We start from the raw sequence: 57671 nt of genomic DNA, 5'->3' as shown, positions 1-57671 counted from the left end.
TAACAATGACGCGATGACTTGGCCTTTTAAAAAGGCACCTAGTTGTTGATTGGCGATCTTGACTAAGGAGCTGACATCCATCCGAAAGCGTGGTGGAACAAGATCCATAAAGGTTTTGTACAATTTGTGGGGACTCTGGATCAAAAAGAAGGCGATGATCGGTCCAGTAAACAAAGTGATGGCGGTGCTTGAAACGGCAGAGAAAAGCGTCCCAAGGCCTTTCGCGCCATCTTGCCAATTCTCTCCCAGATAAGAAAGGGCATCTTTTGAGAGCTTATCTAATGAGTTCAAAGCTTCATCTGAGGAGGCCGCGAACGGTGTCGCGTTTAACAGATTTTTGATGGCTTGTTGGAAATCATCGACATATTTCGGAAATTGTTTGATTAAATCTTGTGCTTGATCTTGGATCACGGGCACGAGCCGGGCACCGCCGAAGAACAGCAGGCCAAAGATCACGACATAGGTCAAAACGATGCTGATGGTCCGTGACAGACCTTTTTTACTTAAGAAATTCACGATCGGATTCAGCAAATAATACAAAAGCAGCGCAAAGATCATAGGTGGCAGTACGGTACTAATAATGACTACCAAAGGTCTGAAAATAAAGGAGACAGTATTCAATAAATAAATGGCTAAAGCACTTAAAATAACCAGACCAATCAGGTAGTAGGATGTTTTACCGCCAAAAAACTGAATCAGTTTTGAGGGTTTTTCTTTTTCCATCGGGTGAACCTTCTTTCTTCCGTTCATTTTGAAAAAATGTGTTGCTAGCTGATCCGTGAGAGATCCCGCTACATTTTTAGTATACCGAATGTCCGTAAGACTGTATACTTTTGCGAATTTCTGCGAAAAAATGATAGGATAAGATAAATGGGGGGATAGTAACAGAAGAATCTATGCCCTTCGAATCAACTTAATTTTTTTCGCTTAGAAAAAAATAAATACATTAAAATGAATAAGGATGCCAGTTTGCCAGTTCCTCTTCGCACTTTAGTGTGATTAGAGGAATGGTATGCGCGATGACAATAGAGGTTCATTTTTCAGAATTTTTGAAAAATGATTTCTTAAATAGGAATTAGCCTTAATTAATTGATAGAATGAACAAGGTATAGAAAACGAGTAGATTGAATGTCAAGGCGGGTAGAAGAATTTACGACCTGAAACTAAAACTTGTGTTCTGTCNGCCAGTTTGCCAGTTCCTCTTCGCACTTTAGTGTGATTAGAGGAATGGTATGCGCGATGACAATAGAGGTTCATTTTTCAGAATTTTTGAAAAATGATTTCTTAAATAGGAATTAGCCTTAATTAATTGATAGAATGAACAAGGTATAGAAAACGAGTAGATTGAATGTCAAGGCGGGTAGAAGAATTTACGACCTGAAACTAAAACTTGTGTTCTGTCAGAAAAATAAATACATTAAAATGAATAAGGATGCCAGTTCTCCTTCTTGCATAAGCAAGAGTAGTAGAATGGTATACGGCATGAAGATTAAACTTATTTTTCTACAAAAAAATAAATACATTAAAATGAATAAGGATGCCAGTTCTCCTTCTTGCATAAGCAAGAGTAGTAGAATGGTATACGGCATGAAGATCAAACTTATTTTTCTGCAAGAAAAATAAATACATTAAAATGAATAAGGAGTATGCTCATGACTGATTCTAAAACGTGTCGCGATTCCCGCGTAATCCAAACACACCGGATTTTTCCATTTGATTTGAACCCTTTTGGTTATTTATTTGGAGGCAAGCTTATGACTTTGATCGACGATGCGGCGTCGATCTCGATTTCTCGTCATTGCCGCAGAGGGGCGGTGACCGCCTCGTTAGACAACCTGAATTTTTTGAAACCTTTGCACGCCAATGATTCTGTCTGTGTGAAGTCCTATGTTTCTGGCAGTCATAATAAATCAATGGAAGTCTTCGTTAAGGTGATTGGTGAAAATCTTTCTACCGGAGAGCGGTATTTGGCCGCGACTTGCTTTACGACCTTTGTGGCGGTGCCTTCTCATATGAATCAAGAAACGGAATTCACCGTGCCACAAGTAATACCTGAAACGCAGGAAGAAAAGATGGTTTGCGATGGCTATGAAAAGCGTCGGACCGCACGCCTGCAAGAACGGGATGAATACAAACGCTTCGCGGCTTTATTATCGACTGAACTGCCATGGTCAGATGAAGGCAGCGGGGATTAGAAAAAGAAGTTGGGATTATATTAATTCCCAGCTTCTTTTTTTGTTTGTATGTTTATTGGATTCCGAATTACCCTGCTATGGAGCTTGGGAACGTTTAGTTTTGACTTTTGATAAAGAGAGTAATCAGGATTTTATCGTTTTTTATAAAAAATCTTTGTTTTTATCGGTTGACAATGTTTAGGTACCGAAGTATACTGAACTCAATAAATGTTAGGTACCTAAAAAATAGGTACCGAAATAAAACGCAAACGATGAAGGAGGGCATTTATATGAGTGAATATACCAAGGAATTACTGAAACGTCTGTCTTATGTCGGTAGTGCCAGTCGTCGAATAATGGATGTTGGCAATTGTCAAAAGGGCGCGCCTACGCAGCAGTTGGTCTTAGACATCTTAGCGGAAGAGGACGCAGTGACGTCGGGGGTTTTAGCCGAGATTTTGGACATGCGTCCTAGCTCGCTGACAGAAATTTTGAATAAGTTAGAGAGTCGCGGCGAAATCGAGCGGCGAGAAGATGAACAAGACAAGCGTATCAAACGAATCTATATTACGGAAACTGGGCGTAAGAAGGCCAATCAAAGTCAACCGCAAGAACGTTCCGAAGAATTTTTTGCAGGCTTGACCGCTGAGGAACAGCAGACGCTCGATCAGTTGCTGAATAAAGTCATTGATGGCTGGAGCGAGGATTTTGGCGGACGGCCTGAATTTCCTAATGATCCCTTTGAAGCGATCGAAGCCTTAAAGGCGATGAAGATGCAGTTTGATCCTCACATGGAAAAATTTGGGAAAATGACGCCAGCTGAACGACGCCAAATGAAACGGGCGTGGAAAGAACAGATGCGCAACCAGTTCGGCGGCCGTGGCTTTAGACCGGGTCCATTTGGGCCTGAAATGAATGACCCAGACGCTGATCCGCGGAGAAAAGGTCCTCGGGACAGCGATTGGGAGAACTGGTAAGAAAGTGTTACAAATGATCCATTCATTTTGCAATAGAAGTGGAGGTCGTTGGCAATGAAAATTGAAATGGCTGAATTATTTAGTAAAGAACACACTGGCGCACTAAAATTGCGTAAACAAGTCTTAGGTGGAAAATTAGATTTAAGCAACGAAAAAAAGCTCGCGGTCTTTGTTGCGATTGAAGCTGGTGAAGTTGTTGGGACCGCGGCGATCCAGCTCTATCCTTTGGGTATCGCCCGGATTCACCAAGTAGCAGTTTCACCGGAACATCAAGGGCAAGGCATTGGGGATCAATTAATGAATCGAGTCGAAGAATATGCGCAAGAGCAGGGGCATTATCGAATCATTTTAACTGGCCGCAAGTCAGCGCAACGGTTTTATCAAAAGCGTGAGTATCATCGTTTGCTGTTTGCCTTTAAAAAACATGAAATCGAATTTCTTTGGCTGACGAAGGGATTGCCCGCAGTGGAAGTCCCCGTTTTTTCGGAGAACTAATGCAGCATTTGTCCGTCTCTCAGGAAGCAATACTGAAGGAGGAATTTATTATGAAGGAGCTATTCGACCCAAAAAGAACTGAAAACGCCAAGAAACACACAGTCAAAGAATTTGAGAAATTACGGATCGAACTTGAGACCAAATCCCGGTTGTTCACCACTTCGCTAGGGATCGTAAATTATCAGAAATACCATGAGTTGTACGATTTGTAAGGATCGAAGACCTTTTGAGTGAAGGTCTTTTTTGTTTGGCGGATTTACACTTTAAGTGCAACACAAAAAAGACTCATAGATGATTTCCTTGTAAAATAGTAATTGCGAGATAACTATTGAAAGGAAGGATATCTATGAGTCAGTATACTCATCTTACCATTTTAGAACGAGAAGAAATAGCGAAATTACGTGCGCAAGGATACACGATAAGAGAAATTGCCCGTCAACTTCGAAGGAACCCTTCTACAATTAGCCGGGAAATGAATCGAAATGCTTTTTCACCAGACCAATATTCTCCGACTATTGCACACCGGCTTTATAAGTTTAAAAAAAAAATTGTGGAAGAAAGAAGATTTTATCCATTTTCTATTTAAAGAATATCGTCAAACATCTTTTTTTAGATGAACAATGGTCGCCAGAAGAAATAGCGAATCGATTAGAATTAGAAGACTACCCGATAAAGATTAGTTATTCGACTATTTATCGAGCAATCTATGCTTTTGAATTTGATGATGAAAAGCCGAAACAAGGGCATCGTGGTGTGGTGAAGAAGTTACGTAGAAAAGGGAAAAAGTATAAACACCAGAATCAAAATGAAACCAGAGGAAAAATAGTCATTTCGCATACAATACATGAAAGGCCATTAGAGGGTAATCTTCGATGTGAACTGGGGCACTGGGAAGCCGATACAGTAGTTGGTAAAATGGGGGGCGCCTGTTTGATTACCCTAACCGATCGGAAATCTCGCTACTTGTTAGCTGAGAAAGTGCCAGGACAAAGAGCAGACCCAGTCAAAGACAGTATGATTGAATTGCTCAAAGGACTCCCTAAAGCAAAAAGGAGGACCATGACTCCCGATCGTGGAAAAGAATTTTCATTTCACAAAGACGTAACTAAAAAATTAGAGGGGCTTCCCTTTTACTTTGCGGATCCACAGTCACCTTGGCAGCGTGGCACAAATGAGAATACAAATGGATTATTAAGAGAATATTTCCCTAAACATCAGAGTTTAGATAAAGTTACACCACAAATACTAAAAGAAGTACTGAGAAAAATAAATACACGACCTCGCAAATGCTTAAACTGGAAAACCCCTTTTGAAGTATTTTTTAATCGAGTGTTGCACTTGATTTGACAATCTACATTATAAAGGAAACATAAAATTTTCACATAAATAAATCGCTTTACAGCAGGTATATCTATGTCCGGCTTCACAAACTAGCATTATCAGCAATAAGTAAAACGATTTCGAAATTTGAGAAGCAAGTTAGAAATCGTTTGGTCTGATTGTTCAATAGCTGAGCGAGTTCGCGAAAGCCTTTCTTAGTAAAGAAAGCGTAAACGCTAAAAAAGTTTGTATTCAACGGACAAGAACCGCGATTTTTTTTAAAAGTTTGACTTTGACTCCAATGACAACAAGTTTTTTGAAAAATTGGAAGTGAGGGGAATAAAGCTAGTCATAAGCATTCAATCTGGTTTCAACTAAAAATCCAATTAACTTTCAAAGGAAATCCGTGTATAGTTAGAGTATCGATTTCAATCAAGGAGTTTTTATGAAAAAAAGAGAATTCATTGTGCAAGACTTATTGAGCAAAATCTATCAAGAGGAATTTGAAGCTGGCAAGCTGCCAAATCAGCGAGAACTGGCGAAAATCTATGGTGTTTCTCGTTTTACGATTCAACAAGCGATAAAAAATTTGGAAGAAATTGGAATCGTTCGGGTGGTTCAAGGTTCGGGAATTTTTGTTCACGAGGAATGGGTCAAAAACCCACTAATTTTTAATTCTTTGACCCGCACACCGTATGATCGGATCGATTCAAAGATGTTGAGGCTGAAAAAAGCTCCCGCAACTTTGGAGGAGCAGAAGATTTTTCAAATGAGTGGGCCGGAAGAAGTCTGGACTTTTGAACGGGTGCGGATCGTTAATTATAAGATCGAACAGCTGGAGATATCCAAAATGCCTGTGGCGTTGTTCCCAGATTTGTCTCAAGAGATCGTGGAACATTCGATTCAGAATTATGTCGAAAAAAAGGGCTACCGTATTTCCCATTATATTACCAGCTATGATCCTATCACTACATCGAAAGAACAGTCCAATGTGTTGCTGTGTAAACGTGGGACGCCGGCGATGCAGATCTCGAATCGAGCGATCTTAGAAGATGGTCAGGTCTACGAATACAGTAGCATCATCGCGATTGATTATTCGGTTACCTACATTCGCCCCTTCGACCGAGAGATCCATCAATCTAGGATTGATTAAAGGGATGTATCCCATCTTCAAAATGAATGATATATTTCAGAAGAAGCTGTTTATTTTTAAGGGAATAAACTGGTATTGTGATATGTATAGATTAGCCAAATTGCTAATTATTTTTTAAATGATCATGTGAGTATCTTAGAGTAGTTGGAATATTCTTTTGTGCTTTTCAAGCATAAACTATAGGTTAATAAAGTAGCTTCTAAACATGCTTCAAATCCTAAAAGAGAACGGTTTGGAAAATTTTGATGTCCGGTGAACTCGAGCTGGGCATCACAGTTTCTATTTTCTTGTATCAAATTTCAAAGATAATTCGTTAACTTTTCCAGAGTAGATTGAAACACTCTTTGAATTTTGTAGTTTTGAGCTTATTTTATCGTAAAGTTTTCTATTTTTCATTTTTGAATTAACTAGCCGTTCAGGTGCTAACCTTTCAAAAAGCAATTAAGTAAGCATCTATCTTGCATATTTCACTTGTATGTAAAAGCAGGCCATCCATATAAATGAACGGTCTGCTTCAAAATTATCAAGATTAACTGTTTGTTGATTTAACAAGATAAGCTATGCATTGTATGCTTGAGAAAGCGATTCTACAATATTTTTTAGTACCTTTATGTGGATTGTAAAAAGCGTTTCCGTTTCTCTATGTGCTATCTGTTATGAGATCAGAATCTGTAGGTCAGCATTAAATGCCTTTATATTTGTTTGAATACCGACATCTTCAGGTATTGTTTCCAAATTAAGGCTACCTTCCTTTTCAACTTCACTCTACCTTTCAATATTTTCTCCAAAAAAGCGAAATTAAGCAAAGGGCAAAATAAAATTTTATATTGCTAATCCTACCAGATCAACTAGAACATGAGAGATCCAAGAACCCCAGATACTTCTATCAGTCTTTAAGTAAACATAGTTAAAAATCAGGCGAGCCACACCTTGAAGTAATAAAACGTGAAGCAAAGTAGAAAACAAGGAGCCGTCCCAATATACAAAACTGTGGATTAGACCAAAAATCAAAGCGCTCAAGAAAGTGCTTGCGGTTAAAGATAAGCCTTTATTCCTTGCCGTTTCTAAAACCCCAATACCTAATAATTCTTCACCCATTAGCATAAATGGTATTTTTAAAATAATACTACCTAGATGTCCAGCAGCAGGGTTGGATGTCCACGATAAACCAATTTTTAATGCTAAAAAACCAACCACAGCACCCAAAATGGCATATGCAAAAAATCCTAATAGAATTACCCAAAGATGTTTGGGAAAATGGAAAGCGGACAATGAATCCTTTTTAAAAATAATAGCCCAGGCTGCAATTCCTCCTACAAATAAAGCCCACCAGCCCCGAGCAAATAGTGAAAGCATCACAAAACCAATACCTAAAAATAGTGCTCCTAAAAGAATGTTACTACTTTTGATATCTACTTTTTCAAGTGTATTCATACTCATCATTTCTCCTTTAATTTACTGGTACAGTTATTTGTCTTTACTCAAAACATCATTTAAACTTGAGTAAACGGAGTATAACATCAATTTAGTACATATAAAAAAAAGTATCATATTTAGTACCTAAAAAATAAAGGTGTGATCATTTGCGAAATTTCGGAGAAACAATAAGACATATACGCACGAATCGAGGCATTAAGCAAAACGAGCTGTATACTGATATCCTATCAAAATCCTATGCTATTCAATTTGAAAAAGGGTTACACGATATTTCTTTTTATCTACTGCTACAGATTCTTGACAGATTTCCGATGGAGGTAGATGAATTTCTTTATCTACATAGGGATTATCAGGAAAGTGAAAGTTCCTGGTTTTATAGTTCAATTGGCAAATTTGGTAATCATAATGATTTGGCGGCATTAAAAAAATTTAAACAAGATTATCTTTCAAAATATCCTAACAGTGAACATCAAGAAGAAAGATTGTTGCAAATAGATTTTCGTGTTGAGCAATTGACTTTTTACTACGCTACGGGTGAAATCGTTGGCGGTACAGTTGAACCACAAATTAAGGAAGATATTCAAAAACTACTTCGGAACATTCAAGCATGGACAATGGAGGACTATCGCTTTTTTTGTAATGTAATGGACCTCGTTGATATTTTTGATATGCCTCAGTATTTTAAGTTGCTTCTAAACAGTATTGATCAGTATAAAGATTTCGAAGATGGCAAACCGATAATTTGCACACTCCTGATAAATGGCATGACGAAATTAATATTTTCTAACATGTTGGAAGAGGCTGTGAAAATACTTCCTGTTTTAAACGACTTTACAAAAGAAATTAATCAAATGTTTTATCGAAACTATTACTTCTTCTTTAAAGCACTTGTAAGTTTACTAAAGGGAAATCAAGACGCAATTGCTAAAGCCAATCGAACGATCGAAATTTTTAGAGACTTAGAATACGAGTTTCATGCCGAAATAGCCGACAGGATTTTGAAAGAGATTTTGTCTGAAGCAGACATTCAAAATTGACCATTCTTTTGAGGGGATATTACGCTGTATGCTATAGTCACGTTTAAGCTGGTAACCAATTAAACTAAAGGATAAAAATATAGGTATTTTTCCATTTTAATTGGAATAGCCATCGTTACAAACTTTTGAGAAATTATCATATCAATCATCTTAGCAACTTCTCAGTATAAGCTTTTATTTTTTATCTCCAGTTGGTTCTAATGTTATAAATAGCTGAAGCCACCCGTTTTCACGGGTGGCTTCAGCTATTTATTTAAATGTTAAGGTGTTACGATCGTACCATCTGGTGTTCGGCTTTGGGTCCATTCATGAGGGCGATAAACGACGGGGTATTGTTCAGCCAGCTCTTCATCGAAGGTCACACCGATCCCGCTTTCTTCGATCGGGTAGAAGAAGCCTTTTTCAGGTGAAGGAATGTTGCCAAAGAGGTTCTTCGTATTTTCGGGAATATCGATATTTTCTTGGATGGCTGCATTATGCAGGTGGATGTTCAAATGCGTATTCACCGCCAAACCAACCGGGCTGATATCGGATGGTGTATGCCAGGCGATGCGCACCCCCATAGCTTCGCAAAAATGGGCCAATTTTAGTGCAGGAGTAATCCCGCCAAGTTGAGAAACATGAGCCCGCATGAAATCAATTTGACGATTGCGGACCAATTCCTTCCATTCCATTGGATTGTTGAACAATTCGCCAGTAGCAATCGGTGTGGCTGACTGATTGCGTAATTGCGCTAACCATTCATTTTGATTAGGCGGTAAGATATCTTCTAAGAAGAATAGATTGTAAGGTTCCGCGGCCTTGGCAAATTGAATCGCTTGATTAGGATGCAGGCGTTCATGAACATCGTGGAGCATTTGGAATTGATGGCCGTATTTTGTTTGGATCGCATCAAACATTTTCAGCGTTGTCTGCATATAATTATTTTGATCAAAATACGAACCGTTGATCGGTTGTTCAGGGGTCTGAAGATTTTCTGGATTCCCACCATAAAAACCCAGCTGACAACGAATATGACGGTAGCCCTCTGCTAAGAATTTGTCGATCTCAGAATAAAGCTCCTCCATATTATCAGCGACCGCGTGGGTGTAGGCTGGGATCGCTGTTCGGGCTTTGCCCCCTAGTAATTGATACAGCGGCATATCTGCTAATTTGCCTTTGATATCCCAGAGAGCCATATCGACGCCGGAGATGGCATTATTGGTGATCGGCCCGTTGCGCCAATAGGAGTTGACGTTCATTACTTGCCAGATATCTTCGATTTGATTCGCATCACGGCCAATCAATAGTGGTTTTAAATATTCTTCCACGACTGTTTGCACGGCAAGCGGCCGGAATTGAAAGGTGCCACAGCCGAGACCGGACACGCCTTTATTTGTTTCCACCTTCACTACCAGTAGGTTGTGGCGATCGGGTTTGATAGCGAAGCTTTTTATATTAGTAATAATTGTTGGTGTCATTTTGTTCACTCCAATTTTCATTCTGCGAATTATTTCCACACTCATTGAAACATGCCGCCAGCGGCAGTGTCAATTTGGTCTAATAAATATAGGTTAAGGTAGTTAAAAACCAGTCCAATTTTTATCTTAATGATTCATAATCGCTTATTTATAGATGTTTTTAAATGATTTTTATGTAAAAGGACTGGTTTTACAACTTGTCTGAGCCATGCTACTATGTGGGTGTGAAAACGGAATCAGAAAAATTTGGCATTATTCATCATTTTTGGAAAACGAATTCTGATCCGTAAAAAATAAGGAGGGAAAACAATGAAACACGAGGATATTGTGAAACAGATTATTAAAGACGTTGGCGGTGCGGAAAACATTAACAATGCATGGCATTGCATGACGCGTCTACGTTTCAATTTAAAGGATGAAAAGAAAGTCGATTATGCGGCGTTGGATAAAATTCCTAAAGTCGTGGGCACAAAATATCAAAGCGATCAGTTGCAAGTTGTGATCGGCACAGATGTGGCCGATTATTTTGCACCTTTGGCAAAAGAGCTTGGCTTAGATGAAAACAGCCAAACAGAAAGCGGTGAAAAAAAGGGTGCCGTTTCTTTATTTATGGATACTGTTTCTGGTGTTTTCGGTCCAATCGTACCGGCGATTGCCGGAGCTGGAATGATCAAAGGATTAATGGCTGGGCTGGTCGCGTTAAATGTGATCTCTAACCAAACAGATACTTATTTGATCATCGATATGATCGCTAGTGGAGTCTTCACCTTCTTACCATTCTTCGTAGCAGCTTCAGCAGCACGAATCTTTAAAACCAATCAGTATTTGGCGATTGCGATCGCAGCGATGCTGCAATTTCCAACGATGACTGCCGCAGTGGCAGAAGGCAAAATCTCAGCCTTCCACTTATTTGGCGTCATCCCTGTGCCGGTCTTCAATTATGCCGGCACAGTCATTCCGATCATCTTTGCGGTGTTAGCGTTAAGTTATATTTATCGCTGGGTAGATAAAGTTTTACCGCAAGTCCTGCGTACGGTCTTTACGCCGACCATTTCGTTATTTGTAGCAGGACTAGTAACGTTGATCATCATCGGTCCAATCAGTATCCATTTAGGAAACTTATTAGCAGCTGGGGTGGCAGCGCTCTTCGCGATTTCGCCAGTCTTAGCGGGGATTGTCGTAGGTGCGATCCGGCCAATTGCGATCTTTACTGGTTTGCACCACGCTATGACACCAATCGCCCTGCAAAATTTTGCCAACCAAGGCTATGATATGTTGATGCCAATGATGTTTATGGCGAATATGGCGATCACTGGTGCGACTGCCGCGATTTATCTGAAGGTCAAAACAAAGGAAGAAAAATCAATCATTATCTCTTCTGCAATTTCAGGTTTACTTGGAATTACTGAACCAGCACTCTTTGGGATTTTATCGAAATACAAAAAAGCGTTTATTGCCGCAACCGTCGGCAGTTCTGTAGCTTCAGCGTTTATCAGTTTCTTCGGTGTTCGGATCTACGGCTACATTTTATCAAGTATCTTTAGTTTGCCGGCTTATATCGGTCAGTATTTTGTCTTTGCTGTTTTAGGGATCATTATCGCTCTTGTCTTATCGTTTGTACTAAGCTATATGTTAGTACCAAAACAGGTGGATGAAAGTGATGAATTGACCAATGAGGTTGATTTGCATGCGGTAGCAGAAGGAGCTTATTTGCCATTAGAAGATGTACCGGATGAAGTCTTTTCAAGTAAAATGATGGGCGACGGTTTTGCGATTGATTCCGTTGATGGGAAAGTCTTTTCGCCAGTTAGAGGAACAGTCACGACGGTTTTTCCTTCTAAACATGCGATCGGCATCAAGACTGATAATGGCGTAGAAGTACTAGTCCATATGGGGATCGATACGGTCTCATTAGACGGGAAGGGCTTCGAAGTGTTTGTCAAAGCTGGCGATAAAGTTTCAGCCGAAACCAAAATCGCGGAAATGGATTTGGCTTATATCCAGAGTCAAGCCAAAGAAACAATGATCATCGTGGTCATCACGAATATGGATCGCGTGTTATCTTTTTCAGGTATGCGGGATTTAGAAGGACGTCATCAAGTAGGGGCTTTATTAGAAAGAGCCGTTTTGAATTAGCAGACGGGAGTGTTTAATATGAAACGAATGGATATTTTGGCACGCTTAGAAAGAGCCGGCGTGATTGCGGTAGTAAGAGGAAAAGATCAAGTCGAAGCCTTGCAGACGAGCCAAGCAGTCATCGCCGGTGGTATCAAAGGAATCGAAGTAACGTTTACGGTTCCAAATGCTCAAGCGGTGATTCAAGACCTAGTCGAACAATCAACGGATCAAGCTGTCGTGATTGGAGCCGGAACGGTTTTAGATGTGACAACTGCACGCTTGGCGATCATGGCGGGGGCGGAATTTATTGTCAGTCCTAGCTTTGATCCAGCGACCGCGGAGCTGTGTAATTTATACCAAATTCCTTATTTACCCGGCTGTATGACGATCACAGAAATGCAGACGGCTCTAAAAAGCGGAGCGGATATTATTAAGTTGTTTCCTGGCAGTGTTTATGGGCCAAGTATGGTGTCAGCAGTTAAAGCACCGTTGCCACAGATCAATTTGATGCCGACAGGCGGTGTCAGTCTTGATAATATGACCACTTGGTTCAAGGCGGGGGTAGTGGCAGTCGGTGTCGGCGGCAACCTTGTTGCACCAGCCGCGGAAGGCAACTTTACTGAAGTCACTGAGATCGCCCAACAATATGTTGAAAAATTAGCGGAGATCAGAAAAGTAAATCATGGCTAAAGTCGTTTGCTTAAAGGCGATCCAGTTGCGACTAGCGATTCCAAAAAAACGAGTAGATTAGTTGGCGTTGTATCTTGATGGCAAAGCAACTATCGTTAATTGGTAAATTAGAGACAACAAGAAAGCTACCTAGTATCCTTTTCGGCCAGTGCTACTTATTATAAGGTCCAAAATCGTGAAAAACAAAAAGAAGGACAATCTGAGCTAGCTCAGATTGTCCTTCTTTGTTTAAATGGAGAAAAATCGACGGATTTCAATCTCTGCCGATTCAAGAGAATCAGAAGCATGGACAACGTTCTCAGGGGTGCCGATCGCAAAATCTCCACGGATCGTGCCAGGTTCAGCCTCTGAAGCATTGGTGGCACCAATCATTTTTCGGACGATTTGGATAACATTTTTCTGCTCTAGAATGATCACGATCGCTGGTCCGGAAGTCATGTAGTCTACAAGTTCATCAAAGAAGGGTTTGTCCTTTAAGTGGGCATAATGTTCCCTAATCAGGGGCTGTTCCAATGTTTTTTGCTGCATCTTTTTAATGATCAATCCGCGTTCTTCAAAGCGTTGAATGATTTTTCCTACGAGTTTTCGCCTCACACCATCTGGTTTGATGATCACTAACGTTTGCTCCAATTTTCTCACCTCTTCGTAAAATTTTAACCAAAAAGCCTCGATCTCAAAATCAAGGCTTTTTGGTTTATAAAGAAAGTATAAATTTTTCACATGAATAAATCGCTCTACAGCAATTTTATCCATGTCTAGCTTCACAAATTAGCTTTATCAGCAATAAGCAAAAGCGAGTTCGCGAAAGCCCTTATTACGTGTGGACTATCTTTGATGTTGTAGATTTTTAAGGGTTCCCCATTTCCAGTTTTCAACCTCTGGAATATCTGTTCCTTCAGAACGAATAAAGTCGTGGTGGAATTGAAGGGTTTCATCCATTTTAGCTGAAAATTCTTTTGCTTTCAAATCATAGACAGCGTTTGCTGCGTCTTGAGCTAAGTGGAAACGGTCCATCTCACTAAATACACGCATATCAAATGGGGTAGTGATATCGCCGTTTTCACGGTAGCCATGGATATGGATATTATGGTTATGACGTTCAAAGAAGATATCGCGAACCATGCCTTCATATCCATGGAAAGCAAAGACGATTGGTTTATCCGCCGTGAAGATCGCATCGAATTCTTCATCTGATAAGCCTCTTGGATCAATCTCTTGGTGGCGTAATTTCAAAATATCAACCACGTTGACGAAGCGGATTTTTAATTCTGGGAAATCTCTATTCAAAATGGAGACCGCCGCTAAGGCTTCCAAGTTAGGCTCGGTTCCTGCCGCAGCAATTACGACATCCGGTTCTTCACCATTGTCTGTACTTGCCCAATCAATCACTTTTAAGCCATTTTCGACTAAATCTTCTGCTTCGGCTGCTGAATAGAACTGCGGGCGCGGGTGCTTGCTGGAAACGATCAAGTTAATCACTTGTTCGTCTTGCATCGCTTTATCCATAACCGCCATCAAACTATTGGCATCAGCTGGCAAATATTCTCGAATGAATTCAGGTTTCTTCTCAGCCAAATGGGTCAAGATACCAGGATCTTGGTGCGTATAGCCGTTATGATCTTGTTGGAAAACAGTAGAAGTCGCAATGACATTCAAAGCTGGATATTTTTTGCGCCATGAGTGTGCACTGGCCTTGCGCATCCATTTGAAATGTTGGGTCAACATGGAGTCTACAACTCGTAAAAATGATTCGTAACTAGCGAAGAAGCCATGACGACCAGTTAGCACGTAGCCTTCTAAAAAGCCTTCCGCTTGATGTTCAGATAGTTGCCCATCAATGACACGGCCAACAGAAGATTGCCACTCGTCGGTACTGTCTTTCGCTTCTAACCATTGACGATCCGTCACTTCAAAGACCTTGTTCAAGCGATTCGATTTTGTTTCATCTGGCCCAAAAATACGGAAATTTGTTGGATTTTCGGAAATCATATCACGAGCTTGCTGACCGAAAACAATCATATCTTGTGCAGTGACTGCTCCTGGAGTAGACGTATCGATCGCATGCTGTTTCCAGTCAGGCATCTTGATTGGTTTTGGATCAATCCCGCCATTTGTGATAGGATTTTTGGCCATACGCTGGTCGCCTTTTGGTGAGATCGCTTTTAGTTCGTCAACGATTTTTCCATTTTCATCAAACAATTCTTCTGGACGATAAGATTTTAACCAGTTCGTTAGTTTGTCAACGTGTTCCATATGCTCTGAATCCACTGGGATTGGAACTTGGTGTGCCCGGAAGGTTCCAGAGATTTGCTCTCCATCCCACGTTTCTGGTCCGGTCCAACCTTTTGGTGTACGGAATAAAATGACTGGCCAATTTGGCATCGTTGCGTCAGCAGCATGGTCTTTTCGAGCTTCTGCTTGAATCGCTTTAATTTCCTCGATCACCGCATCCAAGGTTTTTGCCATCATTTCATGGACTTCTTGCGGATCCGTTCCTTCAACAAAATAAGGATTCCAACCTAATCCTTCAAAGTAACTAGCCAATTCTTCGTTACTTTTGCGAGCCAAAATCGTTGGGTTAGAAATTTTACCGCCATTCAGATACAGAATAGGGAGTACCGCACCGTCGTTAACCGGATTGATGAAAACATTCGAAAACCAGCCAGCTGCTAATGGGCCAGTCTCAGCCTCACCGTCTCCAACCACGGTGGCCGCGATCACTTCTGGATTATCAAGAATCGCACCTGTAGCATGGGACAAAGCATAACCAAGCTCGCCGCCTTCATGAATTGACCCAGGTGTTTCTGGAGCCGCGTGAGAGGCAATTCCGCCTGGGAATGAAAACATTTTGCACAACTGTTTTAAACCAGCTTCGTTTTCGCCAATCTCAGGGTAGATTTCAGTGTAACTACCGTCAATGTATGAGTTAGAAACCATTACTTGACCACCATGACCAGGACCTTCGATATAGAACATATTCAAATCGTATTTGTTAATTGCACGATTTAGATGAGCGTATAGGAAGTTCTGTCCTGAAATCGTACCCCAGTGTCCGATCGGATGCATTTTAAGATGCTCTTTTTGAAGCGGGCGTCTTAATAAAGGATTGTCCTTCAAATACATTTGAGCGACTGAGATATAATTTGCGGCTCTCCACCAAGCATCTACTTTGTCTAAGTAATTTTTAGAATCGAATTCGGTTGTCATAAACAAACTCCTTTGTAGTAAATTTTACTTTTATATTTCTAGTACAATATACCTTTAACTTGTGAATTTGTAAACTATTTTTTGCAAAAAAACCACTTTTCTTTTAAAATGATTCATTTCAACAGTGTCCAAGTTATACAATAAGTGCTGTGGGGAGAGACAAAAAGCGTTCTTGAAACTAAGCGATTAGTCATTTCAAAAGAATGAAATTAATAGTTATTTACCGTTCTAATAAGGTTTTTAATTTATAAATGGTATCTCCTAAGAAAAATCTAAAGCTGAAAATATTGAATTAAAAAAACGTTCTCAATTTATCCATGATGAGCTGGTAAACCAACAAATAAAAAACGATTGTTTGTTTTGTTTATCACAAATAGCTTGACTTGAAAAATAGAATATGGAATAATACTGAATTAAATTAAGCGGTTGAGCGAGTGATGGTAAGAGAAAGTTAGTAGAATTTTTTTTAAAGTTATTTGTGATTTTGTTCACTAGTTTTTAAGAGAGGATGGAAAAGTATGGAGAAAAAGAAAGTGCGTGCCCCTTTTTATTGTGTGAATTCTCAAGTCCTTTGGAAAGACGAAGAAGCTGTCAAAAATGCTGTTTTAGTCGATGATAAAATTAATCAATTGGAATTAGATGCGATCTTCACAGCAGCTAGCGAGGATGTCGCTAAGATCGGTAAAGTTGTAAAACGCTTACGCATCGCGATTGATTTTAACGATGCCAAGCCTAACAATTTAGAGCGTTTGAAAGAAGCCGGTGCCGAAGTCATTATTTTTGATGATCTTGAAGAAATTTTCAATATCGAAAATATTCTCGATATTGTGAAAGAGCTAGGCTATTTAGTATTGGTCAGAACGGAAAAACCGTTTGAGATCCCGAAGGCTGTTCTAAAAGATATTGATCTGATTAAGTGGAAAATCAAGGATGGAAATGGGAAATTTACTATTTCAAATTTAACTACTGAACATAAAAAAGCTGTAAAAGAATTTAAACAAGAAAATCCCCATATCGCACTAATCTACGGGGCGAAGGAGAATATTTCAAGTAACCTAGTATTGAATAGTTTGATCATGGGCTTAGATGGCTTCGGCGAAATAAATTGCTATCGAACCACCACCGAAAAAAGAGAAGAAATGCTGCATGCGGTGAATGATTACAAAAACGTGATGGCGTTTATAAAGTAACTTTAAATAATTAAAAATGATAAAAAAGAAAGTTCCTGGAAGTAATTTGCTTTCAGGAGCTTTCTTTTTTTGTCTAGTTTTAAAATTAATTTATTTCATAAATTATGAATTTGGAATAAAAAAATTTCATTTGACAATTGTTATTTAATAAAGACTATCAAGTGAAAATATATTGGCGTTTGAGTTATATCAAAAAAGAGCATATTTCATAAAGTGGAAAAAAAGTCAAAAGAAAGCGTTGACAAAAGACTTTTAGATGCTATACTAGGAATTATCAAACATATGCCAAAGACATTAGCATATGACAAAATAAATGGAGGGTTCAAAATGACGTTATATGGCAAGCTGTTAGAAAGAGAAAAAAATGGTGCTCCAATCAAGGTTGGAGTAATTGGTGCAGGACAAATGGGATTTGGTATGATTTCTCAAATTTCGACAATCCCAGGTATGATCGTCGCAGGAATCAGTGATATTAATTTAGATGCTGCAAATCGAGCCGCAGATGCCTACAATGCAAGCGCTGACAAGAAGGTAGATATTTTAATCAGCCAAAACTTCAAAGACATTATTCATTCTGATAAAGTTGAAATCATTGTTGATGCAACAGGTGTTCCAGAAGCGGGTGCTCAAATTTCTTTAGAATCACTGATGGCCAAAAAACATTTAGTTTTACTAAACGTTGAAATTGACATTACTATTGGCCCCCTAATGAAAAAAATGTACGATGCGACTGATTTGATTTATACAGGTTCAGATGGTGACGAGCCTGCGGCAACGATGCAAATGTATGAATTTGCTAAGAGCATGGGGATGGAAGTCTTGGTTGCCGGTAAAGGAAAAAATAATAAGTTGATGGTTCATGCAAATCCTGATACCGCGGCTGAGAAAGCCAAAGCGCAAGTGATGAGTCCTAAAATTCTAGCTTCATTTCAAGATGGAACGAAGACGATGGGTGAAATGAATTTACTATCTAATGCCATGGGGTTTGTTCCAGATGTAGTGGGAATGCACGGGATTTCAGCTGATTTAGATGGCACTGTTAAAAACTTAGACTTGAAAGAAAATGGCGGGATTCTAAGTAAGTTCGGTGTTGTTGAATACGTTGATGGCATCGCACCAGGAATCTTCTGTATCGTGAAGGGACAAAACGAAGGTGTTGCCCATGAAATGAACTACCTAATGAAGAAAGGCGATCGTGACCATCATATCCTTTATCGTCCATTCCACTTATGTTCATTAGAAACACCAATCACGATTGCTCGAGCTGTTTTAGAACAAGATACAGCGATTGTTCCAATGGGAGCACCTGTATCAGAAACAGTCTGTGTAGCTAAGAAGGATATTAAAGCAGGCGAAAAAATTGACGGTATCGGCGGCTTCTGCGTACGCGGAGTTCTAGAAACGCATGAAGACATGGTGAAAAATGCCAATATTCCAATTGGGTTGATTGCTGGCGCGGTGGCTAAGAAAGATATCAAAGACGGCGCATTCTTAACCATGGATGATGTGGAATTAGATGAATCAACAACTGTATACAAATTGCGTAAATTACAGGATGAAACATTCGCATAAAAAGTATAAGCGGTCGCAGATAGAGCGCTGCTCTATCTGGACCTTTGATAGAAAAGAGGGTAATAAATGCAGATCCTACTGATTGTTCTTTTCTTTTTGATGATTGCACAAAGTGTAACTAGTATTATTCAAGTGAAATATTATCAAAAATTTGTTAACGGTATTACGAATAAATATCAGGGAAATTCATCGTACGAGTTTTATACAGACGTTTCAAAAGGAAAGATACTAAAAACAATTGTGGCAGTAGTCGTGGATTCAGATGGAAGAATTATCAGTTGCCATGTCTGTAAAGGATTTACGGTATTCGCTCGTTTTAAGGAGGCGCAAGAATATCATGGTTTGGTATTAGAAGCGTTCCATCTTAAAAAAGGTGAAAAAAATCGGATGTCTCAAGTAGAAGATACTCTCGCAAAGGTTTACTCGAGAAAACTGGAAGCGGTTACCGCGGATTAGGAGGATTTTTAAATGAAGTATATTGAGTGGTTTGGTAAAAACTTTATTGGTTTATTTGAAGCCGGTGGAGAACAATTTATGAGTTTTATGACCGGAATCGTGCCGTTGCTTATTGTATTATTGACTTTCACTTATTCAGTCATTGCATTTATTGGAGAAGAACGGGTCGACCGGGCAATTCGCTATTGTTCAAAATATATGATTCTTCGCTATTCGATTATGCCGATGTTATCGGTCATGATGTTAACGAATCCGATGGCCTATACATTTGGAAAATTTGTCAAAGAAGAAGAAAAACCAGCCTTCTATGATTCTGTTGTTTCGTTTCTACATCCGGTTACTGGATTATTCCCATATGCAAATGCTGGGGAACTATTTGTTTATTTAGGGATCGCAAATGGTGTGATGAAAGCAGGCTACAGCCAATCAAGTTTAGCTGTTCGTTACTTTTTGGTAGGAATAGTCGTCATTCTATTTAGAGGAATTGTGACTGAAAGATTAACGAAGTTTTTAATTGCGAAGGAAGCAAAACAAGTGAAAGCTTAAAAATGAAATGAGAATACTCTAAGGTAACTCAAAAGAATCTATGAAAAACAAACTTCTTTAAGGATTTTTGAGGATGTGAGTGATTTTGATTGCCGAATGGCACCTGACAATCTTACAAAATGACTTGCGTTATAAGCAAGGGCGCCCAGTTATACGAAAGGAATCAAATGGCCTGCTTCTCTTTGATGAACTGTTCAGATAGCTGTAACAGTTTAATCCACTTCTGTGGCATATCCTCACAGGCTTCAAGTTCTGGCAAAATGACCGGGACTCGTCCTTTTTCCAGGCTGGAGTGAGGGCGCAAGAAGTTGAAAAATGTCGTAAACAAGGTCACATGAGCGAGCGGACCGGCTTCGGAATTGAATCCGCCTAATGGTTTGTAGTTTGCTTTGAAGGTCCGATTCAAGCGCTCAATGATTTGTTTCAATGGCCGATATTCTTTTGACACGGCATCTTTGTTGGTCAGGCCGATGACTTGGATCACTTCAAAACCGATGCCATTCTGAGCGTAGAAAGCTTCGGCCAATTTGTAGATCGGGTTGCCATCGACGATCAGTTTTAGGTTATCTGGAACCTGTTCAAAGCGACGCACGACATCATGGATCGCCTTGATCGCGGTCTGGGTATCACGATGACGATTGTACCGGTGAGATAGAATAATCTTTTTTTCGGCATCAAAGAAGAAGTAAATATAGTGCCACTTGCCTTGAACACGGATATACGTTTCATCCCCACAGAACTGATCAGATAGTTCATAAGGATAATAATCGGTCATTGGGCGCACGAGGTGCGCAACAGAGCGGGCGTAGTTCCGAATCGTTTGTCCAGAAATCTTCAGTTGGTGGACGTCGTACAACAAGGCGGCGGTCTTTTCACCCGACATTCCGTAGTTGACATGATAGGTCAAGATGAGGCCCAAAACATGCGGCGAACAGTTGACATTTTTCAGTTGGACGGGTGATTTATAGTCTGGCGTATCTTCAAGTTCTGCTAGAGACAGTTCGAAATCACGGTAGATATAATGCATTTTAAACAGCGTTTTGTTCTTTTGGAAAGCTTTCAATTCTTTTTTTGATAGTCCTTTGAGCCGTTTCTGATAGTACGGACAGTCCGTACTGCGGCATTTGTGAATACTAAAGCCTTTACGCTGTTTGATTTTGACTAGGGAGTCGTTACAATGTGGACATTTGAGTGTGATTTCTTTTAGAAACCGATTCTTATGATTGAACAAAGTGTTACAGACCTTACAGCGATATTGGTCGTTATCCGCTTGACCATTGTTGAGATATAGAAAATCCGACGGTGCCTGACAGTGCGGACAACACACGGTAGTATCAACCGTCTTTGAGGAAGCGTGCCGTTTGACCGGTTTCAACGGCTTGCCTGTTTGTATCAGATGTTCTTCCAGAAGATTTTTATAGTCAAGTTTTTCTGTTTCAACTACTTTTGGCAGTTCATCAACAGTTAGTTTTTGGTAGTCCAAATCCGCGATATCCGTGAGTTTTGGAGCTTTCGAGTTCGCATAGATCGAGCTCAATTGAAGCAAAAGATAAAAAATAATTTTTTGTTGGGTATTGATAGTTTTAATCAAATCTGAATATAATGAAGATGACATTTGTACTTTCCTTTCACTGTTTGTGGGGTGTTGCCTGTCAACTTCATTCTACCAAACAGAGGGGGGTACAAGTGTCTTTTTGTATCTAAAGATTGAATTATCAAGGTTTGGAAGACCTTTTCCAACGAATTATGTTAATAAATTTTGAATTACGTACTCTAAATAGGAGGTAAACAAATGTATAAATCAGTTTTTGTAGAACCAGGAAGCAGCGGTTGGGGTGTTGGATTAAAACTTACGCCATCAGATAAAAAAAATAAAGTTGTATCAGTGACAGGTGGGGGAATCCATCCTGTTGCACAAAAAATTGCGGATCTCACCGGCGCTGAGGCTTGGGATGGTTTCAAAAACCAAGTTCCGGAAGATGAAATGCTTTGTGCTATCATTGATTGCGGCGGAACTGCTCGGATCGGTGTGTATCCGATGAAACGAATTCCAACGGTGGATGTTTTGCCATCATCTCCTTCAGGACCTTTATCAAAGCATATTACAGAGGATATCTTCGTTTCTGGAGTAAAACCTGAAAATATTAAACTTACTGAATCATTAGGTGAACGGGAAATTGCGGGAGTCCAGCATGCACATAAGGCAGATGCCGAGTCTGCGGCAGAAACAGAGAAAATCGTCACTCATCAAGAAGAAAAATTTGAAGATAAGTATGCGAAGGCGAAAGAAGAACATGCAAAAGAAAACGCGAAAAAAGACGGTTTCTTGGTTCGATTTTCACGGGGAATCGGCGATCTAATTGCGAAAGTATTATCACCGCTAGCAGGTTCCCTTCCAGGTATGATTGTGTTAGCATTAATTTGTAGTATTCCGATTTTGTCTCCGATTCTTGGACCAGGGGCAGTTATCTCTCAAGTAATCGGCGTCTTGATTGGGACTCAAATTGCAAATGGGTCAATTCCAGTGCAATATGCACTGCCCGCGTTGTTTGCCATTAATGCTCATGTAGGTTGTGATTTTATTCCGGTAGGGTTGTCGTTAGGTGAAGCAAAACCTGAGACGGTTCAGGTCGGGGTACCAGCTATTTTATACAGTCGAATGCTTACGGGTTTCACCGCGGTTATTCTGGCTTACTTTGCCAGCTTTGGTATGTATTAGTATCTTAATTGAGGAGAGAGAATGAATGGTAAAAACAAAAATTATTGAAATCGGATCCATGGTTCCAGCTTTTGAAGAAGAACGATTGATTATTCTTTTTGGACCAAAAGCGACACCAGAATTACGAGATATTTCAGTGATTCATGAGGTCCAAGAGCAGCCTGCTAATTCAATTAAAGTCGGCGGCAAGCTAAAAGTCGGCGATAAAGTGTATAATATAGAAGAAGTTGGTTCTCAAGCAAATCCTAATTTTGATGAATTAGGCCACGTCTCGATTTATTTCCGTAATGAAGTTGGCGAAATTTTACCAGGAGCGATTATTGTAAGCCCTGGGGAATTTCCACCATTTGAAGTTGGGGACGAAATAGAGTTTGTTTAACAGAAAAACCTCCCTTCAAGGGAGGTTTTTTAATAGGAGGGTAAAAATGGATGATCAAGCTGATCGCGACTTGGTAAGGGTAGCGACAATGTATTACAAAGAGGATATGAAACAATCCGATATTGCTAAGCAGTTAGGCATATCAAGACAATTAGTCTCCAAATACTTAGTTGATGCTCGAAACAAGGGGATTGTTGACATTCATATTAATAGTTCCAGTGCCTATTCTGTTCAATTGGAATTAAAATTGCAGAAAACGTTTGGTCTTAAAAGGGCGGCTGTACTAGATACCAGTTACTTGCAACCACAAGAGATTGAGCAATTAATTGTTCAAACGTCCATCTCAGCTTTTAAAAAGGATATTGCAAAAGCTAATAAAATCGGTGTTTCTTGGGGAAGGATGTTGAGAAGGTTAGTTGATGAATACCCGTATGTCAATCAACCAGATTCAACGATTGTGCCGCTTATTGGTGGAATGGGCTCTGATCAAGTGGATGTTCATTCAAATCAAATAGCCCATGATCTATCTAGAAAAATGCGAGCAAAATGTAAGTACTTGTATGTTCCTGCACTGGTAGATAGTAAGGATATTAAGGGAAACTTAGTTGAAAATGTTACCGTCAAAGATGTGCTTGAGGATGGTAAAAAAGTCGATTTTGCTTTAGTAGGTATTGCTTCGCCCTTTTCAAAAAGCAATACGATGGCTGAGATTGGATACATTGATCAAAAAGATATTGATGATTTGGCCAGCGTTAACGTAGTCGGAGATGTGAACTCAAGATTTTTTGACATTAATGGGAATGAAGTTAATTGCAGAATCAATGAGAATGTTATCGGAATAAGTTTACATGATATTCGTAATATTGAGAAGGTATGCGCGATTTGTTTTGAGGATGAGAAAAGAGATGTTCTATTTACCGCTATTGAATCAAAAATAATTAACTGTATCACGCTGACTGATGTTTTAGCAGAATATTTATTGGAAAAAAAAGGTGTACTAGTGGTGGAGTAAGTGCAACTATTTTCTGATATAAAATAGAAAGAGCAGCTCAAGTTGTTGATTTAATACGATAGTCAATCGGAAAATAATAGTCTAATTTTGCTAAAATTCGTGGATTATTCCAAAAATGGATGTAATTTTCTACAATATCAATTACTCTACCATTAGAACCAGTTGGTTCTTTTAGTATGTAGAATGTTTCAGACTTTAGTGAGGTATGAAACGATTCTGTCGGTGCGTTATCTGAAGGTGTTCCTTTACGGGACATGCTTTGGGTAACGTTTTTTTTTGACTAACTCAAAGTATCGTTTCGATGTATAAGTTGCCCTTGATCACTGTGTAAAAATAGTATTTTCGCTTATACAATTTAACTTATTCAATGTATCCGTTACCAACTTAGTATCTTGATATTCTGATAATTCATAGGCGACAAATTCACTGTTAAAAGTATCCATAATAGTAGATAAATACAGTATTTGATACTAACACCAAAATATAATGTCAGCGTCAAGTTAAAGTGAGCAAAAAATGGCTCACTTTAGTTTAGTAGTTACAATTTGATTAAATCATTTGCTAATCGTTGAGCCATTCGCGTTATATTCATTAGATAGTTAGTTGACAGATCGACTGGTATGACCCAGAGATATCATGAATTCTCTAACTTCTTGTAAATACCTTGTAGCTGTATTTTAGGTTTGCATAAAAAATTTTTAATAGATTATATCGAATATTTTGTTCATAATCTTATTATAGGAGCTGTGCTTTGCTACGTTAGGATAACGAATAATTTTCTTTCCTAACGATGCGGTAGATAAACATAATAGTTAAGGCGCTAAAACCCGTATACTATAAAGATGTAAAGGATGTGATTCTTTTTGAAAGAAAAATATTTAAGACTAATTGTTATGTTGCAAGAAGAACACAATTATTTGAAAGGAAAGGAGATTGCTAAAAGATTAGGCATATCAGATCGAAGTGTCCGAAATTATGTCAAGGATTTGAATGATAACTATCTGATAGACTCAAAAATTCTTACTAATAAGAATAAGGGATATATCCTTACAGGTGCTGTTGAAGATATAAAGGTTAGTGAGCATTTTGAATTTGAGGAAAGAATGTTCTTTATTGTGAAATTCTTACTTGATGCGGATGATTGGATCACCTATGAAGAAATTGCCGAATCACTATATTTTTCCAATCAAACTATTCGTTTAGATGTTATTAAGATTCAGAAGATGATCGAAGAACAGTATCAAAATCTAAAAATTGAAAGCGTTATATTCAAAGGGGTAAGGCTAACAGGTAGTGAAATCGAAAAAAGATTGCTTTTAGAAGGCTTGTCTAAAATCACTACACTGAATAAAAGTAAATTTATTGAATCTTTTGCTTATCACTTTAAAGATTGGCTAGAAAAGCCGTCCCTTGAGGAGTCACTCAATTTCTTTCAAGAAAAGTCTTCAGGATTACAAATTCCTAATAACCCTGAAACAACTATTTCGATCATGTCTTATTTGATAATTTCGTTACGAAGGGTAGCTCAACAACACTATTGTGATTACAACTTTGACACCACTGATTTGATTAAAATTGAAAGCACAAAAGAATTCGAAGTTGCGAAATCTATTATGCATGACTATGGTAATCAAGCAAAAATTATCATTCCAGATGTTGAAATCATATATTTTAGCTTTTATCTAATCAGCCAAAGGCTGATGTTCTCAGCAAGTGATGATCATAGCCTTAGTGTGCCAAAAGATCTGAAAGAGGGGGTGATGAAAGCTCTAAAACTTCTAGATCAGATCTACCATTCAAATTTTTCTGAAGATGAACAATTATTATCCGGTCTAATCATGCATCTAGCTCGTGATATGTATCCGTTATTATTTAACTTTTACATCGAAAATTCTTTTATTACGACTATTAAAAAAGAATATATTCAAGGTTACTATATGGCTGTCAGCTTTGCGAATGATCTGAAGAAATCCCTTCACTTACATCTACCCGAAAACGAGATTGGTTATATTGCGATTCACTTTGCTTCCTTTATAGAAAGAAGTAAGACTAAAAATGTAAAAATTGCAATTCTTACTAGCCGTCATCAATCGGTAGGGTACTTACTTAAAAAGGAACTCGAACGACGGTATACAAATGCTTCAATCACTACACCGATGTGTGATAAAGCGGACTTTGATAAAGCTAGTTTGTCTGAGTATGATTTAATTGTTTCATTTGGACCAATCAGTCTGAATCAGCACAACGTCATTATCATAAATGGAATTCCCGTGGAGAAAGATTACAGAGCGATAGACAATATTATGAAAAAGATGAATTATGTTTTTGTTACAAAAATCGATTACTTTACTAGAGAAAAATATACCAATAAAGAAAAACTTCTAAGAGGGTTACTTTCTAGTATAGGTACGCCAGAGATGATGGAAAGCATTTTAGACAGAGAAGAATTTTCTACGACAGATATTAGTGATGGCATTGCCATTCCCCATCCCTTACTGACTAGTAATTTGGAAAAGACAAAAATTGCTGTGGCTATTCAAGAGAAGCCACTGGACTGGGGAAGCCAGTTTGTTGACTTGATCATTATGATTGTTCCTGGTAAGGATGATCAAAAAATGACAAGTCGAATTATGGAAGAGATATACCACATCATCAAAGATCCAGAGCTTTTAGAAACTGCGAAAAAGGCAACGAATTTAGAGGAGTTTAATCAAATAATTGAAAATAGGGAGATGAGAACATGAAAATATCAGAATTGATCACTGAACAAAATATTATTCTACATTTAAATGTGACAAACAAAAATGAAATCATTGATGCATTAGCAGCAAAGTTAATGGAAAATGGATATCTCAAAGATTTGAATGGGTTCAAAGAAGATATTTGGAAAAGAGAAAATACTGTATCCACAGAAGTTGGCTACGGGATTGCAATGCCACACACAAAATCAAGTTACGTAAATAAACCAGCTGTCATTTTTGGCCGTAGTTTAGAGGGAATCACTTACGATAATGATAGTTGCCATTTGTTTTTCATGATCGCAGCGCAGGCCGATGCAACGGATGAACATTTGGAAACTCTTTCCCGATTGTCTACCTATTTGATGGATGAGCTGTTCCGAGCAAAATTAATTCTAGCTGACTCGGTTAATGATGTAATCTCCGTTATAAATCAAAAAGAACAGGAAGAAGCTGAAGAAAAGAGCGTTGAAGAAGCAATTTTAGCTGATTCTAATACAAAGTATTTAGTCGGAGTTACGGCTTGTACAGCAGGTATTGCTCATACGTATATGTCAGCTCAATCATTAAGAGATGCCGCGGAAAAACGCGGAATCCAAATGAAAATTCAAACTGACGGATCAAGCGGAACTGAAAACCGTTTAAGTGATGAAGAAATTGAAAAAGCAGATGGCGTCATTATTGCAGCCGATCGTACGGTTGATATGAGTCGTTTTGATGGAAAAAGAGTTGTTGAAACCTCGACAAAACGCGGAATCAATAATGCGAATGAGCTTATTGATGAGGTTTTATCTAAAAAAGAATTGTACAAGGCGGCCAATTCTACTAAAGCAAGCAGTGATGCAGAGGAATCTAAAAGTGGAGGAGCCTTTGACATTTACAAGCATTTGATGAACGGTGTATCATTCATGCTTCCGTTTGTTGTAGCTGGAGGAATCTTAATTGCAATCTCATTTATGTTTGGTGTTAATTCATCCAATCCGGATTCAGGCCAATATAACGCTTTTGCTGCATTTTTAAACTCGGTTGGGGGAACAGCGGCATTTGGTTTAATGGTACCGATCTTTGCAGGGTATGTTGCATTCAGTATTGCCGATAGACCAGGGCTTGCACCAGGGGCCATTGGTGGGATGATTGCTTCAAGTGGAGGATCAGGTTTCTTAGGCGGTTTGATTGCCGGTTTCGTTGCTGGTTATTGCATTTTACTGTTGAAAAAAGTTTTGGTTAAATTGCCAAAATCTCTACATGGATTAAATCCAGTGTTACTGTATCCGGTGTTAGGTACTTTAGCAACAACGATAGTGATTCAATATGTAATCAATACACCAATCAGTTCGTTTAATGACACATTAGTAAATTGGCTAACTGACATGAGTGGTTCAAATGCAATTTTAGTAGGAGCTTTGCTTGGTGGTATTTTAGTCAGTGATATGGGTGGACCGTTAAATAAAATTGCTTATGCATTTGGTATTCAAATGATCACCGCAGGTGTTTATGAACCTATGGCAGCGCTAATGTGTGGAGGTATGATTCCTCCAATTGGATTAGGACTTGCTACTACATTCTTTAGAAATAAATTTACTGACCAAGATCGCGAAACAGGGAAAGTAGCGTATGTTCTAGGTTCATGCTTCATTACTGAAGGGGTAATTCCATTTGCAGCAGCAGACCCGATCCGTGTTATTCCAGCTAATATTATTGGCGCAGCTGTTGGTGGAGCCTTGTCTATGGCTTTTGGAATTGAGTTGACAGCGCCGCATGGAGGGATTTTCGTTATCCCAATCGCTATTAATCATCCGATTATTTACGTTGGGTGTGTCTTAGCAGGAAGTATTGTAACAGCGCTAATCGTTGGTTTGACTAAAAAATCAGTTGTAATGAATAAAGAAATTGATAATGGAGGAATAGAAAATGTTAGTGACGTCGAAGGAGCTATTTAAGGTAAGTAAAGAAAAATGTTGTGCGATTCCAGCACCTAATTTTATTGATGCACAATCTATGAAAGATTATGTTGAAGTGGCAGAAGAACTTGGTTTACCAGTGATTTTAGCACTAGCTGAGGTCCATTTAGAATTCATCACATTGGAAGAGGCAGCATATTTTGGCAAGTTTTATGCTGAAAAAGTAAATGTACCTGTTGTTCTTCACTTAGACCATGGTATGACTCCAAGCATCATTAAGAAAGCGATTGATGTTGGTTTTACATCTGTTATGATCGATGCTTCCCAGGACGATTTTGAAACGAATGTCAAAAAGACAAAAGAAATTATTGAATACGCACATCCAAGAGGCGTTGTCGTAGAAGCTGAAATTGGACATGTTGGATCAGGAGTAAATTATGAGAATCATGAAGAAACGGATTCTCAATACACCACCGTTGAGGATGCGGTCAAATTTGTTGAAGAAACGAATGTTGATTCGCTAGCAATTTCAATCGGAACCGCACATGGTATGTATAAAGGTGTTCCGAAAATTAATTTCGATCGACTTCAGGAGATTGCAAGTGCAATCCCAACTCCACTTGTTTTGCATGGCGGCTCCTCTTCAGGAGATGAAAATTTAAATCAATGCGGACTAAAAGGGATCAGTAAAATCAATATCTTTTCTGATTTGATCAATGCGGCTCAAGACGGAATCATTCAAGAGAATCCAACAAATTATTTAGATTTGAAAAAGGTCGCTTCTAAGTCAATGAAAAACTGTTTAAGACATTATTATGAGGTATTTAACACGCAGCAAATTTTATAATAGAAAATATGGGTCAGGAAATCGAGAAGGTGTACAATTGGGCGGAATTAGCGACCTTTTTCAAGTATCCTGCAGAATTACGCCGCATCATTTACACAACTAATATGATTGAAAGATTTCACCGGCAGCTTCGTAAAACAACAAAGTCAAAAAGTGTCTTTCCATCAGACGAGTCGCTTCTAAAAATGTTGTATCTCATTACGATGGATGTTACCAAAAAATGGACCATGAAGGTCCATTTTTTTGGGTCAAATTTTATCGCAATTTGTCATATTTCTTGAAAATTGCGTGACCGATTATATTTAAAGGAGAAAGAACTTACACAAAATTCTTTACAGACCCAGTATTCATCTAGCGTTGTTAATGTCTTACCTGTTAGAGCATTTTTTATTTGTAGTCGTTGTTATTCTTTATTTTTGCTGTGTTCTCAGTCCATCCATATTGTGGTTCAATTTCATTCTCTAACGGTTGTATTAACATTATTTTTATCTGGACTTTTGTATGAAACATTTGAATTCATAGTGTTACAGTTATCGATTAAAGAAATTGCTGTATTAAAAAATGAATCATTGGTGAAATCAATTCCTGTACTTGCCTTTAGAGTAGAAAAATCGTATGCATCTACAATTTCTTTTATGGTTTGACTATTGTAATTATATTTCCCATTTTCAGTAGTCATTGATTTGGTAATCTCATTCTGCATTTCATTAAAACTTGCTAATGCATCTTCTTTAGAAACTATCGTAGTTGTTTGGTTTTGGTCACCATTAGTAATTGTTGCAAAGGAAATTGTCGATCCTATATTACTACCTAAAATTAGAAGTGACATTAGAAACGCAAATTTTCTTTTCATATTAAAATCCTCCTTTTTTCTATTTACAAATCTTTTTTATAGCTATATCATTTGCTTAAATATGATATTTGAGGGAGACTTTTCATGACAACAATAGCTGCTTTAAAAAACTTTTTTTTGCTGTTCTTTTCGTTAAATAGAAAGACAAATAGAGGTGAATTTTGGAAAACTATTGCTATTTTGTCAATAATCTACTTTGTTCTAATTAGTTTTTTCCCTCATGATCTAACTCTAACTGTTGGAACACTTACTATTAAAGTTCATTTAATACTGCAGCAAATTATTCCTGTCATCCTTTTCTTTTCTCTTTTAATCAGAAGGCTAAATAATGTAGGAATTCCCATCTTATTTAATTTATTTTTAGTCATGATATATCTAATTAATAGGATGGCAAACCTTTACTTCGTTTCTGTGTCAAATAACCCTTTTAATAAAGTACCCATGCATGGGATTTATTTCACTTTCATTGTTAATACAATTCTTTTTTTGATCCTGTTGGTATTAGTATTATTACCTGAAAATCATTTTTCAAGAAAAAGAAGCGTCTAGCACTACTTTCTGAAATTGTAGATCGTTTGATTCCATTGATAATCATATTGTCCTAAATGTATCTTAGGAGTGGTTTTGTTGTAAAGTTTTCCGATTCTTCAAATTAAGGTGAAATGGATAGAAAAAGAGACTAGCGAAATGAAGAGAAGCCACTTTAAAGGAAACAATTTCAGAAAGATGTGATTGTTGTAGCCGTTGGCCATGGAAGAAATGAGATACACAAGCAGCCTATGTTTTTCTAAAGCGATTAAGAAGGCAGTTTGGAGAACCAGAGTTTTTTGCCACAGACAAGGCATCTTCACTCGGTGGTGCCTTTAAGAAATTGCAAAAAAATGAACGGTACATCAAAACAGAACATCGAACCGTGAAATACCTCAATAATCTGATTGAACAAGACCATTGACCAATCAAACGTCGGAGTAAATTTTATTAAAGTATTCGCACGGCCTCATCCACAATTAAAGGGATGGGAACTCTTCGAGGAATATACAAGAAAACCCGAAAAGCTGGAACACTCTTCGGGTTTTCAGTCTGCACTGAAATAAAGCTTTTATTGGGAATTCCTGAAGGCTTCTAGGCTAAAACAAGAAATTATTTTCTCATGATTAAATCTTGTAACAGAACCAGAATCACTAAGTCGGAATTTTTTTGATTAAAAATAAAGTTTTCTTTATATATTTAATTAATATGATTTTTTATGAACTTATATTTATTTATTTTTGATATTTTGATTTAATTTAAACTTAAGTTTGCTTTTACCGATCGATAACTGATACTTAAAGTTATCTTTATTTTATGGTAGGATGAAAAGAGATAAATAATTGGAGGTAAAGAGTATGTTTGAACGTCCATACTACCTAAATCAAATTTTGAACTTTAAAGATACAGATTTTATCAAAATTCTAACTGGTGTTAGACGATCAGGAAAATCATTTCTAATGAATTTGTACAAAAATCATTTAGAAGAAGAAGGTATTTCTCCTGAAAATATTATCTACATCAATTTTGAAACATTTGAATATCAAGTTGTAACTAATGAAGATAAATTCAGGACAGCTGTAAAAAATCTTCTACCAGACAATCCAAATAAACTTTATTTCCTTTTTGATGAGATTCAATTAGTTGATGGTTGGCAAAGAGTAGTGAATGGGCTGAAGACTAGTTTTGAGTGTGATATTACCATTACAGGATCAAATGCTGATATGCTTTCTGGTGAGTTAGCGACATTATTAAGTGGTCGTTATATTGAAATATTGGTATACCCATTATCTTTTCGTGAATTTCTTGAGGTAAAAAATATTGATCCTAAATCAAGATACATAGATACTGCATATACAGAATTTGAAAAATATGGAGGCTTTCCTTCAGTAGTTTTGGCGGACGAGAGTTCAAAAGATATTATCCTTCAGGGCATATTTGATACGATTGTTTTAAATGATGTCGCTTTTAGATCGGGTATTAAAGATCCGTCTTCACTGAAGGCAATTATCAGCTTTCTTGCCGATAATGTCGGCCAGCTAGTCAATGCAACAAGGATAACAAACACCCTAAACGGGGAAGGAATTTCAACCTCAGTTCCTACCATTACGAGATATTTAGATTTATTGGAAACAGGATATTTGTTTTATCGATCGCAACAATATGACATACGTGGTCGTGAATACCTAAGAACAAATGGGAAATACTTTATCGTTGACTCTGGTTTGAGAAGAAATGCAGTTGGAAGAAAAGATGGAAATTATAGCAATAGACTAGAAAATATTGTCTATATTGAGTTAAGAAGAAGAGGGTACGCCGTAGATGTTGGTCGTTTAGGAAACAAAGAAATTGATTTTATAGCTAGAAAACTTGATGAAACACTTTATGTTCAAGTTACTTATGATCTTCCTGACAACACTCATGAAACGGACAATCTAAACAATATTCAAGATAATTATAAAAAGATACTTGTTACTGGTCGATATTATGATAAAGATCAAATCGATGGGATAGAAATAAAATATATTGTTGATTGGTTACTAGAATAACTGACATATGTTCCGAAAATCTCCGGTCAGATCCCAAGAACAATTATAGATCACAAAGTACTTTTTAATAACTTTCACCCCAAATCAATGAAAAACTTCACTCGATTTTATCATAGGGTGCATAGCATGGGATTTATCATTTTAGATGTCGCTCAAGACGATTCTAAGCTCATTTCATTTTTTCGGATAGATAGTTTCTTCGAAATAGGAGCTTAGAATCATCATAATAGCTATGAATTCGATTCCTGCATACTGACTGCCTAAATCAGTGTGTAGAATCACTCCTTTTGGAATGTGATAATGTATTTTTGTCTCTACGAAAAATTGTCTAAGTTTTGATACTAACACCAGATCGTTTAATCTTTGTCCGTTTTTTGCTTTTTTAGAAGAGCCATTGTGAAGTTTTTCCCTTTCGGCTATACTCTTAATGATAATGTTTTTAATTATTCAGGAGGTGGGGATTTTGTTTACTTATCAACTATGAGTTTGAGTTAAATGTGGACTTAGAGTATCTAAGTCAGCGAGTAAACAAAAATTCCCCTCCTTTCTTTAGTACGTGATGGTCATGTCTATTAACCATGGATCGGGGGAGCATACAGGTTTGTATGTTTCTTTTTTGTGCGCTTAAACACATATAATTTGCATCACCACAAAAAAAGATTAGGAGAATCAGGATGAAAAAAATCAAATTAGCTTTTGCACTATTGGCGGTAGTTTTAGTATTGGGAGCATGCGGATCGAAAAAAGAAGCTTCGACGGATAAAGAAGAGAAAAAGGATATCAAAATTGCCTGTAATCAAGTTTCCGAGAATTCGTTAAAATCAGCGAAAGAATCAATGGAAGCGGAAGGCTATAACCCAGAGTTTGTAGTATTTTCAAATAATATCGAAGCTTTACAAGCGGTTCAAGATGGCAATGTAGATGCTTCATTTGCGCAACATGAGCCGTTTATGAAATCCTTCAATGAGCAAAAAGGCGGTGACTTAGCAATGATGTCGCCTCATGTTTACTACACTGGAATCGGTTTGTATTCGACTAAATATGATAAGGTCGATGAATTACCAGACGGTGCGCAGATCGCTATCATGAATGATGCGATGAATCGTGACAATTCTTTATTGATGATGCAAGATGCCGGCTTGATCAAATTAAGCGATGAGAAGAAATCAGGTTATACGGCATTGGATATCGTTGATAATCCAAAAAACTTTAAATTTGTTGAAATTGAACAAGCACAAACAGTCCGCAGTTTGGAAGATTTGGATGCGGCGACTTGCTTCTTTACCTTTATGTTTAACTCAGGTGAAAATTACAAAGACTATTTGATTCGTGATCAGCATGCTAAAGATTTTCCAATCAGCTTGATTGTAAAAGATAAGAATAAAGATACTGATTGGGCGAAAGCAATCAATGAGTCTTTCACTACAAAAGAGAGCAAAAAAGGCATCAATGATCACTTCAAGGGAGTGTTTACTTTCTATGAGTAAATTCCAAGAGCTGAATCGGCGATTGAACTATTTATTAGAATTGGAGCATAAGGTAGTAGGAATCAGTTTTTTGCGAAATAAAGAGGATTTTGAAGGCTACGATGCACCAGCGACCAAAAAAGTGGTTCCTTATTGCCGTGCCGTTCAACAGGCAACGGAAGGTGTCAGTGTGAAGATGTCGATTGATAATTTCGGTTGCCCGGCATCTGCCGTAGCCCTAGGTCTGATTGAAAACGATGATTATAGTGCTAGTGGACAAAAGCATGCAAAAATGGGTGTTTATAAGGATATCGAAGTGAGTAAGGCAATTGCGGATGATATGGTTTATTGTCGGGAATCTTCTTATGGGATTGCGGTTGAACCGATTGAAGCGTGGAGAAATGCCCCCGATGTTATCTTGATCATTACAACGCCGTTTAATGCGATGCGAATCTTGCAGGGCAATGCGTATTTTAACGGACAAGCAAAAAATATCAAGATGACGGGTATGCAAGCGATCTGTCAGGAAGGAACCTCTTATCCTTATGAAACCGGCTTGATCAATATTTCAATGATGTGTTCAGGAACACGATATGTCGCACGTTGGAAAGATGAAGAGCTTTGTGTCGGCATTCCCTATGAGAAATTTGAAGTCATGATCGAGGGTCTAGAAGAAACATTAAATCCAATGGAGCTATTAGAGAAGAAACGCAAAGTCATTAAGAAAATTGCAGAAGACGATGTACCGGATTTTTATGATGTTCGGAAACGGGACAATTATTTTAGGGGCGCTTATCAGGGCGTGAAACGTTAGGTGTTGAGTAGATGGAAATAGTCATCGATCAGGTCAATAAAAGCTATGGAGAACAAACAATCCTAGAAGATATTTCTTTGACGATCCCCACCGGTTCTATCATGGGAATCCTAGGAATCAGCGGTGCCGGAAAATCAACGTTACTGCGGTGTATCAATGGTTTGGAACAAAGTCAATCCGGCAGTATCAGAATCGGTACGCAGGCACTGGAGAAACTATCAGAAAAGCAATTGCGGGAGATGAAGAAAAAAATCGGGATGATCTTTCAAGGGAATTCTTTGATTGAACAAAAAACCATTTATAAAAATGTCGCGTTGCCGCTAGAGTGCAGCGGATATGCTAAAGAAGCAATCAAAGAACGGGTAGAAGAACTTCTATCAGAGGTCGGAATTGCGGATAAGGCGAACATGAAGCCACGACAATTATCTGGTGGACAAAAACAACGAGCCGCAATCGCCAGAGCCTTGACTATGAATCCCGAGATTCTGCTTTGTGATGAGGCGACTTCGGCACTAGATCCGAATATCACGAACGGTATTTTGGAACTTCTGTTGAAATTAAATAAAAGAATGGGATTAACGATCGTGGTGGTCACTCATCAAATGGAAGTGGTGAAGAAGATTTGTGACCGTGTTGCTATTTTACAACAAGGAAAAATCGTTGAAGAAGATACGGTTCAGCAGGTTTTTCTAAACAACTCAGAAATATTACAGACGATCACAGGGGAACAGCAAACCAACTTCGGTGAATTGAAAACAGGTCATCGTATAGTGAAATTGGTGACGCAGCTAGAAACGGACGTTTTAGCGTTATTGCGCCAATCAGGAGTAGAAACGCCACATCTGTTGAAGGCAACGACCGAGCAATTTAAGGAAGAGAGTCTGACCACGTTGCTATTGTCTGTGCCTAATGAAGATGTCACAAAATTACTAGCGCTCGCGGAACAAGGTCACTTTGTTTGCCAGGAGGTGAAGGATCGTGAGTAATACGGTGTTGATTACACAAGTGCTGTTACCGAACTTGGTCAGCACAGTAATTATGGTATTGGTTTCTTCACTAATCGCAACAATCATCGGCTTTGCTTTGGCAGTTATTTTAGTGATTACGAATAAAAAGGGGCTATCACCTAATTCAAAGATGTATCGCCTATTGGATTTTGTGGTGAACATTATTCGATCTTTTCCTTTTATTATTTTGATGGTTGCGCTCATGCCCGTTACGCGTTCATTGGTGGGGACGACGATCGGTACCTCAGCGGCTATCGTGCCGTTAACTTTTGCTATGACTCCCTACGTGGCACGATTATTTGAAAATAATTTATTGGAGATCAATCCTTATACCTTAGATGCGGCAAAATCAATCGGTGCGACCCATATACAGATAATTTTCAAAGTGATGCTGGTAGAAGCTTTTCCAAGTATGATATCCAGTCTGACCTTGGCGATCATCTCGGTATTAGGCTATACTGCTATGGCGGGAACTGTAGGTGCGGGAGGATTAGGTGCCGTAGCTATCACATACGGCTATCAAAACTTCGATAATACGATTATGTATAGTACGGTTGTCTTACTGATTGTCTTTGTACAAATCGTTCAATGGGTTGGCAGTCTTTGTTATAAAAAAGCCAAAAACTAATTCCAATCAGAGAGCGCCAGACAACTCGATTCAATTTGATCACCTGACATTTGACGCTCTATTGTCCTTTATTACTTTTTTAATCAAACAGAGAGTATCTGTAAAGAAATAAGTCTTTAAAAAGATGTGGATAAAAATTTGAATAAAGGTTCGTCGATAAGCGGTGCGTTTCTGTGCACCGCTTATTCATTTTCATCAATAACTAAGTTTTAGTATGAAAAATTAAAAAGTGCCAAACTCTTGAAAACCTATGGTAACCAATTTGTTAGTTTGTCTAAAACAACTTGAACTTCTGATTTGTTACTCTCTTTCAAATAGTCATGAGGTAAATAATAAACCGGAACAAAAAGGCTATCTGGGATACTACGCCCAATCATTTTGCTATAGCGAAAGGGGATTTCTTCATCAGTGGAGCTAGCGCTACTAAATGTTTTTGGAAAAGAGTGTAAAATTTCTTTTGATAAGGCGAATTCACCAGGAAAATCGACACCGTAAAATGAAGGAAGTAAATTTTGTTGGACAGCATAATGGTAAAGTAAGTAACGCGACATGAGAGGGTCATCCCAGATAGGCTTTTTCAACTCAGTTCCTTCAATTTGTTTTGAAGAAATTTTCTGTGGTAGTAATGTTCGCTCTTCATTGATAAATTTCAAGTTAGTGTATCCGTAGAAATTGACTAAGAAATCGGGAGTTTGATTTTTTTCTTTGAGCCGTTTAGTCAATTGCAACATTAGAAAAGCACCGGCTGATCGCCCACAGATACCAAAGTGCCCCCCTTTAATGATAGTATTATACAGAAGCTCAACACTTGTCTCTAAGTCATCTATAATTTCAGCCAAAGAACTGTTAGGCGCTAAGCGGTAATCCAAGGCTAGCACAGAATAACCTTTTTTTAAGAAGCGATCTATCAGGTCACTGGGAAGATCGTTTTTTGATCCGTAGACCAGCCCTCCGCCATGGAGATAGAGAATAAATTTATCGTTTTGAGTTGATCCATATAGATCATAGCTCGCTTGGTTTGCTAATGTCATTGTTTTTTTCAAGAGCGGTTCTCCTCATTTTTATAATATAAGTACCAATTTCATGATTCATTACTTGCAAAGGATCGGCAAGATCGATTGCTAGGATTTTTTCGACCTTATTTAGACGGTAGCGAATGGTTTTTGAATGTAAAAACATCGCCTCTGATGTTTGTTTATAGTTTCGATTATTTCGTAAGAATTGGTAGAAGGTTTCGAAAAGGTCAAAATTAGTTTGAGACAGATTCAGTAATTTTGCGGGAACAAGATCATTGAGTGCTTGAACTTGTTCGCTGCGAATAAAGTGTCGAAAAATACCTATATCTGCTAATTCCACCACATTATCTTGATAGAATTCCTCGTTAAATCTTAAAATGTCCAAACATTCCATCAAAATCTCCTTTAAATCATCACGTTGTTTTAGACTGCTGATAACAAAAGTCATCGTTGGGTTTGATTCTAATACTTCGGTTAACAGATGCTTCATCTGCAATTTTGAAATACTCTTGTTCTGACTAAAATTAAAAAGAATCAGTGAATAGTTATGATGGTCAAAAAAGATTGAATCAGTCTTCAAGCTCTTCAGAAGATTGATTGCTTTGTCTTTCAGTAGTTTTGACGCAGGTGTTTTTGTTGAGAAGGCTACCGCTTGGTAATACGCATGCTGATTCATATGTGCCTCTTGCAAGAGACTTTCCAACTCATCAAGATTCTTCGGTGTGTTTTGTAAAATAGCATCGGCTAAATTGTTTAATCGCTCGTAGCGTTCCTTCTTTAACAAGTATTCAGTATTCAGTCTCTCCTGCAAAACGTCGATCGTATTTTCAATAATAACCAAATCAGTTTCTTTAACCTCCGTTTGATTCAAATAAACCAACAATAGACAGTGACTAGAATAGGGGTTAAATAAATTTACTTCCAAAGCAGACTGGCTTGGACCATTTTGCTGTGAAAAAAGTGTCAGCAAGTTATAGTCGTTCTTAGTAAATTCTCCACTAGATAAATTTTTTCGTCCAAGGACAACATTGTCCTTAGGCGTTTCACCAAAAGCTATTTCTACTTGATGATCGATCATTTTTAAGCTGCAGGGCGTTCCGATCAAATGATAAAATTCCTCCATAATTTTTTTCAAGGAAGGGTGTTGGCGCTCCAATCTGGTAAAACGTTGGCGAACATCGTAATAAGCACGCAAAATATGAGTCTGATGATTCAATAATGGTTCGTAAATGGCTAGCAAAATTTTTTCATAGCTAACATCCTGCGCAATTTTAATCAAAGGAATTTGATATTTGAAGGATAGTTCGATTACCCAATCGGGAATGATTTTAATCAAGCGTTCCATTTTAATGACTAATCCACTCACACCAATTTGCTGCATTTTATGGAAGAACTCTTCTAGATCAACTTCTGTAAGTCCATCAAAAGCATAGAAGGAGGTTAAAATTAATTGATTTTTTTTACTCCAGTGTTCAATATCGAGAGCCTCTAATACCATCGCTGACTCTACTTCATTCTCTAATCCAATTTCTTTTGTAAGGATTTTACTTGTTTCTAATTGACTTAGCGATAACAACTCTTCTAATTTCATCAAATTCTCCTTTTTCCTCTATTTGGATAAAAATTATACCACTTTTTTAGAATATCATCCGATGAAAACGCCATCTTTTCGTTTTAAACTGTTTCTGTAGAGGAAAGGAAGGCGTAATTAAATGCTGAAAACTGTTATTTTAAAAAACAATTATCAAGACTCTATTAATTTGATGTTGCTGACAAATCGGATCAATGATCTGCAGGCCGTTAGAATGAGTCAAATTATGATGGGCACAAATGCTAATAAGGATATCCTAGACAATACAAAACTTCTAACGGATGAAGCGAAAGCGGCTTCACCAAACGATTTAATGATTGTCGTCGATAGTGACCAATCAGATATTATGGATCAAGTTTTACCTGAAATTGAACAATTTTTGGAGGATCTATCGTCAACAGGCTCCGAAGAAAAAGCAAAAGCTGCAACTTCATGGCAAGAAGCGTTGGATAATCTACCAGAAGCGAACATGGCACTTTTCAGTATTCCTGGAGAATATGGTGCGGCAGAAATGGAAACCGCTTTAAAAAAAGGTCTACATGTTTTCTCTTTTACTGACAATATATCGATAGAAGATGAAGTGCGATTAAAACAAATGGCCCATGAGAAAGGTTTGTTGATGATGGGACCTGATTGTGGGACGGGAATTATTTCTAGTATCCCAATTGCTTTTACGAATGTTGTGGTACCTGGAAATATTGGTGTTGTAGGTGCCTCTGGAACTGGAATTCAAGAAGTAACAACGATTATCGATCGTTTGGGAAATGGTGTGGTTCATGCCATTGGAACAGGCGGTCGTGACTTAAGCGATAAAGTTGGGGCAACTACGATGAAAGATGCCATTGTGGCTTTAGAGAATTATGAACCAACAGATGTGATTTGTGTGATTTCAAAGCCACCAGCAAAAGAGGTTCGTGATGAGGTTGTTCAACTTTTACAAAGCATTACTAAGCCAGTAGTAGCTATTTTCTTAGGAGAAAAACCAATAGCCCATGAAGGTAAAGTATATCTGGCACATACACTAGAAGAAACCGCCAAAATTGCGGTGGATTTAGCGAATGAAACTGCTGTTAAAAAGAATTATTTTGAAGCGGTGGCTAAATCAACTACAACTCTTGCTAAAGACAGGGTTATCAAAGGTCTTTATTCAGGTGGCACTTTAGCTGCAGAAGCAGGAATGTTGATCTCAGAAGCTTTAGGCTTAGAAGGATTGGTGAAAAAGGAAGGGTATGTTTTAAAATCGCATGGCTATGATGTGATTGATTTGGGTGATGATATCTATACTCAAGGGAAGCCTCATCCAATGATTGATCCAGAAGTTCGAATTAAAAAGATTCAAGAAAGTGCCGCCGATGAATCAACGGGTGTAATTTTGTTAGATATTGTATTAGGCTATGGTGCGCATGAAGATATGGTGGGAGCTTTGCTTCCAACGATAAAAAAAGTTCGTGAGTCTAGACCTGATTTGCAATTCGTAGCAACAGTGGTTGGAACGGACAAAGATCCGCAAAATTATCAGAAGGCGGTTCAACGTTTACAAGAAAATCAAATATTAGTTGCTGAGAGCAACGCAAAAGCTGTTCAATTGGCACTAAGTCTAAAAGGGATCTCGTTGACCGAAGAAGATAAGGTTGTTGTGCCGTATCAGGGAACAACAATTGAAGTACCTAAAGCAAGTTCTAAAGTGATGGAATTATTAAATTCTAAGCCACGAATTATCAATGTTGGATTACAAAGCTTTAATCAATCAGTCCAAGCGTTTGATGGAAAATCTACTCAATTTAATTGGAAACCGAGAGCTAGTGGAAACAAAAAAATGATCAAGATTTTAAACGCATTGGAAGAACACGCAGAACAGATCGATACAGAGAATCAAAAAGTAATGAACAAAATCAAAAATGCCCAACCGTTTCTAACCGATGTTGTGCCAGCAAAAAGGGTGATTCCAGAGTTAAATGAATCAACGAAGACTTTGCTGCACGCTGGTCCACCAATTACTTGGAAAGAAATGACGGGGCCGATGAAAGGGTCAGTAGTTGGAGCGGCGATCTTTGAAGGCTGGGCAACTAGTGAAAAAGAAGTTATCGCATTGATCGAATCCAATCAAATCCGCTTTATTCCTTGTCACCACGTCCATGCAGTTGGTCCGATGGGAGGAATAACTTCTGCTAATATGCCGGTTTTTGTAGTTGAAAATCGTTTAGATGGCTCAAAAGGATACTGCACAATGAATGAAGGGATTGGAAAAGTTTTACGCTTTGGGGCTTTCTCGCAAGAGGTCATTGATCGGTTGAATTGGATGAGAGATATTTTAGGTCCGACTCTATCAGGTGCTTTGAAGCAAAATAAAAATGGTCTGAATTTGAGCGTATTGATTGCACGTTCGATTACGATGGGAGATGAATTCCATCAACGCAATTTTGCGGCATCATTGAATTTCCTAAGAGAAATTGCCCCCTTGATAGTCCCTCTATCAATGGACGAACAAGATAAACAGGACGTTATGAAGTTTTTAGCGGATACAGATCAATTTTTCTTGAATATCATGATGGCCGCTGGAAAATCAATTGTTGATTGTGCTAGAAAAGACGCTAAAGGAACCATCGTTACTACATTAACTAGAAATGGCGTAGATTTTGGTGTTCGTATCGCAGAGTCAGCGGATGAGTGGTATACCGCACCAGTTAATGTTCCTAAAGGGTTATATTTTACTGGGTTCTCAGAGGAAAATGGTAATCCGGATATGGGCGATAGCGCAATTACCGAAACAATCGGTGTTGGTGGAATGGCAATGGTAGCTGCTCCTGGAGTAACCCGTTTTGTTGGCGCAGGGGGATTCCAAGATGCTTTAGCTATTTCGAATGAAATGGCAGAAATCAGTGCAGGTCAAAATCCAACTTGGACGATTCCGACGTGGGATTTCCGAGGAACTTGTTTAGGAATCGATATTCGAAAAGTCGTAGAGACGGGTATTACACCATTGATTAACACCGGAATTGCACATAAAGAAGCGGGTATTGGCCAAATCGGGGCAGGAACTGTGCGAGCTCCTTTAGCTTGTTTTGAAAAAGCATTAGAAGCTTATGCCCAATCATTAGGTATTGAGACCAACTAAGAAAGGATCGAATCAATGGGATTAAATGTGATTGCTTTAGGCGGAAACGCCATTTTAGATAAAATTCCAACTGACGAAGGACAAAAGGGGGTCGTACGAAAAGTTGCGTCAGACATTATTGAGTTTATTGAATTGGGAGAGCAAGTGGTCATTTGCCACGGAAATGGTCCTCAGGTCGGTAATTTGCTGATCCAGCAAAAAGCCGGGGATTCCGAAAAAACTCCAATGATGAAGCTGGATTCAAATGTGGCAATGACCGAAGGCAGCATTGGCTACTGGATTCAACAAGCGATTCAGAATGAACTACAAAAACGAAATATGCACAAAAATGTGGTTAGTGTCATCACACAAGTAGAAGTGGATGCAAATGATCCGTCTTTTGAGACACCGACGAAACCAATCGGCCCCTTCTATACTAGTGAAGAAGCCAAAAGAAAAATGGCTAATGGTGATGGTCTTTATCAAGAAGATTCTGGCCGAGGATATCGGAAAGTGATTGCTTCTCCGAAACCTAAACGAATCATTGAAAAAGAAGCGATTCTTTCATTAGTGGATGCAGGTATTATTACGATTTGTGTTGGTGGTGGCGGGATTCCTGTTGCGAAAAATGCACTAGGAGAATTTGAAGGGGTTGAAGCGGTGATTGATAAGGATTTATCTGCGAATCACTTAGCCAAAGAAATTAATGCAGATCGTTTAATTATTTTAACCGGAGTCGATAATATTTACATTAACTACAATCAGCCGAACCAGAAGAAATTAGAAAAGTTAACCATCGGTGAAGCGAAGCAATATATTCAGGAGGATCAATTTCCTCCTGGAAGTATGCTGCCAAAAGTTGAATCTGCTATTGATTTTGTTCAAGAAAGTCGAAAACGTGAAGCTGTGATTACCTCAATTGAAAACTTAAGTAATATCGTAGAAGGCTTCGGTACAAGAATTGTTTGCTAATAGAAATGAGAGAGGGGTCTAATGATGAAACGAAAAATTACGCTTTTTTTCCTGATGTTGCTGGTAGGTGCAACATCAGGAATCAACGCATATGCCGCAGAGGCACTAGATAAAGTGACGGCGCCGACCGGTTTTCAAGCACTATTAGTAATTGTTCCACTGATCTTAGTGTTGGTTCTATTATTTTTGAAAGTAGATATGATTATCGCCGGATTAGTCGCGGGGGTTTTAGCGATGCTGATTGGCGGTGTCAGTCTGATGGATGCGAATGCACAGTTGTTGGAAACAATTCCATCTATGTTGAGCATTACCGTTCCGATCATTAATTCTGCTGTTGCCATGGCAGTTTTTAAAGCCGGCAGTTATACAGCTGCTCTAACTTTGGCAAAACGAGGAACAAAAGGGAAGGTTGAGTATGTATCAGCCTTCATTGTTATCTTATTAGCGGCGGCAACTTATATGTCAGGAATTGGCGGCGGGAGTGCCATGGTTATTGCACCATTAGCTTTTGCTGCAGTTGGGGTAGTGCCAGAGTTAATTGCGGCTATGTCACTTTCCGCAGCAGTCTCTTTTACGACTTCTCCGGCTTCATTAGAATCAAGTATTGTTTCTAAACTGGGAGATGTAAGTGTTGGCAACTATGTTTCAATCATGCGTCCTTATTGGTTGATTTTTGTTGTTTTGGCTATTGTTCTGGCTTTCTGGGGGACAAAGCGCCGGAAGATTGGTTTCAAAGAGACTACAGATGATGAGTTTGATAAGAAAACAAATGGAGAATTATTCAAGCTGACGTTACCAGCAATCTTTTTACTCTTTGCCGTAATCTTTGGACCGATCATTAATGATTTAATCGGCTTTGCCTTTTTTACACCTTTGGTCTATATGATCCTAACTTTAGCGCTGGTCTTTATCTGTACCGATTTTACGATGAACCAATCCGTCGAAGCGATGGTAGATGGCTCAACATATATCCTAACGCGCTTGTTCCAAGTAGGGATTTTCTTAGCCTTCATTAATGTCATTGCCCAAACGGGAACTTTTGCGGTTATTGCAGGAGTTGCCCAAAATGCGCCTGAATTTGTTGTTGTTCCTGTAGCAATTTTAACCGGCGTATTGATTGGCGTTCCCGCGGGAGCTTATGTCGGTTCAGTCCTAACCTTAGTCTTGCCGGTAGCTGTTTCACTAGGATTCCCACCATTAGCTTTAGGTTTTGTTACGATGGGCGTTGGCTTAGGAAGTCAAATGAGCTTCGTAAATATTACAATGCAGGCATTGTCATCAGGTTTCCAAATTCCAATTTTGGATGTAGTAAAAGGAAACATAAAATGGTTGAGTTTAGCCTCCGTTTTACTTTTAGTAATCGGCCTATTCTTTGGTTAAGTAAACATCTGTTAAGGTCTGAATAAACGAATCGTCAAAATTGATGTTATACAGTATAGAAATGAATACATTAAGTTGAATAAGGAGTGGAAAGAATGGATTTATTGATCAAACAAGCAAGATTAAATGATGGTGAAGCCTTACAGGATATCGCAATCGATCAAGGAAAAATTGTTGAGATCGCCCCTGAAATCAAAGATTCTGCTAAAGAAGTGATTGAAGCGAACGGACGAGTATTGATTCCTGGGTTGGTAGAAAGTCATATTCATTTAGATAAAGCACTGATTGCCGATCGTGAACCAAACAAGTCGGGAACACTAAAAGAAGCGATTCAAGTAACCGCAAAGCTGAAGCCGACTTTCACAGAAGAAGATGTCTATACTCGGGCGAAGCAAGCTTTGGAAATGATTATCCGCCGTGGAGCGACGACTGTAAGAACCCATTCTGAATTTGATCCGGCACAAGGGTTCACTGGCTTTAATATGATCATGAAATTAAAAGAAGAATACAAAGATTTGATTGATATGCAGGTGGTCGCATTTCCTCAAGAAGGGATTTTTAAAGCACCTGGTACTGATAAAATGATGTATGAGGCGATGGAAATGGGTGCCGATGTTGTTGGCGGTATACCTTACAATGACGCGCCGGCGAATGATCATATTGATTTGATTTTCGAAATCGCGAAGAAATATGACAAAGATATTGACTTGCATCAAGATTTTGCAGATGAGGCGGACAATACTTCAATCGAATATTTATGTGAAAAAACGATTGAGGAAGGTTATCAAGGACGTGTGTCAGTGGGGCATTTGACAGCACTGCATGCGATGCCAAAAGAACAATTGGATCGTGTGATTAAAAAAATGGCAGAAGCAAAAATCAATGTGATGCCGCTGCCTGCAACTGATCTGCACTTAGGTGCCCGCAAGGATGAGTATAATGTTCGACGCGCAGTTACACCGATTCGCAAGTTAAGAGATGGTGGAGTCAATATTTGTTTAGCAACGAATAATATTCGAAATGCCTTCACACCCTATGGAAATGGCGATTTGTTCCAAATTGCGATGCTAGCTGTGCCAGTAGGCCATTTAGGCGGAGCGGATGATTTGCCGACGGTTCTTCCAATGATTACAGAAAATCCTGCAAAAGCATTGGGTTTAACTGATTATGGTATCAGTGTAGGCAAAAAGGCTGACTTGGTTTTATTGGACACTAAAGTTAAGGCAGATGCTGTCATTGATATACCAGAACGGTTGTATGTTATTAAGAATGGCCGGATTACAGTAAAAGTAGACCATCACGTGAGTATTTTAAAATAATTTTTGATAAAGGCAGATTTAATCTGACTTTGTTTAAGATTAGGTAAAAAGATAGAAACAATCGGGAGAAAAGTTTATGGACAAAAAACAAGCCAGAATAAGCTCCTATCTTTCAACTTTGGATCATTTTGGGAAGATGGGAAAAATTCATAGTGTCTTTAAACAGTCACTCAACTTGATGGTCAATGAACATTTGATAAATTTATCAGCATCGGGGAATTTTTTGTCTAGTTTCGGTGTACAGTTGTCACCACCTGTTTTTCAAGAAATTCGCCCATTTTGTCAGCAAGGAAATGTAGTAAGACTCACTCAACAATCACTGGTGATATACAGTCAGGTAGGAATCAAGCGGTTATCCTTTTCTGATATCCAAATAGTACCATTAAACATAGGAGCCATTGAACCTAACATGGCGACAGTCATGATGCTAAAAGAAATTTTGACTACGAAACAATTAGAGAAGCGACTAGGTTTACCTGGTGGAAATAGAGAACGAATGTATTTTGATTTCTTGCAGAATCCTGAAATGGACGACGAGAAGTGGCTGGCGTTAGTAGAATATTTTGTAGGTCGAGGCAAAGGGTTAACCCCTAGCGGAGATGATTTATTAATGGGCTATTTGTTTATACTTAAGCTATACCAGCATAAATTTTATCAAGTATTAGAATTGCAATTGCATAAAATGAACCGTTTTACAACTGATGTTAGCTGGAACTATCTATCAGCGTTGCTTCTTGGTTATGTTAGCTCACCATTTATTGAGTTGCGGAATGGATTAGAGGAGGAGCTCCCTTATAACGAATTAAATCAGTTAGTGAAAGCCATTTTAGCGATAGGGCATACTTCTGGCAGCGATAGCTGTTATGGACTTTTTTTAGGGGTCACAGCTCTTATGGGAAATAAATAACGATAGCTTCAGTTTCACAAATTGAAGAAAGGCAATGGTCTTTCTCTTGTACTAGCCGATCCAATTTGAATAAGTTGGATCGGTATTTTTTTGTCTATTCGCTATTTGAAGTATTTATAGAAAGAATATCAGAATTTTTTACTAGTGCTGGAAAAATTTATTTACTCTAAATCATTGCCAAAATCTGCTTCCTAAATTGTATCCAGTAAGGTAAGAAGTTAAAACACTTATGTTATTTATAGTTGAGGTTTTGATTAATCTAGGTGTTTCATTATATTTAATAAATACTCACAATGATAGGATTTTATTGGGAATAGACTTATTTTTAGGTCGAAAATATGCTCTTATGAAAAATGTTTTTTTATAACTAACGTTTTGATTGATGTTTCTTTAGAATTGTTATAATCTTATAGTATTGATTCTAATCGTTTTGTAATTAAATTCTAAGGAGGGAAACATTTATGATGAGAATGGAAGATATCGCTATTCCAGCAGTGCCTACGATTACTGCTGAACACAAAAAATTAGTCGAAGCCGCACGAGCGACTTTATTGGACAAGAGCAAGGCGACCCCCTTTGCTTTATTAGGAACCGAGGAAGTCGTCGGAACCAACTTTTGGATTCTTTGCAGAGTTGAAGTTCCTGAAACAAAGGGCGATGAAGTGCTGACGGTCTATAAAATTTATCAAAGCCCGGAAGATGAAGTCTCATTGGTCGAAGCACATCCCTTCGAGTTCGAGACACCACATAGTGAAGCCTTTCGATTATCAGCCTAAAAAACGAAAACAAGCAATGGACTGGCGTGAGCCAAACAGAAATCCATTGCTTTTTTTGCGCGTTTCGTTACTTAAAGTTAAGGAGAGAAGCGTATATGGGAGGGAAATAATCTGATTTAAATCGAGATAATTGACGGTTGTTCCTCCGCAAACCAGATAGTTGCGCTTGTTGCAAAAGGTCATTAGACTGATTTTGTAAGCAAAACGTGAATGGAGGAAGATCTATGAAATACACTGTGACAGGCGCTACCGGGAATCTAGGCAGTCGGATCATCGCCCAATTATCCCAACAAGTCGCAACAGATGAATTGCGCGCGATTGTGCATACTCTCAGTAAAGCAACTGCTTTGGAAAAACAAGGGATCGAGATTCGCCAAGGCGATTATCTAGATGTTGACAGCATGACCGCTGCTTTGGAAGGAACCGATCTGCTGATTTACGTCCCTAGTAAGACCTACCTTGTAGAACAGAGAGTCCATGAGTTAGAAAATACCTTGAAGGCTGTCAAACAAGCCAAGGTCAAAAAGATTATTTTCGTCAGTTTCTTCGCAGATCAAGAAAACAACCCATTTGTGATGTCGCCTTATTACGGCTATGCACCCCGGCGCTTGGCTTCTTCCGGCTTAGAATATGCCGTAGTAAAAAACGCATTATACGCCGATCCGTTGATTCCTTATTTGCCTGAATTGATCCAACGAGAAAAGCTGATCTATCCCGTGGGCAAAGAAGCCCTGAGCTTCATCTCCTTAGACAATAGCGCCGAAGCAATCGTACAGCTGGCTCTCAACCCAGCACTGAGAGACCAAGGTCAAACCTATCTACTAAGCCAAAAAGAACCTTATACAATGGATCGATTGGGGGAGCTCATGACGAATGTGACCGGTGAAAAAATCGGTTATGAACCCGTCACATTGGAAGAATTCTCAGAAATCTACGAATCCGATGGCGATAGCGAAGAACTTTCATCGATGTATCGTGGTGGTGCGATGGGCTTGTTGAGTGACGTATCGGATGATTTTCAAAAAATCACTGGACATGAAGCGGAGACGATGGAGGAATTTTTGGAGAAGCATTATCGGAAAGAATAGCAACGATTATTTTCAAAAAAGTAGAGAACTGAGTCCTATGATTGATAGAGGACTCAGTTCTTTATATTGTAACTATACTTGAATCAACAGCTCTTTATTATTCAGTATCAAAAAAATATTTTGTTCGCTTGACAAGATAATCCGCTTTCAATAAAATGGACTCAGATATTTAATTAATCAAATAAAAAAGGCACTCTACATTCTGGCAGTCACCAGAACATAGAGCCTTGAGAAGTCAGCGACAACTGACCCATCAAGTTGCCATAGTCAGTGTATCACACCGACTTCATTATTGTACCAAATTTAAGCTTTTTTTCTAGTCTTTTTTGTGGGTAAATTTTGAGGCGTGGTATACGTTTATTTCGCTATGTCAAAGGTATTGGGCAGCTAATGTCCGATACCTTTTTTCTTTGTTTTGGATCACAATAGGTGGTTGATTCGTCTTAGTGAAATAGCTGATGTTTTTATTTGAACTCATTATTTATCAGAAAGGGTGGGAATATGGTGGTTCTTCAGGTGTTAACGCATAACGTCGTGGTGGCTCGTGAAGGGAAAGGAGAGTGGGTCTTGGTAAAAAAGGGGATCGGATTTGGCAAGAAGAAAGGAGACGCGATCGTTGCTACAGATTTCGAAAAGAAATATCGAAAAATTGAATAGTTTAACCATTTGGAGGGTGACTGTTAGGCAGGCTTGATCCATTTCACAGAGAGTGTGAGATGTGTCGGGCCTGCCTTTTTATTTTAGCCAATTGGCTGACAGAAGGGATTGGTTCTATCAAGAAAGGGCTTATTTATGGGGTGATTACCTACACGATCTGGGGCTTTCTACCGATTTTTTGGAAGTTGTTAGAAGGAATTGACTCGTTGGAATTGCTGGTATATAGGATTATTTGGTCATTTTTGGTGATGTCGCTGACATGTCTCTGTTTTTTCAAAAAGGAGATGTTCGTCGAGCAATTATTGGTGGTGTGGCGAGATGCCAAAGTACGGTGGAATCTGTGTCTGGCGGCGCTTTCGATCGGTGGCAATTGGGGAGCATTTATCTATTGTGTCGCCAGTGGTCAAACGAATAACGCGAGCTTTGCTTATTTCTGCTCCCCGCTTTTTACGGTGTTCTTTGGGCACTTTCTTTTCAAAGAGCGGCTAAATGTCTGGCAACGGTTTGCGGTGGTGTTATTAATGGGAAGTATTTTCACAAAGCTGTTCACGGGGGCATCGTTGTCGTTCGTACCGCTGTTGATGGCGCTAGCGGTGGCCTATTATGGTGTGTTGGAAAAACAAGGCGTATTAAACCCGATATTTCGGATGTGGGTGGAGACAGTGATTTTATTACCTGTAGCGCTGATGATCATGTGGTTTACCAAGATGCCGTTGGTGTTGCCGATGTTGGGTGGCAATCTGTTGTTGGTGACTAGTGGGGCTGCTACAGCGTTGCCGTTGATCTTATTTATGGCTGCTAGTAAACGTCTGCCTCAGACGGTGTTGGCGATTTTGCAGTATTTGAATCCGGCCTTGATGTTAGCGATCTCGGTGTTTTTGTTCCGGGAGCCGTGGCATCCTAGCGATTTGGTGACGTATAGCTGGGTTTTGGTGGGGAGTATCATATTTGTGATTGGTCTTATGAAACATACTAAGGAGGAAGAAAAACATGACAAAAGAAGAAGTTCAATTGACAGCGTTTCAGATTATCAGCATCGCCGGTGATGCGATGGATGATTTTTATCAAGGATTGAGCACCTATCTTGATGGAATCAGGTTAGATAGTGGGATAGTGGCGATGAAACGGGGGCAGGAGCGAATGGCGGAGGTGCATAATATTCAAACAAAGTTGATCAAAGCGGAGGTTAATGAGGAAGAGGTGCCATATTCTTTGATTATGACCCATGCGCAGGATCATCTTGCCAATGCAATCTCGTGGAGTCGAATGTGCCAGTTACTGATTGATCAGTTGGAACGTGACGAGGTAGAAACTTATGAGTAAACAACTACAGAAGTTCTCGAATGTTTTGGAAAAGCTCTTTGCGCCGCTGGCGGCGAAGTTGGCGGGGAACCTTTATTTGCAAGTAATCGCCACGTCTTTTATGACGATCTTGCCGTTGATTCTGATTGGTTCTTTTGCGTTGATTTTGTCGCAACCAATCGTCGACTATCATTTATTATCTTCGACGGACGTCTTTTATCCTGTGATGAAGGGTTGGGCACAGGCGGCGGAGGTCTACGGTTCGCACCTAAATTTCTTGTTTGGGGTGACGTTAGGCAGTCAGGGAATCTATTTGTCACTGGCAATCGCCTATAATTTGGCGCAAAAACGTCAAATGAATGTTTTTTTAACTATGTTGGTGGCATTGGTCTCCTTTTTAGTGGTGAATAGCCAATACGTGGAATGGAATTGGGACACGGCCTATTTTGGTGGTACGGGGCTTTTTTCGGCGATCATCACGACCTTTGTAGCGGTGGAATTGTATCATCTGTTGGTGAAAAAACAGGTGGGATATATTGCTTTTCCAGATACGGTGCCGGCTTCGTTGAAGGAGTCGATCGGAGCTTTGGTCCCTTTAGCGGTGGTGTTTTTGACAATGGTGTTGATTCGTTTGATTTTTGCGGAAGTCTTTTCGACGTCAGTCCCAAGACTGATGATGATGATCGGGCAACCGTTGAATCTAGCGGTAGATTCGGTCTTTGGAGTTTCCCTTGCCTCGGTGGTCTCTCAACTAGGCTGGTGGTTTGGCATTCATAGTAGTGCGATCTTGTCAGTGGTGATGCCGTCTTTTGATGCTAATATCTTAGAAAATGCGGCTGCTTATGCGGCGGGCACACCGTTGACAGAATTGCCTCGGATCGTGACAAGTTCGTTTTATTTTAATTTTGTGGCGATCGGTGGCGGCGGCGCGACATTAGGCTTGGTGCTGTTGATGTTGCGCAGTAAATCCATTTAGATTCGAACGGTAGGTAAGTTGGCGATCATTCCCGGAATTTTCGGGATTAACGAACCGGTGTTGTTTGGGTTACCGATCGTCTTGAACCCGATTTTTTTGATCCCGTTTCTATTGACCCAAGTGGTGAATATTTTCTTGTGTTACGGAGCTATGGCGGAAGGATTGGTCAATCGTACGATGATCAATGTCAGTTCCACCGTGCCGGTGGGCTTGGGGCAATGGCTGTCCAGTCTTGATTACCGGGCAGTGATTCTGACGGTAGTATGTATCGGCGCCAATATGCTGGTATATTACCCGTTCTATAAATTATTTGAAAAAGAGAAGTTGGCAGAAGAACAGCAGCCTTTGGAACAGAACACAGAAGACGCAATCGAAGTTTACTAGAGAGAAAGGAAGAATGAGCATGAATGTATTATTGGTTTGCCAAGCGGGGATGAGTACCGCGATCTTGTGTAAGAAAATAAGTGAGGTGGCAGAAAAAGCCGGGCAGTCTCTCCATATCGAAGCAGTAGGGCTGGAAAAAGTCGGACCGAAATCCCAGGCCAAACAGTTGGTGATGTTGGCACCCCAAGTCCGCTACGCAGTGCCCAATGTCCGTAAAGAAGTCCCTGCTAAAATCCCCATCATGGTAATCAACTCCACCGATTTCGGCTTAATGAACGCAGAAGGTGTCTATCAAAATATGATGACGGTGGTGGAGAGTCGTAAATGAAAGTACTAGTGGGATTTTTTAATTCAGAGAGCAACGAGCATACACCGAAAACGATGGATAAGGAGAATTTTCTCTTTGCGGAAGGGGACGATATGCTTTCGAGGATGGGCATTCAGCCCATCTTCGAAAGTCTAGGCACCCAACTGATTCCGGGATTCTACGCGAATGGTCATCCTGGTGGCTTGATCGAGAGAGCGGCATTTGACTACATCTTAGAGCGTTTTCTAGCTGGGGTAAAACAGAATCTATCTGAGCTTGATGGCATTTATTTGTATTTACATGGTGCCAGCAAGGTAATGGATTTGTCGGAAGGCTCAGCGGAGTTTGTGATTTTACGGGAGATCCGTAAATTGGTGGGCGCATATCTGCCAATCGCCGTGGTGATGGACCCTCACGGCAATGTGACAGAAGAATTAGTAGCGATGACCAATCTGGTGACTTGCTACCGACACTCGCCTCATACAGATATTCAAGCGACATTTGACAAAACGGCAACCCTTTTTTGTGGAATCTTACAGGATCGAACACGAGTCATCCAACCGGTATGTCGTAAACTGCCGATCATCGTGGGCGGTGAACGTTCGGTATCTTCGGACGAACCCGTCCGTTCCATCAACCAAAAACTCGATGAATTGGAACAAGATCAACGAATCCTTTGCGCATCCTTCCATGTAGGCTATGTCCGGCATGACAGTGATCGGTTGGGCTGTGGGGTAACGGTAGTCCCGTCCGATCAGCGTTATCGAGACTACGCCCAAGAAAAAGTCGACGAGCTGGCTGACTTTATCCTACGCCGACGTTACCAGTTTCACTATCATGGTAATTACGGAGAGCTAGATCAGGTATTCGCTGAGGTGGAAAATAGGACAGAGAAACCGATTTTCATTACCGATTCCGGGGATAACTGTGGTGCCGGCAGCGATGGTTACAGTACGGTAATCTTACGAAATTTATTGGAAGCCTATCCCGATTGGCGGAAACCAACCTTGATCGGGGGGATTATTGACGAAAAAGCGACCTCTGAGCTGGAACACCTCACACTAGGTGACGTAGTACAGTTCAAATTAGGAAAAGATCTAGATGAACGATCTAAAGCGGTATCGTTAGAAGGGACGATCGTCTCAAGAGGAGTGGTCAGTCAAGACTATCAAGAGACCCCTGAAATGGGTCTCTTGGTCGGGGTGAAATTGAAAGACTATCCCATCACAGTATTGGTGCAACGAGAATCGGTAAGTTTCACGGAACTCACGCAATTTAAGTGGGCGAATGTACCCGTAGAGGACTACGAAGTGATCGTAGTAAAACAAGGATACATCTCACCAGACTTTGACGCGTATGGAGCCTATTGCGTGATGGCATTGACAGACGGCCCAACTCAACAGACGACGGAGAAGCTGACATTTAAGCAGATTCAGCGACCGATGTTTCCCTATGATGAAGTGGATTATGAATATCTGCCGAAGCTTAATGGGGGATTTGAGTAAAGAGTAATAACTAAAAATTGAAAGCATAAACACATCCTTTCGCAATTTGGATTCATTTTCAAAAATGCGAAAGGATTTTTTGTTTGTGATTTTATATGATAACTATGGATTAAGTAGGCGTTTGATGTTTCAAGTATTGAGAAAAAAATTTCTCTTCAAAAAGCTTAAACCAGAATGACATATAAGAGATAGGCTATCGTTAAAATAAATACGTGCTAAATAAATATGTTCTATAGGTTACCAATAATGAAATAAAAATCAAAAATCAAGTACTTTAATTAAAAGACATTTGACGAAATGAGCTTGATCTATTATACTAAACATCAAAATTAGCTAAAAAGTAACGGAGAAGGTGAGTAAATGATTGCTGGTTTTATATCATTTTTGAAGTGTGCCTTTCTGCCTCCTATTCAAAAGTTAATGAATGACCAAATTGAAAAATTTTATTGTCGTAATCAAAAGCAAGAGCTACATAGATCTTGGAACGAGTTTTTTAAAAAAGTGGTTCTTAATGCTGGAATAAGCGAGAAAAGGTTTAAGGAGGCAAAATGTTCAAAAACTATTAGCAATTTTCTTTTTCAATCTATTATTAAAGGATACTCATTTTCGAATAAAGATATAGTACTCATATTAGCGAAAGAGAATTGTTGGGGATTAAGTTCAGCAGATATTATCGTTTTAGCTACAACATTTTGCAACTCCCTGAGGCATTCTATAAAGAAAGTGAGCAGGGACGATTTATTTATTGATGAAGTATACATTCCGTTTGATTTATCAGTCCCTGCATTTGTAAAGAAAATAAATAGTTTTTCTAGTTTAAATAAAGAATACTATAACCATTTTTCAAAAAGGGTACAAAGTGAATTTAGTAGTGACATGGGTATAAACGTACATTTTCGTGATGAAATGGGCGTTAACAACAGAACTTCGAATTATTCTGTAAATTTGAGTATAAATCGTTTTGATGTAAGCGAGATATGTTCTGCTTTTTTTACAGAAGACGCAGATTTTGTTATATACAGAGGAAATGTTCGTGAACAGGTGAAATTTGTACATATGGATAAAAAAGGTAATGTAAGAATTGTTCTTGAAAGTGGGGCATCGTATGGAACTTGTTCTAAGAAATATAGTACCATTTGGGAATTATGAACGTGTTATTTATTGTTATATAGAAAGGATGAAGCAACTTGAGTAAGACATTACTAAATGATGTGGTTACTATTAAACTTGGATTGAATTTATCAAGGAAAAGCGAAGAAGAAAAAAAATATATAAATATTTACACTAATAATGATTTGATTAACGATTTGGATACCATTGATTATGAGGAAGGTCAAGACAATAGGGTAGAAGAAAATAATGCTATTATTCACACAGTTCATAGAGGAGATCTTGTTTATAGTTTTATAAATTCTATCTCTGGAATCGTTGGAAAAGCAAATGGAGGGAAAATAATCAATCAAAATTTTGCTAAAATTGAAATAGATGAAAATCGGATAGATAAAAAGTATCTTTGCTATTTATTAAATAGCGATAAAGAAATAAATAGAGAAAAAGATATCGCTATGCAGGGCAGTGTTTTAAAAAAGTTATCTCCCACTGCGATTAGAAATTTTGAGGTTGAACTACCAGATATTGATAGGCAAAAGAAAATTGGAAATCTATATGCAACATGGATTAGAAGAAAGGCATTGATAAAAAAAAGAAATGAGCTTGAAGATATAATTTTTTCTGAATTTTTGAACGATTTAAAAATGCAACATTAAAAGTATTGTAGTAACGAATTACAATTTTAGAGTAAAAATCAATTATGAAAGCGAGAGCGGTATATTAACGATATGACTATTTGCAATAATCTTTGATGGATTACCGAAAAAAAAATATTTCGGTTATAATGGATTTTGAAAAACTTACGATTCATCAAAGCAAAAGCTTTTAGCGCGTTATATTATTAAGGAGGAACTATCATTGGCTACAACAATCTCAAAAACTTTATATCAAGCATTATGGAATTCAGCGGATATTTTGCGTTCAAAAATGGATGCATCTGACTATAAGTCATACCTATTAGGTTTAGTCTTTTATAAATACTTATCAGACAAATTATTGTATCATTCGGCTGATTTATTAGAGAAAACAACAACCGATTTAAATGAAGCACAACGAATTTATGAAGAAGCGTATACTGACGATGAATTAAAAGAAGATTTGTTAGAAAATTTACAGTATGATTTCTCCTATACGTTAGAACCCCATCTAACCTTTACAGCGTTAGTTCAAGCGATTTACAAAGGGAAATTTCAACTAGAAGATTTGGCACAAGGTTTCCGAAATATTGAACAATCGAGTGAAATGTTCGAAAATTTATTTGAAGACGTTGATTTGTATTCAAAAAAACTTGGTGCGACTTTGCAAAAGCAAAATCAAAGTATTGCCGACGTTATGAAGGAATTGGCTGTTCTTGACGTTGCTGGGCATGCGGGAGATACGTTGGGCGATGCTTATGAGTATTTGATCGGCCAATTTGCCTCTGATTCAGGAAAAAAAGCGGGTGAATTCTATACGCCACAACCGGTTTCTGAGTTGATGACCAAAATCGTACTCTATGAGAAGGATTCGCAAAAAGGTTTTAGTGTTTACGATCCGACCATGGGATCAGGCTCATTACTTTTAAATGTAAAAAAATATTCTAAAGAACCTGGTACGATTGAATATTTTGGTCAAGAACTCAATACCTCGACTTATAACTTGGCTAGAATGAACATGATCCTTCATGGTGTTGATACAGTAAATCAACATTTGCACAACGCCGATACATTGGATCAAGATTGGCCAACAGAAGAGCCAACCAACTTCGATTCCGTACTAATGAATCCGCCATATTCAGCAAAATGGTCTGCTGAAAAAGGCTTTTTAGATGATCCTCGTTTCTCTATGTATGGCGTGTTAGCGCCGAAATCTAAAGCAGACTTTGCCTTTTTACTTCATGGCTATTACCATTTGAAAGATACGGGTGTGATGGCAATCGTATTGCCTCATGGTGTTTTATTTAGAGGAAATGCGGAAGGGAAAATTAGGAAGACCCTGTTAGAAAATGGGGCAATCGATACCGTTATTGGTTTGCCGGCGAATATCTTTTTTAATACGTCTATTCCAACCACAGTTATTATTCTAAAAAAACAGCGAGATAAAAAAGATGTCCTGTTTATTGATGCTTCGAAGGATTTTGAAAAAGGGAAAAATCAAAATCTGTTGAAAGAAGAACATATAGAAAAAATCTTAGACACTTATAAGAAGCGTGAAGATGTTGATAAATACGCCCACCTTGCTGAATATGGTGAAATTGAGGAAAATGATTTCAACCTTAATATTCCTAGATATGTGGACACATTTGAAGAAGAAGAACCTATAAATATCGTTGAATTAGGGAAAGAGATGCTAGATTTAAATCAACAAATTAAGGAAGCTGAACAATCCTTTTTAGCGATGTTAGATGAACTCCAAGTGACCGATGGATCAAAAGAAATCATCGAAATCACTAAGGCGGTGTTCTCTAATGACTGAGAAAAAAGTGCCGGAAATCAGATTCAAAGGATTTGAAGACGAGTGGGAACAGCGTAAGTTT

General features: G+C 38.7%; 49 protein-coding genes and 4 pseudogenes (1 of these 53 running past the window's edge). 43 read left to right on the top strand and 10 right to left on the bottom strand.

Annotated features, from left to right (window positions below):
• Window positions 1–723, bottom strand: the 5' portion of a protein-coding gene (locus RV00_RS14560) for an AI-2E family transporter (RefSeq protein WP_071863283.1). The gene continues 453 nt to the left of window position 1, outside the view; 723 of the gene's 1176 nt are visible here — the first part of the coding sequence; the start codon lies at window positions 721–723; its stop codon lies off the left edge, out of view.
• A gap of 929 nt (window positions 724–1652) precedes the next feature.
• Here RV00_RS14560 and RV00_RS14555 point away from each other — a divergent pair.
• The 7 genes and pseudogenes from RV00_RS14555 (at window position 1653) to RV00_RS14535 (ending at window position 6119) form a co-directional block, all read left to right on the top strand.
• Window positions 1653–2195, top strand: a complete 543-nt coding sequence (locus tag RV00_RS14555; RefSeq protein WP_071863282.1) for an acyl-CoA thioesterase — start codon at window positions 1653–1655, stop codon at window positions 2193–2195.
• 269 nt (window positions 2196–2464) lie between these two features.
• On the top strand, window positions 2465–3151 hold the full coding sequence (locus tag RV00_RS14550; RefSeq protein WP_071863281.1) for a MarR family winged helix-turn-helix transcriptional regulator: 687 nt from the start codon (window positions 2465–2467) through the stop codon (window positions 3149–3151).
• Between the two features lie 54 nt (window positions 3152–3205).
• Window positions 3206–3646 (top strand): GNAT family N-acetyltransferase, encoded by a 441-nt coding sequence (locus RV00_RS14545; protein WP_071863280.1) that lies wholly within the window; start codon window positions 3206–3208, stop codon window positions 3644–3646.
• A 50-nt stretch (window positions 3647–3696) separates the two neighbouring features.
• Window positions 3697–3858, top strand: coding sequence for a hypothetical protein (locus RV00_RS16480; protein WP_169818958.1), 162 nt, complete (start codon window positions 3697–3699; stop codon window positions 3856–3858).
• 149 nt (window positions 3859–4007) lie between these two features.
• Window positions 4008–4133 (top strand): annotated as a pseudogene (locus RV00_RS16725) (helix-turn-helix domain-containing protein); the annotation flags it as partial.
• 77 nt (window positions 4134–4210) lie between these two features.
• Window positions 4211–4993, top strand: coding sequence for an IS30 family transposase (locus RV00_RS14540; protein WP_338070753.1), 783 nt, complete (start codon window positions 4211–4213; stop codon window positions 4991–4993).
• Between the two features lie 418 nt (window positions 4994–5411).
• Window positions 5412–6119 (top strand): GntR family transcriptional regulator, encoded by a 708-nt coding sequence (locus RV00_RS14535; RefSeq protein ID WP_071863279.1) that lies wholly within the window; start codon window positions 5412–5414, stop codon window positions 6117–6119.
• Between the two features lie 822 nt (window positions 6120–6941).
• Here RV00_RS14535 and RV00_RS14530 read toward each other — a convergent pair.
• Complete coding sequence (locus RV00_RS14530) at window positions 6942–7553, bottom strand: CPBP family glutamic-type intramembrane protease (RefSeq protein WP_071863278.1); 612 nt, start codon at window positions 7551–7553, stop codon at window positions 6942–6944.
• Between the two features lie 149 nt (window positions 7554–7702).
• Between RV00_RS14530 and RV00_RS14525 the strand changes: the two genes are divergently transcribed.
• Window positions 7703–8593 (top strand): helix-turn-helix domain-containing protein, encoded by an 891-nt coding sequence (locus RV00_RS14525; protein ID WP_071863277.1) that lies wholly within the window; start codon window positions 7703–7705, stop codon window positions 8591–8593.
• Between the two features lie 260 nt (window positions 8594–8853).
• On the opposite strand, the gene RV00_RS14520 is transcribed toward RV00_RS14525, so the two are convergent.
• On the bottom strand, window positions 8854–10053 hold the full coding sequence (locus tag RV00_RS14520) for an enolase C-terminal domain-like protein (RefSeq protein ID WP_071863276.1): 1200 nt from the start codon (window positions 10051–10053) through the stop codon (window positions 8854–8856).
• A 309-nt stretch (window positions 10054–10362) separates the two neighbouring features.
• Here RV00_RS14520 and RV00_RS14515 point away from each other — a divergent pair, with 309 nt between their 5' ends.
• Window positions 10363–12189, top strand: coding sequence for a glucose PTS transporter subunit IIA (locus tag RV00_RS14515; protein WP_071863275.1), 1827 nt, complete (start codon window positions 10363–10365; stop codon window positions 12187–12189).
• An 18-nt stretch (window positions 12190–12207) separates the two neighbouring features.
• Complete coding sequence (locus RV00_RS14510; protein WP_071863274.1) at window positions 12208–12861, top strand: bifunctional 2-keto-4-hydroxyglutarate aldolase/2-keto-3-deoxy-6-phosphogluconate aldolase; 654 nt, start codon at window positions 12208–12210, stop codon at window positions 12859–12861.
• Between the two features lie 228 nt (window positions 12862–13089).
• Here the strand turns inward: RV00_RS14510 and ndk are convergent, their stop codons facing one another.
• Both ndk and RV00_RS14500 read right to left on the bottom strand, forming a co-directional pair.
• A complete protein-coding gene (gene ndk / locus RV00_RS14505) occupies window positions 13090–13491 on the bottom strand; it encodes a nucleoside-diphosphate kinase (RefSeq protein ID WP_071863286.1) in 402 nt (133 codons plus the stop codon).
• Between the two features lie 195 nt (window positions 13492–13686).
• Window positions 13687–16068: a phosphoketolase family protein gene (locus RV00_RS14500; protein ID WP_071863273.1), complete on the bottom strand. Its 2382-nt coding sequence runs from the start codon at window positions 16066–16068 to the stop codon at window positions 13687–13689.
• 518 nt (window positions 16069–16586) lie between these two features.
• Here RV00_RS14500 and RV00_RS14495 point away from each other — a divergent pair.
• The 4 genes from RV00_RS14495 to srlA all read left to right on the top strand — a co-directional run bounded on the left by RV00_RS14495 (window position 16587) and on the right by srlA (window position 19832).
• Window positions 16587–17258, top strand: a complete 672-nt coding sequence (locus RV00_RS14495; protein ID WP_071863272.1) for a hypothetical protein — start codon at window positions 16587–16589, stop codon at window positions 17256–17258.
• A gap of 327 nt (window positions 17259–17585) precedes the next feature.
• Window positions 17586–18830, top strand: a complete 1245-nt coding sequence (locus RV00_RS14490; protein ID WP_071863271.1) for an NAD(P)H-dependent oxidoreductase — start codon at window positions 17586–17588, stop codon at window positions 18828–18830.
• A gap of 66 nt (window positions 18831–18896) precedes the next feature.
• The gene (locus RV00_RS14485; protein WP_071863270.1) at window positions 18897–19286 is read left to right on the top strand and encodes a transcriptional regulator GutM; all 390 of its coding nucleotides are present in this window, start codon (window positions 18897–18899) and stop codon (window positions 19284–19286) included.
• 12 nt (window positions 19287–19298) lie between these two features.
• Complete coding sequence (gene srlA / locus RV00_RS14480; protein WP_071863269.1) at window positions 19299–19832, top strand: PTS glucitol/sorbitol transporter subunit IIC; 534 nt, start codon at window positions 19299–19301, stop codon at window positions 19830–19832.
• Window positions 19833–19995: 163 nt separating this feature from the next.
• Here srlA and RV00_RS14475 read toward each other — a convergent pair whose 3' ends face one another.
• On the bottom strand, window positions 19996–21447 hold the full coding sequence (locus RV00_RS14475; protein ID WP_071863268.1) for a DDE-type integrase/transposase/recombinase: 1452 nt from the start codon (window positions 21445–21447) through the stop codon (window positions 19996–19998).
• Window positions 21448–21624: 177 nt separating this feature from the next.
• On the opposite strand from RV00_RS14475, the gene RV00_RS14470 reads away from it, so the two are divergent.
• The 3 genes from RV00_RS14470 to RV00_RS14460 are packed head-to-tail and all read left to right on the top strand — an operon-like array spanning window position 21625 to window position 23942.
• Window positions 21625–22551 (top strand): PTS glucitol/sorbitol transporter subunit IIB, encoded by a 927-nt coding sequence (locus RV00_RS14470; protein WP_071863267.1) that lies wholly within the window; start codon window positions 21625–21627, stop codon window positions 22549–22551.
• A 25-nt stretch (window positions 22552–22576) separates the two neighbouring features.
• Window positions 22577–22930: a PTS glucitol/sorbitol transporter subunit IIA gene (locus RV00_RS14465; RefSeq protein ID WP_071863266.1), complete on the top strand. Its 354-nt coding sequence runs from the start codon at window positions 22577–22579 to the stop codon at window positions 22928–22930.
• Between the two features lie 46 nt (window positions 22931–22976).
• Window positions 22977–23942 (top strand): sugar-binding transcriptional regulator, encoded by a 966-nt coding sequence (locus RV00_RS14460; RefSeq protein ID WP_071863265.1) that lies wholly within the window; start codon window positions 22977–22979, stop codon window positions 23940–23942.
• Window positions 23943–23979: 37 nt separating this feature from the next.
• On the opposite strand, the gene RV00_RS16910 is transcribed toward RV00_RS14460, so the two are convergent.
• Window positions 23980–24198 carry an IS3 family transposase gene (locus tag RV00_RS16910; RefSeq protein WP_071863264.1) on the bottom strand — a complete coding sequence of 73 codons (219 nt, stop codon included), beginning with the start codon at window positions 24196–24198 and terminating at the stop codon, window positions 23980–23982.
• 607 nt (window positions 24199–24805) lie between these two features.
• Between RV00_RS16910 and RV00_RS14450 the strand changes: the two genes are divergently transcribed.
• From RV00_RS14450 to RV00_RS14435, 4 genes and pseudogenes are all read left to right on the top strand, one after another.
• Complete coding sequence (locus RV00_RS14450; protein WP_071863263.1) at window positions 24806–26686, top strand: BglG family transcription antiterminator; 1881 nt, start codon at window positions 24806–24808, stop codon at window positions 26684–26686.
• A complete protein-coding gene (locus RV00_RS14445) occupies window positions 26683–28620 on the top strand; it encodes a PTS fructose transporter subunit IIABC (RefSeq protein WP_071863262.1) in 1938 nt (645 codons plus the stop codon). Before RV00_RS14450 ends, RV00_RS14445 begins: the two co-directional genes overlap by 4 nt.
• Complete coding sequence (locus tag RV00_RS14440) at window positions 28592–29428, top strand: class II fructose-bisphosphate aldolase (RefSeq protein ID WP_071863261.1); 837 nt, start codon at window positions 28592–28594, stop codon at window positions 29426–29428. The genes RV00_RS14445 and RV00_RS14440 overlap by 29 nt, the downstream gene beginning before the upstream one ends.
• 53 nt (window positions 29429–29481) lie before the next feature.
• A pseudogene (locus RV00_RS14435) lies at window positions 29482–29661 on the top strand (transposase); the annotation flags it as partial.
• Window positions 29662–29882: 221 nt separating this feature from the next.
• Here the strand turns inward: RV00_RS14435 and RV00_RS14430 are convergent.
• Window positions 29883–30281: a hypothetical protein gene (locus tag RV00_RS14430; protein WP_071863259.1), complete on the bottom strand. Its 399-nt coding sequence runs from the start codon at window positions 30279–30281 to the stop codon at window positions 29883–29885.
• Window positions 30282–31044: 763 nt separating this feature from the next.
• On the opposite strand from RV00_RS14430, the pseudogene RV00_RS14420 reads away from it, so the two are divergent.
• The 6 genes and pseudogenes from RV00_RS14420 to RV00_RS14395 form a co-directional block, all read left to right on the top strand.
• Window positions 31045–31407 (top strand): annotated as a pseudogene (locus RV00_RS14420) (DDE-type integrase/transposase/recombinase); the annotation flags it as partial.
• 259 nt (window positions 31408–31666) lie between these two features.
• Window positions 31667–32857 (top strand): ATP-binding protein, encoded by a 1191-nt coding sequence (locus RV00_RS14415; RefSeq protein ID WP_071863257.1) that lies wholly within the window; start codon window positions 31667–31669, stop codon window positions 32855–32857.
• A gap of 674 nt (window positions 32858–33531) precedes the next feature.
• Window positions 33532–34344 carry a MetQ/NlpA family ABC transporter substrate-binding protein gene (locus RV00_RS14410; protein WP_071863256.1) on the top strand — a complete coding sequence of 271 codons (813 nt, stop codon included), beginning with the start codon at window positions 33532–33534 and terminating at the stop codon, window positions 34342–34344.
• Complete coding sequence (locus RV00_RS14405) at window positions 34337–35137, top strand: DUF169 domain-containing protein (RefSeq protein ID WP_211272398.1); 801 nt, start codon at window positions 34337–34339, stop codon at window positions 35135–35137. The genes RV00_RS14410 and RV00_RS14405 overlap by 8 nt, the downstream gene beginning before the upstream one ends.
• A gap of 11 nt (window positions 35138–35148) precedes the next feature.
• Window positions 35149–36123 carry a methionine ABC transporter ATP-binding protein gene (locus RV00_RS14400; RefSeq protein ID WP_071863254.1) on the top strand — a complete coding sequence of 325 codons (975 nt, stop codon included), beginning with the start codon at window positions 35149–35151 and terminating at the stop codon, window positions 36121–36123.
• A complete protein-coding gene (locus RV00_RS14395) occupies window positions 36116–36772 on the top strand; it encodes a methionine ABC transporter permease (RefSeq protein ID WP_071863253.1) in 657 nt (218 codons plus the stop codon). Before RV00_RS14400 ends, RV00_RS14395 begins: the two co-directional genes overlap by 8 nt.
• Window positions 36773–37020: 248 nt before the next feature.
• Here the strand turns inward: RV00_RS14395 and RV00_RS14390 are convergent, their stop codons facing one another.
• Both RV00_RS14390 and RV00_RS14385 read right to left on the bottom strand, forming a co-directional pair.
• Window positions 37021–37815 (bottom strand): alpha/beta hydrolase, encoded by a 795-nt coding sequence (locus RV00_RS14390; RefSeq protein ID WP_071863252.1) that lies wholly within the window; start codon window positions 37813–37815, stop codon window positions 37021–37023.
• On the bottom strand, window positions 37775–39379 hold the full coding sequence (locus tag RV00_RS14385) for a PucR family transcriptional regulator (RefSeq protein WP_071863251.1): 1605 nt from the start codon (window positions 39377–39379) through the stop codon (window positions 37775–37777). Before RV00_RS14385 ends, RV00_RS14390 begins: the two co-directional genes overlap by 41 nt.
• Before the next feature lie 121 nt (window positions 39380–39500).
• Here RV00_RS14385 and RV00_RS14380 point away from each other — a divergent pair, with 121 nt between their 5' ends.
• The 16 genes and pseudogenes from RV00_RS14380 to RV00_RS14305 all read left to right on the top strand — a co-directional run bounded on the left by RV00_RS14380 (window position 39501) and on the right by RV00_RS14305 (window position 57610).
• The gene (locus tag RV00_RS14380; protein WP_071863250.1) at window positions 39501–42494 is read left to right on the top strand and encodes a bifunctional FdrA/YlbE family protein; all 2994 of its coding nucleotides are present in this window, start codon (window positions 39501–39503) and stop codon (window positions 42492–42494) included.
• Window positions 42495–42509: 15 nt separating this feature from the next.
• The gene (gene arcC, locus RV00_RS14375) at window positions 42510–43445 is read left to right on the top strand and encodes a carbamate kinase (RefSeq protein WP_071863249.1); all 936 of its coding nucleotides are present in this window, start codon (window positions 42510–42512) and stop codon (window positions 43443–43445) included.
• Window positions 43446–43469: 24 nt separating this feature from the next.
• Window positions 43470–44825 (top strand): citrate transporter, encoded by a 1356-nt coding sequence (locus tag RV00_RS14370; RefSeq protein WP_071863248.1) that lies wholly within the window; start codon window positions 43470–43472, stop codon window positions 44823–44825.
• Between the two features lie 95 nt (window positions 44826–44920).
• Entirely contained in the window at window positions 44921–46144 is a 1224-nt protein-coding gene (locus RV00_RS14365) for an amidohydrolase family protein (protein ID WP_071863247.1), read from the top strand.
• A gap of 76 nt (window positions 46145–46220) precedes the next feature.
• Entirely contained in the window at window positions 46221–47051 is an 831-nt protein-coding gene (locus RV00_RS14360) for an oxamate carbamoyltransferase subunit AllH family protein (RefSeq protein WP_071863246.1), read from the top strand.
• A gap of 461 nt (window positions 47052–47512) precedes the next feature.
• Window positions 47513–47827, top strand: a complete 315-nt coding sequence (locus RV00_RS14355) for a hypothetical protein (RefSeq protein ID WP_143141801.1) — start codon at window positions 47513–47515, stop codon at window positions 47825–47827.
• A 224-nt stretch (window positions 47828–48051) separates the two neighbouring features.
• Window positions 48052–48915, top strand: coding sequence for an NmrA family NAD(P)-binding protein (locus RV00_RS14350; protein ID WP_071863245.1), 864 nt, complete (start codon window positions 48052–48054; stop codon window positions 48913–48915).
• A gap of 501 nt (window positions 48916–49416) precedes the next feature.
• Window positions 49417–49572, top strand: coding sequence for a CAT RNA binding domain-containing protein (locus RV00_RS14345; protein ID WP_071863244.1), 156 nt, complete (start codon window positions 49417–49419; stop codon window positions 49570–49572).
• A gap of 59 nt (window positions 49573–49631) precedes the next feature.
• The gene (rarD, locus tag RV00_RS14340) at window positions 49632–50618 is read left to right on the top strand and encodes an EamA family transporter RarD (protein WP_084133312.1); all 987 of its coding nucleotides are present in this window, start codon (window positions 49632–49634) and stop codon (window positions 50616–50618) included.
• Entirely contained in the window at window positions 50563–50895 is a 333-nt protein-coding gene (locus RV00_RS14335) for a PTS sugar transporter subunit IIA (protein ID WP_071863243.1), read from the top strand. Before rarD ends, RV00_RS14335 begins: the two co-directional genes overlap by 56 nt.
• Window positions 50888–52234, top strand: a pseudogene (locus RV00_RS14330) (PTS sugar transporter subunit IIC). The gene RV00_RS14335 and the pseudogene RV00_RS14330 overlap by 8 nt, the downstream one beginning before the upstream one ends.
• A gap of 19 nt (window positions 52235–52253) precedes the next feature.
• The gene (locus RV00_RS14325; RefSeq protein ID WP_071863242.1) at window positions 52254–52562 is read left to right on the top strand and encodes a PTS sugar transporter subunit IIB; all 309 of its coding nucleotides are present in this window, start codon (window positions 52254–52256) and stop codon (window positions 52560–52562) included.
• Window positions 52559–54046: a M81 family metallopeptidase gene (locus RV00_RS14320; RefSeq protein ID WP_071863241.1), complete on the top strand. Its 1488-nt coding sequence runs from the start codon at window positions 52559–52561 to the stop codon at window positions 54044–54046. Before RV00_RS14325 ends, RV00_RS14320 begins: the two co-directional genes overlap by 4 nt.
• A 360-nt stretch (window positions 54047–54406) precedes the next feature.
• Entirely contained in the window at window positions 54407–55195 is a 789-nt protein-coding gene (locus tag RV00_RS14315; protein WP_071863240.1) for a hypothetical protein, read from the top strand.
• 38 nt (window positions 55196–55233) lie between these two features.
• Complete coding sequence (locus RV00_RS14310; protein ID WP_071863239.1) at window positions 55234–55812, top strand: restriction endonuclease subunit S; 579 nt, start codon at window positions 55234–55236, stop codon at window positions 55810–55812.
• Between the two features lie 202 nt (window positions 55813–56014).
• Entirely contained in the window at window positions 56015–57610 is a 1596-nt protein-coding gene (locus RV00_RS14305) for a type I restriction-modification system subunit M (RefSeq protein ID WP_249024110.1), read from the top strand.
• Window positions 57611–57671: the final 61 nt, after the last annotated feature.

This window comes from Enterococcus devriesei, from assembly GCF_001885905.1.
Lineage (GTDB): Bacteria > Bacillota > Bacilli > Lactobacillales > Enterococcaceae > Enterococcus_A > Enterococcus_A devriesei.
The sequence above is the reverse complement of the archived record's forward strand: the minus strand, read 5'-3'. Positions and strand labels throughout refer to the sequence as shown.

Bases quoted from the DNA above. Each gene is read 5' to 3' on its own strand.
- RV00_RS14555 (WP_071863282.1), top strand. From the start codon at position 1,653: ATGACTGATTCTAAAACGTGTCGCGATTCCCGCGTAATCCAAACACAC.
- RV00_RS14550 (WP_071863281.1), top strand. From the start codon at position 2,465: ATGAGTGAATATACCAAGGAATTACTGAAACGTCTGTCTTATGTCGGT.
- RV00_RS14545 (WP_071863280.1), top strand. From the start codon at position 3,206: ATGAAAATTGAAATGGCTGAATTATTTAGTAAAGAACACACTGGCGCA.
- RV00_RS16480 (WP_169818958.1), top strand. From the start codon at position 3,697: ATGAAGGAGCTATTCGACCCAAAAAGAACTGAAAACGCCAAGAAACAC.
- RV00_RS14535 (WP_071863279.1), top strand. From the start codon at position 5,412: ATGAAAAAAAGAGAATTCATTGTGCAAGACTTATTGAGCAAAATCTAT.
- RV00_RS14530 (WP_071863278.1), bottom strand. From the start codon at position 7,553: ATGAATACACTTGAAAAAGTAGATATCAAAAGTAGTAACATTCTTTTA.
- RV00_RS14520 (WP_071863276.1), bottom strand. From the start codon at position 10,053: ATGACACCAACAATTATTACTAATATAAAAAGCTTCGCTATCAAACCC.
- RV00_RS14515 (WP_071863275.1), top strand. From the start codon at position 10,363: ATGAAACACGAGGATATTGTGAAACAGATTATTAAAGACGTTGGCGGT.
- RV00_RS14510 (WP_071863274.1), top strand. From the start codon at position 12,208: ATGAAACGAATGGATATTTTGGCACGCTTAGAAAGAGCCGGCGTGATT.
- RV00_RS14500 (WP_071863273.1), bottom strand. From the start codon at position 16,068: ATGACAACCGAATTCGATTCTAAAAATTACTTAGACAAAGTAGATGCT.
- RV00_RS14495 (WP_071863272.1), top strand. From the start codon at position 16,587: ATGGAGAAAAAGAAAGTGCGTGCCCCTTTTTATTGTGTGAATTCTCAA.
- RV00_RS14490 (WP_071863271.1), top strand. From the start codon at position 17,586: ATGACGTTATATGGCAAGCTGTTAGAAAGAGAAAAAAATGGTGCTCCA.
- RV00_RS14485 (WP_071863270.1), top strand. From the start codon at position 18,897: ATGCAGATCCTACTGATTGTTCTTTTCTTTTTGATGATTGCACAAAGT.
- srlA (WP_071863269.1), top strand. From the start codon at position 19,299: ATGAAGTATATTGAGTGGTTTGGTAAAAACTTTATTGGTTTATTTGAA.
- RV00_RS14475 (WP_071863268.1), bottom strand. From the start codon at position 21,447: ATGTCATCTTCATTATATTCAGATTTGATTAAAACTATCAATACCCAA.
- RV00_RS14470 (WP_071863267.1), top strand. From the start codon at position 21,625: ATGTATAAATCAGTTTTTGTAGAACCAGGAAGCAGCGGTTGGGGTGTT.
- RV00_RS14465 (WP_071863266.1), top strand. From the start codon at position 22,577: ATGGTAAAAACAAAAATTATTGAAATCGGATCCATGGTTCCAGCTTTT.
- RV00_RS14460 (WP_071863265.1), top strand. From the start codon at position 22,977: ATGGATGATCAAGCTGATCGCGACTTGGTAAGGGTAGCGACAATGTAT.
- RV00_RS16910 (WP_071863264.1), bottom strand. From the start codon at position 24,198: ATGTCCCGTAAAGGAACACCTTCAGATAACGCACCGACAGAATCGTTT.
- RV00_RS14445 (WP_071863262.1), top strand. From the start codon at position 26,683: ATGAAAATATCAGAATTGATCACTGAACAAAATATTATTCTACATTTA.
- RV00_RS14440 (WP_071863261.1), top strand. From the start codon at position 28,592: ATGTTAGTGACGTCGAAGGAGCTATTTAAGGTAAGTAAAGAAAAATGT.
- RV00_RS14430 (WP_071863259.1), bottom strand. From the start codon at position 30,281: ATGAAAAGAAAATTTGCGTTTCTAATGTCACTTCTAATTTTAGGTAGT.
- RV00_RS14415 (WP_071863257.1), top strand. From the start codon at position 31,667: ATGTTTGAACGTCCATACTACCTAAATCAAATTTTGAACTTTAAAGAT.
- RV00_RS14410 (WP_071863256.1), top strand. From the start codon at position 33,532: ATGAAAAAAATCAAATTAGCTTTTGCACTATTGGCGGTAGTTTTAGTA.
- RV00_RS14405 (WP_211272398.1), top strand. From the start codon at position 34,337: ATGAGTAAATTCCAAGAGCTGAATCGGCGATTGAACTATTTATTAGAA.
- RV00_RS14400 (WP_071863254.1), top strand. From the start codon at position 35,149: ATGGAAATAGTCATCGATCAGGTCAATAAAAGCTATGGAGAACAAACA.
- RV00_RS14385 (WP_071863251.1), bottom strand. From the start codon at position 39,379: ATGAAATTAGAAGAGTTGTTATCGCTAAGTCAATTAGAAACAAGTAAA.
- RV00_RS14380 (WP_071863250.1), top strand. From the start codon at position 39,501: ATGCTGAAAACTGTTATTTTAAAAAACAATTATCAAGACTCTATTAAT.
- arcC (WP_071863249.1), top strand. From the start codon at position 42,510: ATGGGATTAAATGTGATTGCTTTAGGCGGAAACGCCATTTTAGATAAA.
- RV00_RS14370 (WP_071863248.1), top strand. From the start codon at position 43,470: ATGAAACGAAAAATTACGCTTTTTTTCCTGATGTTGCTGGTAGGTGCA.
- RV00_RS14365 (WP_071863247.1), top strand. From the start codon at position 44,921: ATGGATTTATTGATCAAACAAGCAAGATTAAATGATGGTGAAGCCTTA.
- RV00_RS14360 (WP_071863246.1), top strand. From the start codon at position 46,221: ATGGACAAAAAACAAGCCAGAATAAGCTCCTATCTTTCAACTTTGGAT.
- RV00_RS14355 (WP_143141801.1), top strand. From the start codon at position 47,513: ATGATGAGAATGGAAGATATCGCTATTCCAGCAGTGCCTACGATTACT.
- RV00_RS14350 (WP_071863245.1), top strand. From the start codon at position 48,052: ATGAAATACACTGTGACAGGCGCTACCGGGAATCTAGGCAGTCGGATC.
- RV00_RS14345 (WP_071863244.1), top strand. From the start codon at position 49,417: ATGGTGGTTCTTCAGGTGTTAACGCATAACGTCGTGGTGGCTCGTGAA.
- rarD (WP_084133312.1), top strand. From the start codon at position 49,632: ATGTGTCGGGCCTGCCTTTTTATTTTAGCCAATTGGCTGACAGAAGGG.
- RV00_RS14335 (WP_071863243.1), top strand. From the start codon at position 50,563: ATGACAAAAGAAGAAGTTCAATTGACAGCGTTTCAGATTATCAGCATC.
- RV00_RS14325 (WP_071863242.1), top strand. From the start codon at position 52,254: ATGAATGTATTATTGGTTTGCCAAGCGGGGATGAGTACCGCGATCTTG.
- RV00_RS14320 (WP_071863241.1), top strand. From the start codon at position 52,559: ATGAAAGTACTAGTGGGATTTTTTAATTCAGAGAGCAACGAGCATACA.
- RV00_RS14315 (WP_071863240.1), top strand. From the start codon at position 54,407: ATGATTGCTGGTTTTATATCATTTTTGAAGTGTGCCTTTCTGCCTCCT.